Source organism: Serratia sp. HNCC26DJ206 (assembly GCF_057180605.1).
On record NZ_JBXUGP010000001.1, the window covers coordinates 172,641 to 227,453 of the forward strand.

57 protein-coding genes, 1 tRNA gene, 1 pseudogene and 1 riboswitch (1 of these 60 cut by a window edge) are annotated in these 54,813 nt (G+C 55.6%); of the genes and pseudogenes, 34 read left to right on the forward strand and 25 right to left on the reverse strand.

The annotated features are described in order from the left end of the window. The 14 genes from AC2A1E_RS00770 to pduA form a co-directional block, all read right to left on the reverse strand. Window positions 1-1,041, reverse strand: the 5' portion of a protein-coding gene (locus AC2A1E_RS00770) for an aldehyde dehydrogenase family protein (RefSeq protein WP_484382123.1). The gene continues 351 nt to the left of window position 1, outside the view; 1,041 of the gene's 1,392 nt are visible here — the first part of the coding sequence; it begins with the start codon at window positions 1,039-1,041; its stop codon lies off the left edge, out of view. After that, window positions 1,041-2,051, reverse strand: a complete 1,011-nt coding sequence (locus tag AC2A1E_RS00775) for a cob(I)yrinic acid a,c-diamide adenosyltransferase (RefSeq protein ID WP_484382124.1) — start codon at window positions 2,049-2,051, stop codon at window positions 1,041-1,043. Before AC2A1E_RS00775 ends, AC2A1E_RS00770 begins: the two co-directional genes overlap by 1 nt. Before the next feature lie 409 nt (window positions 2,052-2,460). After that, window positions 2,461-2,739 carry a EutN/CcmL family microcompartment protein gene (locus tag AC2A1E_RS00780; RefSeq protein ID WP_337263764.1) on the reverse strand — a complete coding sequence of 93 codons (279 nt, stop codon included), beginning with the start codon at window positions 2,737-2,739 and terminating at the stop codon, window positions 2,461-2,463. 3 nt (window positions 2,740-2,742) lie between these two features. Further along, window positions 2,743-3,225, reverse strand: coding sequence for a microcompartment protein PduM (pduM, locus tag AC2A1E_RS00785; RefSeq protein ID WP_484382125.1), 483 nt, complete (start codon window positions 3,223-3,225; stop codon window positions 2,743-2,745). Continuing rightward, the gene (locus tag AC2A1E_RS00790) at window positions 3,222-3,854 is read right to left on the reverse strand and encodes a phosphate propanoyltransferase (RefSeq protein ID WP_484382126.1); all 633 of its coding nucleotides are present in this window, start codon (window positions 3,852-3,854) and stop codon (window positions 3,222-3,224) included. Before AC2A1E_RS00790 ends, pduM begins: the two co-directional genes overlap by 4 nt. Continuing rightward, entirely contained in the window at window positions 3,854-4,330 is a 477-nt protein-coding gene (locus AC2A1E_RS00795) for a BMC domain-containing protein (protein WP_484382127.1), read from the reverse strand. The genes AC2A1E_RS00790 and AC2A1E_RS00795 overlap by 1 nt, the downstream gene beginning before the upstream one ends. Before the next feature lie 21 nt (window positions 4,331-4,351). Next, window positions 4,352-4,627, reverse strand: a complete 276-nt coding sequence (gene pduJ, locus AC2A1E_RS00800) for a propanediol utilization microcompartment protein PduJ (RefSeq protein ID WP_004090424.1) — start codon at window positions 4,625-4,627, stop codon at window positions 4,352-4,354. A gap of 192 nt (window positions 4,628-4,819) precedes the next feature. Beyond that, a complete protein-coding gene (locus tag AC2A1E_RS00805) occupies window positions 4,820-5,161 on the reverse strand; it encodes a glycerol dehydratase reactivase beta/small subunit family protein (RefSeq protein ID WP_484382128.1) in 342 nt (113 codons plus the stop codon). Next, a complete protein-coding gene (locus AC2A1E_RS00810) occupies window positions 5,158-6,984 on the reverse strand; it encodes a diol dehydratase reactivase subunit alpha (protein ID WP_484382129.1) in 1,827 nt (608 codons plus the stop codon). Before AC2A1E_RS00810 ends, AC2A1E_RS00805 begins: the two co-directional genes overlap by 4 nt. A 141-nt stretch (window positions 6,985-7,125) precedes the next feature. After that, window positions 7,126-7,647, reverse strand: a complete 522-nt coding sequence (gene pduE, locus AC2A1E_RS00815) for a propanediol dehydratase small subunit PduE (RefSeq protein ID WP_484382130.1) — start codon at window positions 7,645-7,647, stop codon at window positions 7,126-7,128. 14 nt (window positions 7,648-7,661) lie between these two features. Next, the gene (locus AC2A1E_RS00820; protein WP_484382234.1) at window positions 7,662-8,333 is read right to left on the reverse strand and encodes a propanediol/glycerol family dehydratase medium subunit; all 672 of its coding nucleotides are present in this window, start codon (window positions 8,331-8,333) and stop codon (window positions 7,662-7,664) included. Between the two features lie 15 nt (window positions 8,334-8,348). After that, on the reverse strand, window positions 8,349-10,013 hold the full coding sequence (pduC, locus tag AC2A1E_RS00825; protein WP_484382131.1) for a propanediol dehydratase large subunit PduC: 1,665 nt from the start codon (window positions 10,011-10,013) through the stop codon (window positions 8,349-8,351). 19 nt (window positions 10,014-10,032) lie between these two features. Continuing rightward, window positions 10,033-10,845 (reverse strand): propanediol utilization microcompartment protein PduB, encoded by an 813-nt coding sequence (gene pduB, locus AC2A1E_RS00830; RefSeq protein ID WP_484382132.1) that lies wholly within the window; start codon window positions 10,843-10,845, stop codon window positions 10,033-10,035. Further along, a complete protein-coding gene (gene pduA / locus AC2A1E_RS00835; RefSeq protein ID WP_459398906.1) occupies window positions 10,842-11,126 on the reverse strand; it encodes a propanediol utilization microcompartment protein PduA in 285 nt (94 codons plus the stop codon). Before pduA ends, pduB begins: the two co-directional genes overlap by 4 nt. A 508-nt stretch (window positions 11,127-11,634) precedes the next feature. Between pduA and AC2A1E_RS00840 the strand changes: the two genes are divergently transcribed. The 23 genes from AC2A1E_RS00840 to cobT all read left to right on the forward strand — a co-directional run bounded on the left by AC2A1E_RS00840 (window position 11,635) and on the right by cobT (window position 31,364). Beyond that, the gene (locus AC2A1E_RS00840) at window positions 11,635-12,444 is read left to right on the forward strand and encodes an MIP/aquaporin family protein (RefSeq protein ID WP_484382133.1); all 810 of its coding nucleotides are present in this window, start codon (window positions 11,635-11,637) and stop codon (window positions 12,442-12,444) included. Window positions 12,445-12,686: 242 nt separating this feature from the next. After that, window positions 12,687-13,592, forward strand: a complete 906-nt coding sequence (gene pocR / locus AC2A1E_RS00845) for a transcriptional regulator PocR (protein ID WP_484382134.1) — start codon at window positions 12,687-12,689, stop codon at window positions 13,590-13,592. 279 nt (window positions 13,593-13,871) lie between these two features. After that, window positions 13,872-14,090: riboswitch (cobalamin riboswitch) on the forward strand. Between the two features lie 172 nt (window positions 14,091-14,262). Then, window positions 14,263-15,645, forward strand: coding sequence for a cobyrinic acid a,c-diamide synthase CobB (locus tag AC2A1E_RS00850; protein WP_484382135.1), 1,383 nt, complete (start codon window positions 14,263-14,265; stop codon window positions 15,643-15,645). Beyond that, entirely contained in the window at window positions 15,642-16,598 is a 957-nt protein-coding gene (gene cbiB / locus AC2A1E_RS00855) for an adenosylcobinamide-phosphate synthase CbiB (protein ID WP_484382136.1), read from the forward strand. The genes AC2A1E_RS00850 and cbiB overlap by 4 nt, the downstream gene beginning before the upstream one ends. Before the next feature lie 12 nt (window positions 16,599-16,610). After that, window positions 16,611-17,243 carry a cobalt-precorrin-8 methylmutase gene (locus AC2A1E_RS00860; RefSeq protein WP_484382137.1) on the forward strand — a complete coding sequence of 211 codons (633 nt, stop codon included), beginning with the start codon at window positions 16,611-16,613 and terminating at the stop codon, window positions 17,241-17,243. Next, a complete protein-coding gene (gene cbiD / locus AC2A1E_RS00865; RefSeq protein WP_484382138.1) occupies window positions 17,240-18,370 on the forward strand; it encodes a cobalt-precorrin-5B (C(1))-methyltransferase CbiD in 1,131 nt (376 codons plus the stop codon). Before AC2A1E_RS00860 ends, cbiD begins: the two co-directional genes overlap by 4 nt. Continuing rightward, a complete protein-coding gene (locus AC2A1E_RS00870) occupies window positions 18,367-18,972 on the forward strand; it encodes a cobalt-precorrin-7 (C(5))-methyltransferase (protein ID WP_484382139.1) in 606 nt (201 codons plus the stop codon). Before cbiD ends, AC2A1E_RS00870 begins: the two co-directional genes overlap by 4 nt. Next, window positions 18,962-19,531 carry a decarboxylating cobalt-precorrin-6B (C(15))-methyltransferase gene (locus AC2A1E_RS00875; RefSeq protein WP_484382140.1) on the forward strand — a complete coding sequence of 190 codons (570 nt, stop codon included), beginning with the start codon at window positions 18,962-18,964 and terminating at the stop codon, window positions 19,529-19,531. Before AC2A1E_RS00870 ends, AC2A1E_RS00875 begins: the two co-directional genes overlap by 11 nt. Beyond that, window positions 19,524-20,300, forward strand: coding sequence for a cobalt-precorrin-4 methyltransferase (locus AC2A1E_RS00880; RefSeq protein WP_484382141.1), 777 nt, complete (start codon window positions 19,524-19,526; stop codon window positions 20,298-20,300). Before AC2A1E_RS00875 ends, AC2A1E_RS00880 begins: the two co-directional genes overlap by 8 nt. Continuing rightward, on the forward strand, window positions 20,281-21,342 hold the full coding sequence (cbiG, locus tag AC2A1E_RS00885; RefSeq protein ID WP_484382142.1) for a cobalt-precorrin 5A hydrolase: 1,062 nt from the start codon (window positions 20,281-20,283) through the stop codon (window positions 21,340-21,342). The genes AC2A1E_RS00880 and cbiG overlap by 20 nt, the downstream gene beginning before the upstream one ends. Continuing rightward, window positions 21,336-22,061: a precorrin-3B C(17)-methyltransferase gene (locus AC2A1E_RS00890; protein WP_484382143.1), complete on the forward strand. Its 726-nt coding sequence runs from the start codon at window positions 21,336-21,338 to the stop codon at window positions 22,059-22,061. Before cbiG ends, AC2A1E_RS00890 begins: the two co-directional genes overlap by 7 nt. Then, window positions 22,058-22,837: a cobalt-precorrin-6A reductase gene (locus AC2A1E_RS00895; protein ID WP_484382144.1), complete on the forward strand. Its 780-nt coding sequence runs from the start codon at window positions 22,058-22,060 to the stop codon at window positions 22,835-22,837. The genes AC2A1E_RS00890 and AC2A1E_RS00895 overlap by 4 nt, the downstream gene beginning before the upstream one ends. Window position 22,838: 1 nt before the next feature. Beyond that, entirely contained in the window at window positions 22,839-23,633 is a 795-nt protein-coding gene (gene cbiK, locus AC2A1E_RS00900; protein ID WP_484382145.1) for a sirohydrochlorin cobaltochelatase, read from the forward strand. Continuing rightward, window positions 23,633-24,346 (forward strand): cobalt-factor II C(20)-methyltransferase, encoded by a 714-nt coding sequence (locus AC2A1E_RS00905; protein WP_484382146.1) that lies wholly within the window; start codon window positions 23,633-23,635, stop codon window positions 24,344-24,346. Before cbiK ends, AC2A1E_RS00905 begins: the two co-directional genes overlap by 1 nt. 3 nt (window positions 24,347-24,349) lie before the next feature. Continuing rightward, window positions 24,350-25,081, forward strand: a complete 732-nt coding sequence (gene cbiM, locus AC2A1E_RS00910) for a cobalt ECF transporter S component CbiM (RefSeq protein WP_484382147.1) — start codon at window positions 24,350-24,352, stop codon at window positions 25,079-25,081. A 1-nt stretch (window position 25,082) separates the two neighbouring features. Continuing rightward, entirely contained in the window at window positions 25,083-25,364 is a 282-nt protein-coding gene (locus AC2A1E_RS00915; protein ID WP_484382148.1) for an energy-coupling factor ABC transporter substrate-binding protein, read from the forward strand. Then, the gene (locus AC2A1E_RS00920; protein ID WP_484382235.1) at window positions 25,351-26,028 is read left to right on the forward strand and encodes an energy-coupling factor ABC transporter transmembrane protein; all 678 of its coding nucleotides are present in this window, start codon (window positions 25,351-25,353) and stop codon (window positions 26,026-26,028) included. The genes AC2A1E_RS00915 and AC2A1E_RS00920 overlap by 14 nt, the downstream gene beginning before the upstream one ends. Before the next feature lie 13 nt (window positions 26,029-26,041). Beyond that, on the forward strand, window positions 26,042-26,854 hold the full coding sequence (locus AC2A1E_RS00925) for an ATP-binding cassette domain-containing protein (RefSeq protein WP_484382149.1): 813 nt from the start codon (window positions 26,042-26,044) through the stop codon (window positions 26,852-26,854). Continuing rightward, window positions 26,854-28,392, forward strand: coding sequence for a cobyric acid synthase (locus AC2A1E_RS00930; protein WP_484382150.1), 1,539 nt, complete (start codon window positions 26,854-26,856; stop codon window positions 28,390-28,392). Before AC2A1E_RS00925 ends, AC2A1E_RS00930 begins: the two co-directional genes overlap by 1 nt. Next, a complete protein-coding gene (gene cobU, locus AC2A1E_RS00935; protein WP_484382151.1) occupies window positions 28,389-28,931 on the forward strand; it encodes a bifunctional adenosylcobinamide kinase/adenosylcobinamide-phosphate guanylyltransferase in 543 nt (180 codons plus the stop codon). Before AC2A1E_RS00930 ends, cobU begins: the two co-directional genes overlap by 4 nt. Continuing rightward, window positions 28,928-29,674, forward strand: a complete 747-nt coding sequence (gene cobS / locus AC2A1E_RS00940) for an adenosylcobinamide-GDP ribazoletransferase (protein WP_484382152.1) — start codon at window positions 28,928-28,930, stop codon at window positions 29,672-29,674. Before cobU ends, cobS begins: the two co-directional genes overlap by 4 nt. A 9-nt stretch (window positions 29,675-29,683) precedes the next feature. Then, a complete protein-coding gene (locus tag AC2A1E_RS00945) occupies window positions 29,684-30,301 on the forward strand; it encodes an adenosylcobalamin/alpha-ribazole phosphatase (protein WP_484382236.1) in 618 nt (205 codons plus the stop codon). Between the two features lie 4 nt (window positions 30,302-30,305). Further along, window positions 30,306-31,364 (forward strand): nicotinate-nucleotide--dimethylbenzimidazole phosphoribosyltransferase, encoded by a 1,059-nt coding sequence (cobT, locus tag AC2A1E_RS00950; RefSeq protein ID WP_484382153.1) that lies wholly within the window; start codon window positions 30,306-30,308, stop codon window positions 31,362-31,364. Window positions 31,365-31,411: 47 nt separating this feature from the next. On the opposite strand, the pseudogene AC2A1E_RS00955 reads toward cobT, so the two are convergent. After that, window positions 31,412-32,032 (reverse strand): annotated as a pseudogene (locus tag AC2A1E_RS00955) (precorrin-2 dehydrogenase/sirohydrochlorin ferrochelatase family protein); the annotation flags it as partial. A gap of 298 nt (window positions 32,033-32,330) precedes the next feature. Between AC2A1E_RS00955 and AC2A1E_RS00960 the strand changes: the two are divergent. After that, the gene (locus tag AC2A1E_RS00960; RefSeq protein ID WP_473191022.1) at window positions 32,331-32,567 is read left to right on the forward strand and encodes a hypothetical protein; all 237 of its coding nucleotides are present in this window, start codon (window positions 32,331-32,333) and stop codon (window positions 32,565-32,567) included. 126 nt (window positions 32,568-32,693) lie between these two features. On the opposite strand, the gene AC2A1E_RS00965 is transcribed toward AC2A1E_RS00960, so the two are convergent. Both AC2A1E_RS00965 and AC2A1E_RS00970 read right to left on the reverse strand, forming a co-directional pair. Further along, window positions 32,694-33,005: a hypothetical protein gene (locus AC2A1E_RS00965; RefSeq protein ID WP_459398881.1), complete on the reverse strand. Its 312-nt coding sequence runs from the start codon at window positions 33,003-33,005 to the stop codon at window positions 32,694-32,696. 255 nt (window positions 33,006-33,260) lie between these two features. Continuing rightward, window positions 33,261-33,878 carry a LysE family translocator gene (locus AC2A1E_RS00970; RefSeq protein WP_484382154.1) on the reverse strand — a complete coding sequence of 206 codons (618 nt, stop codon included), beginning with the start codon at window positions 33,876-33,878 and terminating at the stop codon, window positions 33,261-33,263. A 68-nt stretch (window positions 33,879-33,946) separates the two neighbouring features. Between AC2A1E_RS00970 and AC2A1E_RS00975 the strand changes: the two genes are divergently transcribed. Further along, window positions 33,947-34,870 carry a LysR family transcriptional regulator gene (locus tag AC2A1E_RS00975; RefSeq protein WP_484382155.1) on the forward strand — a complete coding sequence of 308 codons (924 nt, stop codon included), beginning with the start codon at window positions 33,947-33,949 and terminating at the stop codon, window positions 34,868-34,870. A gap of 89 nt (window positions 34,871-34,959) precedes the next feature. Here AC2A1E_RS00975 and cycA read toward each other — a convergent pair whose 3' ends face one another. Continuing rightward, the gene (cycA, locus tag AC2A1E_RS00980; RefSeq protein WP_484382156.1) at window positions 34,960-36,357 is read right to left on the reverse strand and encodes a D-serine/D-alanine/glycine transporter; all 1,398 of its coding nucleotides are present in this window, start codon (window positions 36,355-36,357) and stop codon (window positions 34,960-34,962) included. A 745-nt stretch (window positions 36,358-37,102) separates the two neighbouring features. Here cycA and AC2A1E_RS00985 point away from each other — a divergent pair. Next, the gene (locus AC2A1E_RS00985; protein ID WP_459398877.1) at window positions 37,103-37,531 is read left to right on the forward strand and encodes a universal stress protein; all 429 of its coding nucleotides are present in this window, start codon (window positions 37,103-37,105) and stop codon (window positions 37,529-37,531) included. Window positions 37,532-37,576: 45 nt separating this feature from the next. Here the strand turns inward: AC2A1E_RS00985 and AC2A1E_RS00990 are convergent, their stop codons facing one another. The 5 genes from AC2A1E_RS00990 to AC2A1E_RS01010 form a co-directional block, all read right to left on the reverse strand. Then, window positions 37,577-38,590 carry an Ldh family oxidoreductase gene (locus AC2A1E_RS00990; protein ID WP_484382157.1) on the reverse strand — a complete coding sequence of 338 codons (1,014 nt, stop codon included), beginning with the start codon at window positions 38,588-38,590 and terminating at the stop codon, window positions 37,577-37,579. Between the two features lie 11 nt (window positions 38,591-38,601). Next, window positions 38,602-40,167, reverse strand: coding sequence for an APC family permease (locus AC2A1E_RS00995; protein ID WP_484382158.1), 1,566 nt, complete (start codon window positions 40,165-40,167; stop codon window positions 38,602-38,604). Continuing rightward, window positions 40,145-41,770, reverse strand: coding sequence for an aldehyde dehydrogenase (NADP(+)) (locus AC2A1E_RS01000; protein WP_484382159.1), 1,626 nt, complete (start codon window positions 41,768-41,770; stop codon window positions 40,145-40,147). Before AC2A1E_RS01000 ends, AC2A1E_RS00995 begins: the two co-directional genes overlap by 23 nt. Before the next feature lie 60 nt (window positions 41,771-41,830). Next, a complete protein-coding gene (locus tag AC2A1E_RS01005) occupies window positions 41,831-42,751 on the reverse strand; it encodes a dihydrodipicolinate synthase family protein (protein ID WP_484382160.1) in 921 nt (306 codons plus the stop codon). Window positions 42,752-42,947: 196 nt separating this feature from the next. Continuing rightward, window positions 42,948-43,793: a helix-turn-helix domain-containing protein gene (locus AC2A1E_RS01010; RefSeq protein ID WP_459402811.1), complete on the reverse strand. Its 846-nt coding sequence runs from the start codon at window positions 43,791-43,793 to the stop codon at window positions 42,948-42,950. A gap of 381 nt (window positions 43,794-44,174) precedes the next feature. On the opposite strand from AC2A1E_RS01010, the gene AC2A1E_RS01015 reads away from it, so the two are divergent. The 4 genes from AC2A1E_RS01015 to AC2A1E_RS01030 are packed head-to-tail and all read left to right on the forward strand — an operon-like array spanning window position 44,175 to window position 47,734. Further along, window positions 44,175-45,122, forward strand: a complete 948-nt coding sequence (locus AC2A1E_RS01015; protein ID WP_484382237.1) for a 4-hydroxyproline epimerase — start codon at window positions 44,175-44,177, stop codon at window positions 45,120-45,122. Beyond that, window positions 45,122-46,237: an NAD(P)/FAD-dependent oxidoreductase gene (locus tag AC2A1E_RS01020; RefSeq protein ID WP_484382161.1), complete on the forward strand. Its 1,116-nt coding sequence runs from the start codon at window positions 45,122-45,124 to the stop codon at window positions 46,235-46,237. The genes AC2A1E_RS01015 and AC2A1E_RS01020 overlap by 1 nt, the downstream gene beginning before the upstream one ends. Continuing rightward, a complete protein-coding gene (locus AC2A1E_RS01025) occupies window positions 46,234-46,482 on the forward strand; it encodes a (2Fe-2S)-binding protein (protein ID WP_484382162.1) in 249 nt (82 codons plus the stop codon). Before AC2A1E_RS01020 ends, AC2A1E_RS01025 begins: the two co-directional genes overlap by 4 nt. Beyond that, a complete protein-coding gene (locus tag AC2A1E_RS01030; RefSeq protein ID WP_484382163.1) occupies window positions 46,475-47,734 on the forward strand; it encodes an FAD-dependent oxidoreductase in 1,260 nt (419 codons plus the stop codon). The genes AC2A1E_RS01025 and AC2A1E_RS01030 overlap by 8 nt, the downstream gene beginning before the upstream one ends. Window positions 47,735-48,485: 751 nt before the next feature. Here AC2A1E_RS01030 and AC2A1E_RS01035 read toward each other — a convergent pair. After that, window positions 48,486-48,710 carry a DUF2594 family protein gene (locus AC2A1E_RS01035; RefSeq protein WP_484382164.1) on the reverse strand — a complete coding sequence of 75 codons (225 nt, stop codon included), beginning with the start codon at window positions 48,708-48,710 and terminating at the stop codon, window positions 48,486-48,488. A gap of 790 nt (window positions 48,711-49,500) precedes the next feature. Between AC2A1E_RS01035 and uvrY the strand changes: the two genes are divergently transcribed. The 4 genes from uvrY (at window position 49,501) to AC2A1E_RS01055 (ending at window position 52,809) form a co-directional block, all read left to right on the forward strand. Then, window positions 49,501-50,157 carry a UvrY/SirA/GacA family response regulator transcription factor gene (gene uvrY / locus AC2A1E_RS01040; protein ID WP_337263816.1) on the forward strand — a complete coding sequence of 219 codons (657 nt, stop codon included), beginning with the start codon at window positions 49,501-49,503 and terminating at the stop codon, window positions 50,155-50,157. Then, window positions 50,150-51,982: an excinuclease ABC subunit UvrC gene (gene uvrC / locus AC2A1E_RS01045; protein ID WP_484382165.1), complete on the forward strand. Its 1,833-nt coding sequence runs from the start codon at window positions 50,150-50,152 to the stop codon at window positions 51,980-51,982. The genes uvrY and uvrC overlap by 8 nt, the downstream gene beginning before the upstream one ends. Window positions 51,983-52,040: 58 nt before the next feature. After that, the gene (gene pgsA, locus AC2A1E_RS01050) at window positions 52,041-52,589 is read left to right on the forward strand and encodes a CDP-diacylglycerol--glycerol-3-phosphate 3-phosphatidyltransferase (RefSeq protein ID WP_459398868.1); all 549 of its coding nucleotides are present in this window, start codon (window positions 52,041-52,043) and stop codon (window positions 52,587-52,589) included. 144 nt (window positions 52,590-52,733) lie between these two features. Beyond that, window positions 52,734-52,809 (forward strand) — tRNA-Gly (locus tag AC2A1E_RS01055). Window positions 52,810-53,479: 670 nt separating this feature from the next. On the opposite strand, the gene AC2A1E_RS01060 is transcribed toward AC2A1E_RS01055, so the two are convergent. Further along, complete coding sequence (locus AC2A1E_RS01060; protein WP_484382166.1) at window positions 53,480-54,757, reverse strand: O-acetylhomoserine aminocarboxypropyltransferase/cysteine synthase family protein; 1,278 nt, start codon at window positions 54,755-54,757, stop codon at window positions 53,480-53,482. Window positions 54,758-54,813 lie beyond the last annotated feature (56 nt).

Consider the following 54,813-nt stretch of genomic DNA (forward strand, 5'->3'; position numbering starts at 1 on the left):
TTCTACCAGCAGCAAGCGTGGCGGTTTGGCCGGGCAGGGCAGGCCCGCGGCGGCCAACAGTTCGGCCGGGCTTTTGCCCACCAGATCTTTATTGGCATGGCCGTCTGCCAGGCACACTTGGCGCAGGCGATCGACGTCCTGCGGTTGAGTAATCAGTAATGCATCGAAGGCTTGCATCTGTTGCAACAGGCGATCGGCAACGCTCTCCACCACGATCAGCGCTTTTTCAGCAATGCAGGGCAGGTTGTAGTCGAAAGAGGCACCGGCCACGATGTCCTGCGCGGCTTTCACCAGTTCGGCGGTTTCATCCACCAGGCACGGAGGGTTACCGGCCCCGGCACCAATCACTTTCTTGCCGCTTTTCATCCCCATGTTGACGATGCCCGGCCCGCCGGTGATCGCCAGCAGAGCGATGTCGGCATGGCGCATCATTTCCTGTGTGGCGGCAAAGCTCGGGTCTTGCACGGTGACTACCAAGTTGTGAATGCCGCAACTGTTGAACACGATCTCTTCGATCAACGCAATCAGGTCCAGAGATACCTGCTTGGCCCCCGGATGCGGGCTGAAATAGACCGCGTTACCAGCGGCCAGCATGCTGATGCTGTTGTTAATAATGGTTTCGGTCGGGTTGGTGCTGGGGGCCACGGCGCCGATCACGCCAAAAGGCGAATACTCAAACAGCACCATGCCGCCGTCACCGGTGATGGCGGTGGTGGTCAAGTCTTCCACGCCGGGCGTGTTCTCCAGTGCCGCCTGGTTTTTCAGCAGCTTATCGGCGCGGTTGCCCATGCCGGTTTCTGCCGCGCCACGCTCGGCCAGTGAAGGCAGATGCGGTTTGATCTGTTCGCGCAGGGCGCTGATGATGGCGCTGCGGGTTTTCATCGGGCTTTGCTGATAGCGCAGAAAGGCGCGCTGTGCGGCACCGATTGCCTCATCGACGGTGGTGAAAATGGCATTGGCACGTTGGGCCGGTGCCGTTGCTGGCACCAATTGCTCAGTGAGGATGGTGCGAATGAGAGACTCAAGATCGGTAGGGTTCATTATTCATTCCTCAGGTGTAAAGCTAAAATGGCCGCTTGGGCGATATGCATATCCTGCTCGACGCTGCCGCCGCTGATCCCCAGCCCGCCGATAATCTGGCCGTTACGCCACAGCGGGTAGCCGCCGCCAAAGGTGACGACTTTGCCGCCTAGGCTGGCTTCTAACTGGAACAGATCGGCACCCGGCTGAATGGCGGCGCTCAATTGGTGAGTGGGCGTTTTCATTGCCACGGCGGTCCAGGCCTTTTTCGGCGCCAGTTCGCAGCTCACCAGCAGGGCATCGGGCATGCGGTAGGTCATAATTAGGTTGCCGTGGCGATCGCTAACGGCGATCACCACCGGAAGTTCAAGTTCAAGAGCGGAAGCCACGCACAGCTTTAATAACTGGTGGATATCCACAAACGTCAGTTCTGCCGTGGTTGGCGTGCTGGCCGGGGCGGCGTGAGTGGCGGCCAGATAGCGGGCCACCACCGTTTGAGTGAGTTGCCGCAACCACTGTTGATGGTCTTCAGCGCGGGCCAAGGCGTACAGGCAATCCGACAGCCGGTTCAGGTACTGCAATAACGCTTGGCGCACCGGAACCTGATCCGCCAGCTCAATCAGCCGCCGTTCTGCGCGGCGAGCCAGCGTGCGGGCGAAATGCAACCGGCTGCCCGCCTCACTGCTACCCGGCAGGATAAACCCCTGCACCGGCGGCAAGGCGGACATACAGCGATCCACCGCCTGTTCCAACTGTTGGATGTGCGCATCATTGATGGTTTTGTGCTGGCCGGAAGTGACTGCTTCCCCTTCGCTTGCCAGTTCAGCGCTGAAATAGAACAGTTGATGCTGCACTGCGTCGAGCAACTGCTGGTTTTCTGGATCCTGAACCACTCGCGCGCACAGGCTCAGTGCCGCGTTCAGTTCATCCAGGGTGCCGTAGGTTTCCACCCGCGGATGGCTCTTTTTCACCCGTTGGCCGGTAAACAGTGCGGTGGTGCCTTTATCGCCGGTTTTGGTATAAATGCTCATCACGTTGGCTCTCAGTTAATCCTGTTCTCTTGCACATTGTTGCCCCTCACCCTAACCCTCTCCCCAAGGGAGAGGGGACTGAACGTGCCACAAATGGGCTTACGCAACTGCCCATAACACTGCATCAACTCCCTCTCCCCGAGGGAAAGAGGGCTGAACGTGCCACACATGGGCTTACGCAACTGCCCACGACACCGCATCAACGCCCTCTCCCCGAGGGAGAGGGCTGAACGTGCCACACATGGGCTTACGCAGTTGCCCACGACACCGTATCAACTCCCTCTCCCGAGGGAGAGGGAGTTGAACGTGCCACACATGGGCTTACGCAGCTGCCCACGACACCGCATCAACTCCCTCTCCCTGAGGGAGAGGGCCGGGGTGAGGGGGGAAATACGTGCCATATGGCTGGCTAATAGATACTGACGCTGTCGACGATGGCGACAATCGCCAGATCGATGGCATCATTCGGTTCGGCAAACACCCGGCGGGCGCTGGAACCGCCAGACAGCAACACCAGTTCGCCTTCACCGGCTCCGACGGAATCCACCGCCACTTCGTCCGGCTTATCGCTGGCCGGGGGCAATGAGCCGTCGCCGGTCACGCGCCGCACCAGCAGCAGCTTCTTGCCGATCAGCGTCGGCGATTTCTGCGTTGACACCACGGAACCCACTACTCTGGCTAGCTGCATGATTTACTCCTGCCTTAACAGTTGAATACGGCGCGCTGACAGATAATCCTGCGCCAACGGCGTCACACTGGTTTTGGGGCTGATAATCAGCCAGCAGGGGCCGAGCGTGGCAATATCGCCATAACTCAGCAGCCTGCTGGCACTCAGCCGGATCGGCTGCCCCTGATGATCGCTGAGGCTCAGCGGCAATCGTTGCAGCGCTTTGCGCGGCAAGCTGGGCAGCAACTGCTGATGCAGGCTGATATGCACCCGCAGCCCCCATGACCAGGCCTCGTGCAGCGCGGCCACCGCCGGTTCGGTGCTGTTACCGGCGGCCAACTGCTGCATAAAACCCGGATCGGGCAGCAGCAGATGCAGGGTGGCATGCTGTAAATAAACCGCCGGTTCGAGCCCGTGCCGCAACTGCGGCAAGCTCACGGAATAAACCCGTTGCTCACGCTCTACCAGCCGCGCTACCACCAGATTGACCAGCCGCTCCAGATTCATGACCGAGGCACCAAGGTGGCGAAAGCACCGGGATCGTCCGCCCCGGCGGCGTTGGCTTCGTCGGTATCGATATGCAGCTCCAGCCGCATTTCTGGTGAAACGCGGATCGCCACATCGTCAAACACCAGCCGCCGCCCGCCGCCCTGAACCGCGACCTGAATGCGCTCGCCGTGCTGCACCCGATAAATCAGGGCGTCCAGCGGTGACATATGAATATGGCGCTGGGCCACGATCACGCCGTTTTCCAACTCCAGCTCGGCAAACGGGCTGACCAGCCGGATGCCCGGCGTGTTGTCCAGGTCACCCGACATGCGCAGCGGCGCGGCAACGCCCAACGTGCGGGCATCGCTGCGGGAAATCTCCACCTGGCTGCGGCTGCGCAGTGGCCCGAGAATACGCACCTTGTGCAAGCTGCCTTTCGGCCCGACCAGCGTGATGCTCTGCTCGGCGGCGTATTGACCGGGTTGCAGTAATGCCTTTTTCTCAGCCAGCGGTTGCTGTGGGAACAACCGCTGGTAATCCTGCTGAGACAAATGCACATGTCGGTTGGAAACCCCAAGCGGGATCGGACGCAGGCGCATCTCGTCGAGGATCTTACTGACCACGGGCTCCAACAACGCTTTTTCCATCAGGCTTTACCTCCTTTCGCACTGTGCAAACAACGGTCGCGCGGATCCCCTTTTTTGCGCTGGCAGGCAGGATCCAAACAAAGATTGCAGCTTGCCCGCACGATGGAAAAAACCGGTGTTTCTGCCAGCGCGGGTTCTGGGCTTGCAGGCAGATCCTGGGCTGGTTCTTCTTCAACGGCGGGTAGCACTGCCGCTGCGGGCTGCGGCGGCTGCCAGTGCGCCAGCAGGGTATCTGCCGGGCGGGCCAGCACCGCTTGTGCTACCAGCCCGTTGCGCTGTGCGGCAAAGGCCGCGCCGGTGGCAATCGCCGCCTGAACGGACGCCACATCGCCGGTGAGGCGGATCAGCATCCAGCCCGAACCGTTGGTTTTTTCCATCCCGACCAGCTGGACGGATGCGGCTTTCGCCATGGCATCCGCCGCGCCAATCGCCAGCGCCAAACCGCTAACTTCGAGTAATCCCAGTGACGTTTTCACGCTGTGCTCCTGTTGTTACCTTTAGGCTGAGGTGGGCAGAATGGCTTCCACATCGCTGTGCGGGCGTGGGATCACATGGCAGGATTTCACTTCACCCACCGCGCTGGCGGCGGCTGAACCGGCATCCACCGCTGCCTTGACTGCCCCAACGTCGCCGCGCACCATCACGGTGACCAGCCCGGAACCAATTTTCTCGTAGCCGACCAACTGCACGTTGGCGGATTTCACCATGGCGTCGGCAGCTTCAATGGCCGCGACCAAGCCTTTTGTTTCAACCAGCCCTAATGCGTTATTCATGTTGTTTTCTCCTGTGATATTCACTTTTTATACCCTTCGTCTTTCAAGCCACAGCGTTGTTGGCTGCGTTCACACACCCCAGTCACTTACTTGAGTAAGCTCCTGGGGATGCGCGAACTTGCCGCCTAGCTGCGACTCGAAATCCATTGGGTATACCCTTACATTCTTCAAGCTGTAGCGTTATGACTGCGTTTATTTAAAGGGCAAACCCTTCACCAAACGTGCGGCGTTGTTACCCAAACGCCGCCACTGATCGTCCTCCTGTGGCCCGGCCAGCCGAAACAGCGGCTGATCGGCAGGTAAATTGCGGTAATGCACCACCATCTCGTTGGCGGTGCAGGCCAACCCCACCAGCAACAGAGAGCGGGCGGCGGCCTGCCAGGCGCGTTGCACCACCTCGCCATCGGCGTCCGGCTGCCAACGCCAAGGGATGCCTTCTTCTTCAATGCCGAGCAGCACCTGTTGCCATTGCCGTTCAGTGGCCTCCGGCGCGGCGCTGATCGCAATCGTGGGTGCATCATTGGCGGTAATCATCGTGCAACCTCCCGCTGATAAGAGAGGATCAGGCCGGTGGCGACCGCATTGCGCGGGCCTTCGCAGGCGCGAATGTTGCCGCGCCCGGCCACCAGCTTGTAGTGGGCGAGGGCGTCGGTCACCAGTTGTGGGATTTCAAAGTCCAGCGACGAGCCGCCGACCAGCACCACGAACGGAATATCGCGGATATTGCCGGTTGGGCTGACCTGGCGCAGGGCGCGCAGCGCGTTGGTGACAAATACCCGCTGCTTGGCCGAGCGGCGGATATTGCGCACTTTTTCCAGTGAATACTCGCCGGGCAGCGGCAGCAGATTTTCTGGTTTCACCACCACCAGGCGGGCAAAAACGTCGGCGGGCAGCGGCTGGGGGAAAAACTGCACGCTGCCATCCTCATGGCGCAGGTGGAACAGGCTTTCCACCTTGGCCAGCGGATACTTTTTGATATCTTCAGCCAGATAGCGGTCTTCCAGGCCCAGTTCCGAAGCGATAATCATCGTCACCATGTCTCCGGCACCGGCCAGGTGGGTGGCGATAATTTCGCCTTTCGCGTTGATGATGGAGGCATCCGTTGAACCGGCACCGAGATCGAGGATCGCCAGCGGTGCGCGGGTGCCGGGGGTGGTCATGGCACCGAGGATCGCAGCTTCGGCCTCGGCCCCGCCGACCTGCACGTCGATATGCAGCGTCTGTTCGATCTCACTGGCGATACGCGCCATTTGCAGCCGATCGGACTTCACCATTGAGGCGATGCCCACCGCCTGCTCCAGCGAGAACTCACCGGCCAACCCGCCGGTTACGTTCACTGGCACTGAGGTGTCCACGGCCAGCAGATCCTGAATAAAGATTTCCCTGGTGGGCTTATTCGTCAGTTCTGCCATGGTCTGGCGCACATGTTCCAACATACCGCCAATATTGCTGCCCGCTTCACCGCTAACGTTCTCCATGCGGCGGCAGGCGTTGACGGCGTTCATGATCGCTTCACTGCCTGCGGCAACGTCCACCCGTAAGGTGCGGCCATCGGCTAACAGCTCCAGATGACCTGCGGGTATTGAACGTGCCTTGACGTCGCCTTCCGGGGTTTTGACCACCACCGCTGAACGGGTGCCGATCAGGGCGCGAGCCACCGGGACGATGTTTTTAGTCTCTTCGGCACTGAGTGAGAACACGGTGGCAATGCCATAGGGGTTCGAGAGGGTTTCGATCACCTTGCCCGGCATGGCCACTTCCACCGCCGCCAGCATGCCCATTGGGATGCGGTCGATATGCAGCACTTCGTCAACGATCGGCAACGGGTGTGTAAGGCGGTTGCTCACCAGCACGCCATCGTCACGTTGCATAATCACCGCAGTGATGCGGTAACCGGCTCCGTTGGCGGCGTTAACCACGCTGGCGACATCGGCAAAATCCACCGTTTTCGGCACCACCAGAATGTAGGGCTGGGAGGGATCGCGCGTTACCAGTTCGGCCAGGGTAATGGTGATACCCACCCCGAGCCCCAGTCCGCCGGGGGTTTTCGGGTTGTGGCCGATCATGGTGGATTCGGTGATGATGGTTTCGGTAATGGTCTCCATCGCCACATCGCCAATCACCGGCGTGGCTTCGTTGATGCGGATCAGGCTGATATCACTCAGGGCGATGCCCGCTTTGGCCACCAGCATGTCCAGCGCCTGACGGATGCCAAACATATTGCGCTGGGTGCCCTTGATCCCGGTGGTTTCCGTCAGGGTACTGGTGACGAACTCGAGCCGCCCACCGGCATCACAGCGCGCCAACGCTACTTCCGTTGATGAGTTACCGATATCCACACCTGCTATGTAACGCATGTCCCGCCCTCAGTGTTAACTCTATGCTGGTGGTAACGCCCCCTCTCCCAGTGGGAGAGGGCCGGAATGAGGGGGCGGCTCATGGTGAACTTCCCCTCACCCTAACCCTCTCCCCGAGGGAGAGGGGACTGGTTGCTGGCCTTAATCGTCGCCTTTGAGTTTCTTGCGCTGCACGTACAGCGCCGCTGCTTCGCGGACAAACGCCGCGCAGATTTTGGCGTGGTAGTTTTTCTCCAGATCGTCGGCGATGGCGTTCAGCTCCTCTTTACTGGAACGGAACGGGCGCAGGGCGTTATAGATATCCAGCACCTTGTCATCGGGCACTGCCGTCAGCTCTGCCGCACGCTCAAAGTTCATCGCCAGGCGATCGCGGCCCGCATCGCGGGCGATATCGGCCTGAATGCGCAGGATTTCTGGCGTAATGCGCAAGTCTTGCGGCGTGACGCTGCCGTTGAGCACGTTAGCCAGCGTCAGATCGTCCAACGTTTTGTTGGTGGAGGTTTTCACCCATTCCGGGTGTTTGTTCGCCAGCGGGTAATCAGCCACTTTGGCTTTGCTGCCGTTGCCTGCTGGCGGCGTGGCGGTGGTGACGGTTTGCCCTTGCAAGCTGTTCATTTTGCTCAGGACATCGCGCACCATGGATTCAATAGCTTCGGAATTCATTGTGTTTTCCTTTGTTAAAGCTGCACCCGGAGTTCCTGCGGATTCTTGCCAGTCACCACGTACTTGGTTTCTTTAATGTGCAGAATCGCCGATTTGGCCTGGTATTTTGGCCGTGCCATCTGATCGTTCAGCGTCGGTACCGGCTGTGGTGACTCCCGTTTGGCATAACGGGCGGCGTTTTTACCGATCATCCGGTAAGTTTCCAGCGTCAGCAGCGGTGCCTGCGGGAACAGCTCCAGGTTGGAAAGCGGCGGCAGACCTTGCTGATGGATCACCGTGGTGCCTTTTGACTGAACGCCAATGGCAATGCCGGAACCGCTGAGGCGGTTGCCTTCTACCGCCACAAAAGCGACGTCGGACGATTTAAAGCAGCGGATCACCCGCGCCTTGATGCCTTCTTCTTCGATACCGGCAATCAGTTCGCGCAGGATGTTTTTATGCGGCAGGCCGACGATGTTGACGGTCTGCGAAAGACCAAACGCCGGGCCGACGGCAATGATCACTTCATCCTGGCTGCTGCCGGGCTTGGCTTCACCCACTTCGGTCAGGAAGCTGCTGCCGGGGGCCGTTGCAGGCTGTGCGGCGGCGGGTGCATCCGGTTGGAAGGAGACCGGCTTTTGTTCCACCTGCATTTCCTGCAACACGCCTTCAATAATCTGGCGCAGTAGTTTTTCGTTAATATCCACCATGACGTGAACCCCTTAATCGATCGCGTTAGGATCAAGTGCGTTAGGAATGTTTTTGATCTCTTCCCAGCGTGCGCCTTGCAGCCGGTAACCGGTGGCTGGGCCTGCATAGTCATTGAGGTCATTGACTGCCGAACGCACCTGGTTATTGCCGACGATGATGGCCGACGTGTGCAGGTAATCACCGGCGATCTTGGCTTTCTGGATGTTGAGCATGTCCTGCGCCACATCTTCGAAGCCACCCTGCGCCAGCGCTTTAATCACTTCCAGGCCGGTGCGGTTTTTGCTGATGATCTCTTGGGCAAACTTGATGTCCTCGACGATGTTACGTTCCGGCATATCTTTCGAACCGTGGGCGTAGGTGGCGGCGGTAACCTCTTCATCGGTAATCGGTGGCAGCCCCATACCAGCAAACACCGCTTGCAGTGCGCGCGCCGCCTTGTTACGGATGGCAACCACGTCTTCTTCGCGCACCGGGCGCAGGCCGCCGTCCACTTTCAGGTCGCGTTGCAGCACGTTGTAATCGTCAAAGTCTTCCGCATCTTCGTTGGAACCGGCGAACATGTTGTCGTAGTTCGGCACCGCGGAATAACCGGAGGAGATGAAGTCGGTTCCCGGCAGGAACTGCATCAGCAAGCGCGCAGTGCGGCGCATGTCCGAATGGGTAAAGGTCTGGTCGTTACTGGAGGCGCACTCCAGATCCAGCGCGGAGCAGATCAGGTTTTCGGCCAGAATGGCCCGAATGCCGGAAGGCACGGCGGAAGGCACGCCCACGCAACTGACCGAACCGTTTTGCAGCCCCTGAACCCCGGCGGCTTTGGTGATGTAAATGCAGCGGGCTTCCAGGTAGAGCATGGATTTACCTTCCGCATAGCCCATCTGCACTTCGGAGCCGGAGCCGGAGGTAAAGCGCATTTTCAACCCGCGTGAGGCGTAGGACGAGGCCAGGAAGCCTTTCGACCACGGGGTGTCATCACCGTCGGTAAACACCGGTTCGGTGCCGTACACCGAGATGGTTTCGGCATAGCAGGTGTGGCCCAGCATGCCGAGTTTCAGTTCGGTGGCTTCTTCCAGCGAGCATTGGGTCAGCACACCAGGGCGGCCAATCTGCGAGCCAACCAGCAGCGCGATGGCGTTGAACGGCGCATAGCGGGCGACTGCGACGGTGGTTTCCTGCTCATCGAAGCCACGGAAGGCACCTTCTGCGGCGTCGGCGGCGATCTGCACCGGGTTGTCTTTCACGTTAGTGACGTGGGCCTGCTGTGACGGAGTACGACGCGCGCGCATTTTCTGCATCGACATCATCATTTCCACCACGTTCATGTGCGACACCACTTCGACGATCTTCGCCGGGGTCATGGCGGTGGTCAGCGGTACAATGCTGGCGCGGGAGACGTTGGGATCGCACAGCATATTGGCCAGCTTCACCGAATCCATCGCCATCACTTCTTCCGCACGCGCCAGATTGATGCCGTAGCGGGCAATAAAGTGGTCGATCAGGTCAAACTCGCTCTGCGGTTTGCCGTCCAGTTCGGTGATCACTCCGCCGACGATTTTGATCGACGGTTTGGGATCGTTGGGGCTTTCCATGGCGATAAAGCCTTCCTCGATCCACTCTTTGACAAAACCGTCCTGGTTGACCGGGCGTTTTGCCAATGCTTCAAATCTTTTCGATTTCATGAAACAGCCTCACTTGGCATCAGATATAAGAAGGGCGGTCGTTTTTCGGTTCGGCACCCAGCGTAGCCAGAACGGTTTTGCCAATCTCACGGGCGGAAATCACCGCCTGACGCACCGCGCCGGAGTCACCGGAGATCACCAGAATCACTTCGTTGCTGTAGCTGGTGCCCTGTGCCGGTGAGCTGTAGGCCACCACGTCAACGTTGGCGGATTTCACCGCCGTATCGGCCATCAGCACGCCGACGGCGGCCGGAGCGCCGACGATCACCCCGCAAGAGCGGCCCACCGGTGCGCCAAAGGCTTTTTCCAGCGCGTAGCTGGCACGGGCGGTGTATTGCAGCTCGATATGACCGGCTTCATTGGCGTAAACGTCGCCGAAGGTGCGATCCAGCTCTTTCAGCGCCACTTCCACCGCGCGTTTCACGTCGGAAACGTCGTTGCCGCCGAAGACGATCAGTGAGCCGTGGCCCGCGCCGCCTTTGGTATCGCGCGGCAGTTCGATGCTCACCACTTCGGTATTGGTGGCCTTGACGGCTTCATCCGCCGCCATGATGTGCGGGCCAGCGCCGGTGCGGGCACCGAGAATGCCGATCGAGCGATAGCTCTTTTCCAGCTTCATGGCGCTCAGCAGGGCGCTATCGACGTTAGCGATAACCAGACCCACCGTGTCGCCAATGGCGGTCCCGACGAACTCCGTTAAACTGCAGTTTTTTTCTGCCATAACCGTATCTCGTGTTGTGTGCGTGAGTGGTGAGGAAGCAGCCGGGGTGTGCTCGCTGACTTTGGCTATCACCTGGGCCATGATTTTGTCGACCAGGTCATGGCTGCTCATTGGCTATTTCCCTTCGGTAAGAATTTTTCCACGTCGGTATGTGGGCGTGGGATGACGTGAGTGGCTTTGACTTCACCCACCCGGGCGGCGGCAGAGGCACCGGCATCGGTTGCCGCTTTCACTGCGCCCACGTCGCCGCGGACGATGACGGTCACCAGGCCAGAGCCAATTTTCTCGTAACCCACCAGCACCACGTTGGCAGACTTCACCATGGTGTCGGCGGCTTCGATGGCGGCGGCTAACCCTTTGGTTTCCACCATTCCTAATGCTTCTTGTTGCATAAACACCTCTGTCAGGACTGTGATGCAGCGAATATACAAATAAGCAACGAAAAAGAATGGCTGACTTAAATCTTTTGCGGAGAATGGTTGGTGATTGGATAATAAAAACCGGATATGGGAATGGGCTATCTTGCTGTTTTTATGATGATTTAATAATTATTGAATTTAACAAAAATTAGCTTTTCAAATTTCTGTTTTCATCTGAAATTTTATTATTAGCGTCAGAGAGTGAAAATTGAGAGCTGGATAGCAATAACGGAAGAAGGGTAGAACAAGAAAGTGTTATTTTGGCTTTAAATAAAATCCTATCTATTACCCTGAGAATAAATGATTTTTCAAATTATCAATAACAATAATCTCTTATTGCCAAGCAAGTTTTTCCCTCGCCGTTGAGCTATTGCAACAACACTTTCGTTTGCCCGCTCCCTATAGTAGTTCGCAGTATTGCTGTTGCCCGGGAGCCAGCTGATGTGGGCTGATTCCTCATCCAATCACGCAGGGGAAGGTTATGAATGATTCACTGAAAGCGCAATGTATTGCCGAGTTTCTCGGCACCGGGCTGTTTGTTTTTTTCGGTGCCGGGTGCCTTTGTGCAGCGAAGTTGGCCGGAGCTAATTTTGGCCTGTGGGAAATCTGCATCGTCTGGGGGCTGGGGATTTCTCTGGCGGTGTATCTGACGGCGGGGATTTCCGGTGGGCACCTGAACCCGGCGATCACTATCGCCATGTGGCTGTTTGCCTGTTTCCCGCGCGGCAAAGTGCTGGGGTACTGCGTTTCGCAGATCGCCGGTGCTTTCTGCGGCGCGGCGCTGGTCTACGCCCTCTACCACAATCTGTTTGCCGAAACCGAAGCGGCGAAAAATATGGTACGCGGCAGCCTGGAAAGCCTGCAACTGGCCAGCATTTTCAGCACTTATCCAAACCCTACCATCAGTGTGCTACAGGCATCCCTGGTTGAAATCGTTATTACCGCCATTCTGATGTGCCTGGTAATGGCACTGACCGATGACGGCAACGGCGTGCCGCGCGGGCCACTGGCACCTTTATTGATTGGTATTCTGGTGGCGGTAATCGGCGCTTCGATGGGCCCGTTGACCGGGTTTGCCATGAACCCGGCGCGTGACTTTGGGCCGAAGCTGTTCGCGTTCTTTGCTGGCTGGGGCAAAGTGGCCATGACCGGCGGGCGCGATATTCCTTATTTCATTGTGCCGATCGTCGCTCCGGTGATTGGTGCCTGCCTGGGGGCTGCGGGTTACCGCTATTTAATTGGCAAAAACCTGCCGTGCAATGCCTGCCAATTAGAAGAGGAAAAAATCTGATTTTGAGTCTCCTCACTCCAAAATTGGGGTGAGGAGGATTTTTGTGATCTGTTTGGGTTAATCAATTAAAATAGATTTCGAGTTTTTTATTAGTCTGATAGGCTTAAGCGCTGGCTTTTAATACGATTAGCGAATCTTATCTTTTAATTTTACCCACAGGAGATAAAAGCAAAAAATAACAAACCGATAACAGCAGGGACAGGTTGTCACAATAAATAAAACTTCACTTAGGGAGGGCTATAATGATTTCTGCCAGTTTACTTAACTCAGAACTCATCAATAAAATTGCCCAAGACTTTGCTCAGGCTACGGGATTAGCCGTCGTGGTTGTGAACATTCACGGTGAGGAAATCTCCGATCTGTTCAATTTCACCTCATTTTGCCAGATGATGCGCCAGGATCCCGTCAATCATCTCCGTTGCCGCATGAGCGACCGCTGTGGGGGCCTTGAAGCCTCAAAATCCAATGAACCCTGTATCTATCGTTGCCATGCGGGCTTGACGGATTTCTCTATCCCGCTGGTGATTGCCGGCCATTTGGTGGGGTTTGTGCTGTGCGGGCAGGTCAGGCTGCAACAGGAGGTTGGGCTGATTGATATCCTCAGCGTTGATGACTGCTGGCAAAAGGATCCGGCGCTGCTGGATGAGTTCCATAATGTGCAAGTGATGGAGTATTCACGGGTGATTGCCTCGGCGGATCTGCTGAAGCTGATCGTGGAAAACTGCCTGAAAAAGCATCTGAACTTTGTGGTAATCAAAGATAATAATGAGGCGAAAGAACAGGCTAAGGCGCGCCAGCCCAATCCGCATGAAGCGAAAATGAAAAAGGCGCTGCGCTATATTGATGCTCATCTTTCTGAAGAGTTACGTCTTGAAGACGTGGCGGCCAAGGTGTATCTCAGCCCTTACTATTTCAGCAAGTTATTTAAAAAATATCAGGGCGTTGGCTTCAACGTGTGGATAAATCAGCAGCGCATGGCCAATGCCAGGGAAATGTTACAGCACAGTGACTGGAGTATCGCCAGCATTGCGAAAAACCTGGGTTTCTCGCAAACCAGCTATTTCTGCAAGGTATTCCGCCAGACTTATAATGTGACGCCGCAGGCATTCCGCTCGCTGGCGATTGAACAGCACAATTTGGTGGAGTAACACACGGCGCTATTGAGCGGCGGCGGCAGATAACAATATTTTGTTATTTATAGAATCTTAAAATAAGCCTGAATCTCTTGCTGCAACAGTCATCGCCATTATCAGAGAGCAATATTTTACTATCCTATGACCACATTTTTTTCGCAAAAGAATAAACTGAACATTTTTTTATTAATTAGCTGACGTATATTAATTATTATCAGTAAGACATTCTATAGAGAAAACATTTAATGCTATCGCAATGTTAATAAATTGATAGATTAAATGAGTTAGGTAAAAGAATTATTATCGCCAACTGGATAACTCACAATCTGAATAAATTGTGACTGGGAAGGGGGTGTTATTCCCCCGCAGCCCCCGCTGCTGTGATGCTGACGATTCCACCGTATAGCCAAAGTATTTTGTAAGGCGCTGGTTATGCCACTGATCTTAGGATTGGGAAGGTGGTGGATGAGGATGAAGCTAAGCCAGAAGACCGGCCAGTTGGTTTACCCCCTGCGTACTTGAAGTGGCAAAGGTGCTAGCTGCCTACCTGCAACGCCAAGTTCTTTGGGGCTAGCATTCAACTCCTTCGGAGGGAAGCGGGTTGTCACTAGATACGTGCAGCGTTGGCGCTGCGCGAGCGTATCTTTTCGACACCGAATCCCGACCGAGTGGCCGGGATTTTTTTATGCAGCTAACAGGCAAAAGGGCTTTTCTGATCGCAGGCACCGGCAGCGGCTGTGGCAAAACCACGCTGACGCTCGGCATCCTGCGGGCGCTGCAACAGCGCGGTCTGCGCGTGCAGCCGTTCAAGGTCGGCCCCGACTATCTGGATACCGGCTGGCACCGTGCCGTTTCTGGCGTGGCTTCGCGCAATCTGGATGCTTTTATGCTGCCAGCGGCCACCCTCAACGGCCTGTATAACCAGCATCTGCGCCACGCCGATGTGGCGGTGATCGAAGGCGTGATGGGGCTGTATGACGGCTATGGCATCGACCCCAATTATTGCAGCAGCGCGGCGCTGGCCAAGCAGCTAGATTGCCCGGTGATCCTGCTGGTGGATGGCAAAGCGGTATCCACCTCGGTGGCGGCAACCGTGCTGGGTTTCCGCCAGTTTGATCCGGCACTGAAACTGGCCGGGGTGATCGTCAACCGGGTGAATTCAGACCAGCATTACCAACTGATTCGTCAGGCCATCGAACGCTACTGCGCCGTGCCGGTGTTAGGGCGCTTGCCGGTGCTGGCGGAGGTGGCGTTACCGTCGCGCCATCTGGGGCTGGTTGCTGCACAAGAAAGCGCTGGCAACGATCCCTGCTGGCAGCGGCTGGCGCAGCAGGTTGAAGCCCATATCGATCTCGATCGCTTGCTGGCGCTGACTCTCTCGACCCATCAACCGGCCGGACAGCCCCCGGCATTACCCGCGCCTGAACTGGCGGCAGGCTTAACCCTGGCCTTGGCTGAAGACGACGCCTTTAACTTCTACTACCCGGATAACCTCGATCTGCTGGAGCAGGCGGGGGTGCGCATCCAGCGTTTCAGCCCGTTGCACGATCGCCAGTTGCCGGATTGCCAGATGATCTACCTTGGTGGCGGCTACCCGGAGGTGCATGCGGCACAGCTGGCGGCCAACCCGCAGATGCACGCTGCGTTGCAGGCAGCGCATCGGCGGCACATTCCGATCTATGCCGAATGCGGTGGCCTGATGTATCTCGGCCAGGGGCTGACCGACTGCGCCGGGCAGCGCCACCGGATGAGCGGCATTTTGCCGGGGGAAAGCCGTATGGGGGATCGCCTGACGCGCTTTGGCTATTGCCAGTGGCAAGCCCGTACCGACACCTTGCTGGCTGCCAAAGGGGAAACCCTGCGCGGCCACGAGTTTCACTATTCTGATTTTTCCAGCCCGCTGACGCCGGTATTTGACTGCGCCAAATGGCGCGACGGCGTTGCGGTGCAGCGCTGGCAGGGGGGATATCAACTTGGCCGTACTCAGGCCAGCTATCTGCATATTCACTTCGCACAGCGCCCCGGCCTGTTGGATCGCTGGCTGACGGCGGCCAGGAGCGTGCTATGACGCTGGCGGCCTGGTTGGTGGCTTTTCTGCTCGACCGCCTGCTGGGCGATCCGCCGCACTGGCCGCACCCGGTGCGCTGGATCGGTAACCTGATTCATGTGCTGCAACGCCTGATCCGTCGCGTTTGCCACAGCGAAAGGGCGCTCAGGATCGGCGGCGGGTTGCTGTGGCTGGCGGTGGTGGGGCTGGTGTGGTTGCTCAGTTGGGGATTTTTAACGCTGCTAATGCAGATCCACCCCTGGCTCGGCTGGCTGGCCGAAGTGTGGCTGATCTACACCCTGCTGGCTGCGCGCTGCCTGGAGGATGCGGCGATGGAAGTGCATCACGCGCTGAAATATGCCGGGCTGGAAGAGAGCCGCCGCAGGCTGTCGTGGATTGTCGGGCGCGATACGTCGCAACTGGAAGCCCCGCAAATCACCCGGGCGGTGGTGGAGACGGTGGCAGAAAACAGCGTGGACGGCGTGATTGCACCGCTGTTTTTCCTGCTGCTCGGCGGCGCGCCGCTGGCGATGGCCTACAAAGCGGTCAATACCCTCGATTCAATGGTCGGTTACAAAACGCCGCAATACCGCGCCATCGGCTATGTATCGGCTCGGATGGACGATCTCGCTAATTGGTTACCGGCCCGGCTGAGCTGGCTGCTGCTGAGTGTTGCCGCTTGGCTGGCAGGGCTGAACTATCGCCGCGCGTTGCGTATTGGCTGGCGCGATCGTTATCAGCATTCCAGCCCGAACTGTGCCTGGCCAGAGGCAACGGTGGCGGGAGCATTAGGTATCCGCTTGGGTGGGCCGAATGATTACTTTGGCCAGCGGGTAGAAAAGCCCTGGATCGGTGACGGCCAGCGGGAAGTGGCGTTGATGGATATCCCCCGCAGCATTCAATTGATGAAGAGCGCCGCGTTGCTGGCGCTGCTGCTGTTTGCCCTGCTGCGCCTGCTTTGGGTTGGCGCTTAGAGAAGGATCGCTATGAACTACCTTAAACAACCGCAACACATTGAGCAGCAAAGCTTCAGGATTATCGATCAGATAATTGCGCGCGAGCGCCCGGATTACCGTTTTGCCGATGCCTGGCAGGAAGCGGTGATTAAGCGGGTGATCCATACCACCGCTGATTTCGACTGGCTGGATATTCTGTGGTTTTCCCCGAATGTGCTGCACGCGCTCACTGAAGGGCTGCGTCGTGGCTGCACGCTGTATACCGATACCACCATGGCGCTCTCCGGCATCAACAAAACCCTGTTGCAGCAGATGGGGTGCCAATGCCGCTGCTATATCAGCGATCCACGGGTGGTGGCTGCGGCAAAAGCCCAGGGGATCACCCGCTCGATGGCAGCGGTGGATATTGCGCTGGCGGAAGCCGGGGAAAAACTGTTTGTGTTCGGCAATGCGCCTACCGCGCTGTTTCGCCTATTGGAACAGCAGGCTAACCCGCTGGCGGTGATCGGCGTACCGGTAGGATTTGTTGGTGCCGAAGAATCCAAAGCAGTGTTACAGAGCAGCCATCTGCCGAACATTGTTGCCAGCGGGCGCAAAGGCGGCAGCAACGTGGCCGCCGCGATTATCAACGCTACGCTGTATCACCTGCGGGGGGCGTTATGAGCCTGCAAGACAGCGTGTGGTATCACGGCAAGCGTTACCGCAAAGGTTACACCACCGGCTCTTGCGCCACGGCGGCGGCGAAGGTGGCAGCGCTGATGGTGCTGCGCCAGCAGATTATCCATCAGGTGGCGATCGTTACGCCTTCGGGCGTGACGCTCAATCTGAATGTTGAGCAGCCGCTGATTGAGGGCCAGCAGGCGATGGCGGCGATTCGCAAAGACGGTGGCGATGATGTGGATGCCACGCACGGCATGCTGATTTTTGCCCGCGTCACGTTGCAAAGCGATCACCAGCAGATCCTGCTGCGCGGCGGCGCAGGCGTGGGCACCGTTACCCGCAAAGGTCTTGGTTTGGCCGTCGGCAGCGCGGCGATCAACCGCACGCCACGACAGACCATCGAAGCCGCGGTGCGCGAGGTGATTGGCCCATTGCGCGGCGCGCAGGTAGAGATTTTTGCGCCGGAAGGGGTTGAACGGGCGCAGAAAACCTACAACGGACGGCTGGGGATTTTGGGAGGCATTTCGATTATCGGCACCACCGGCATTGTCACGCCGATGTCGGAAGAGAGCTGGAAGCGTTCGCTGGCCTTGGAGCTGGAAATGAAGCGAGCCGCGGGGTTGGACAAGGTGATCCTGGTGCCGGGTAACCACGGTGAGCGTTTTGTACGCGAACGGCTTGGGCTGGATGGCCAGCAGGTGGTGACTATGAGCAATTTTGTTGGCTACATGCTGCAAGAGGCGATGCGGCTGGAGTTCCGCCATATCGTGCTGGTGGGGCATCCGGGCAAGCTGGTCAAAATAGCCGCCGGGATCTTCCACACCCACAGCCATATCGCCGACGGGCGTATGGAAACCCTGATCGCCCATCTGGCGCTGATGGGGGCACCGCTGGCGCTGCTGCAACAGGTCGAGCGTTGCGACACCACTGAAGCGGCGATGGAACTGATCGCCGAGCAAGGCTGGCAGGCGTTGTATCCGCGCATTGCCCGGCGGATCTGCGAACGGGTGCAGGAGATGCTGCGCTTTAGCGTTAACCCGCCGGGTTGCGACGCGATTCTGTTCTCTTTCGATCAGCAAATCCTGGGCTGCAACCGGCCGCTGCAAGAGATTCTGGAGGTGATGCGATGATCGCTGTGGTTGGCGTTGGTCCCGGTAATGCTGATTTCCTCACGCCACAGGCGCAGGCGGCGATCGCCACTGCTGATTGGCTGGTAGGCGGGGCGCGTCACTTGGCGATGTTTGCGCAAGCTCAACATCAAACCCGCACCCTGGATGCCGATCTGGAGGCGTTGCTGGTATGGCTGCGCGGCAACCTCGGTACGCAACGCATTGTGGTGTTGGCCTCTGGCGATCCGCTGCTGTTCGGCATTGGCAAATGGCTGGCGGCGCATTTTTTACCTGAAGAGTTACAGATCATTCCCGGCATCAGCGCCATTCAATACCTGTGTGCGCGAGTCGCCTTGGACATGAACGATATTTACCTCACCAGCAGCCATGGCCGCACGCCGGATTTTGACTGGCTGTTGCAGCACCACAAGGTGGCGATGGTGACCGATACGCTGATTGGGCCGCGTGCCATTGCCGACGCCATTATCCAGCGCGGCCTGACGCGCAGCCTGATTATCGGTGAGAACCTGTCGCTACCGGCCGAGCGGATTTATCGCCTGCCACCGGCGGCGGTCGCGCCATGTTACGACATGAACGTAGTGGTGATCCTTAATGAGAGATAGCGATTTTTTACGCGGGCAGCAGGTGCCGATGACCAAAGAAGCCGTGCGCTTGCTGGCGCTGGAACGGCTGGAACTGGCAGGGGCCGAGCATTTTATTGACGTGGGTGCCGGAACTGGCAGCGTTGCGCTGGAGGCCGCGCTGCGTTTCCCCGCGTTGCAGGTTACCGCGATTGAACATAACCCGGCGGCGCTTGAGTTGATTGCCGAAAACCGCCAGCGGCTGGGGTGCAGCAACGTCAACATTATCGCCGCCACTGCGCCGCTGGCGTTAGAACCGCTGGCCGATGCGGTGTTTATCGGCGGCAGCGGCGGGCAACTGTTGGCCCTGATCGATTGGGCGCTGGCGCAATTGCACCCCGGTGGCCGTTTGGTGCTGAGCTTTATTTTGCTGAACAACTTCACGGAGGCGCTGGCCTGCCTGCAAGCGCGCAACGTGGAGGGGATTTGCGGCGAGCAGCTGCAATTCTCGGCCCTGACGCCGCTGGGCCGTGGCCACTATTTTAAGCCGAATAACCCTACCTATCTTATTTCTTGCCGCAAGGAGGGCAGCGATGTCTGAACACCTTTGGGATACACAAAAAGTCTGGTTTGTCGGCGCAGGGCCGGGGGACCCTGAGCTGATCACGCTGAAAGGCTACCGGCTGCTGCAACAGGCGCAGGTGGTGATCTATGCCGGTTCACTGATCAATACCGAACTGTTGAGCTATTGCCCGCCGCAGGCCGAACTGCACGACAGCGCGGGCCTGACGCTGGAGCAGATCATTGCGCTGATGGTGAACGGTGTGCGCGCGGGCAAGCTGGTGGTACGGCTGCAAACCGGCGATCTCTCGCTGTATGGTTCGATCCGCGAGCAGGGCGAAGTGCTGGCGCAGCAGGGGATCGGCTTTGTCTCCGTGCCGGGAGTGAGCGCGTTTCTAGGGGCAGCGGCGCAACTGGGGGTGGAATACACCGTGCCCGAAGTGGCGCAGAGCCTGATCATTACCCGTATTGAAGGGCGCACGCCGATGCCGCCGCGCGAACAGCTAGCCGCTTTTGCCGCCCATCAGACCTCAATGGCGATTTTCCTTTCCGTGCAGGAGATGGCGCGGGTGGTGGAGCAGTTGATCGCGGGCGGCTATCCGCCCCAAACGCCGGTGGCGGTGGTGTACAAAGCCACCTGGAAAGAGAGCCAAACGGTGCGCGGTACGCTGGCCGAGATTGCGGAAAAAGTCCGTGCGGCGGCGATCCACAAAACTGCGCTGATCCTGGTGGGGGCTTTCCTGGGGGACGAATACCACTATTCCAAGCTGTATGACGCGGGGTTCAGCCATGAATATCGTCAAGCCTGAAGCCATTGCGCTGTTCTGCCTGACGCCGGGCGGCGTGCGGTTGGCGCAGCGCTTGCAAACCCACTTGCCGCTCACCTGTTTTACCAGTGAAAAATTGCTGGTGCCGGGTTTCCAGCCGTTTAACGGCAGCTTCGGCGCTACGCTGCGCGAGGCGTTCAAAAGCTATTCGGCCTTGGTGGTGGTAGGTGCCACCGGCCTGACCGTGCGGGTGATCGCCCCGCTGGTGAACGACAAAATGAGCGATCCGGCGGTGGTGGTGATCGACGAGCGCGGCCAGCATGTGATCAGCCTGCTGTCGGGCCATGTGGGGGGCGCCAATGCGCTGACGCTGTTTCTGGCGGGGCTGTTGGGGGCCGACCCGGTGATCACCACCGCGACTGATGTTAATGAAATGGCCGCGCTGGATACCCTGGCGACGCAACTGGATGCCGAGATGCAGGATTTCCGTCAGGCGGTCAAGAAGGTGAATCAGCAACTGGTCAGCGGCCAGAAAGTCGGGCTGTGGTGGGATGAGCCCTTGCGGGCGGAACAACCTCGTTGTGATACCCGCGGCTTTGTCCCCGTGGCGGATTTACACCATCTGCCGGAACTGGATGCGCTGGTGTGTGTCAGCCTGCGCGATTGCTTACCGGCGTTGCCGCTGCCGGTGTACAAACTGGTGCCGCGCCGGGTGGTGGTGGGCATCGGTTGCCGCCGTGCCACCGCATTAAAAACCTTGATCGACCTGTTGCAACAACAGTTGGCAGACAACCATTTTGACCCGATGGCGCTACGCGCTATCGGCAGCGTCACCATCAAAAAAGATGAGCCAGCCTTGCAGCAACTGGCGCGTTGCTGGCGGGTACCGTTCGAACTGTTCAGCAGCCATGAGCTGCGCCACCACGAACAGCGCTTCCCGGCCTCCGATTTTGTACGGACCACGGTGGGCGTTGGCAGCGTTTCACAGCCGGTAGCCTGGCTGATGAGCGGTGGAAAACTGGTGGGCAACACGCTGCGTGAGCAGGGGGTCACCATGACATTGGGAGTAGCACATTCATGTTAAGCGTCATTGGCATTGGGCCGGGCAGTGAAACGATGATGACGCAGGACGCGATCGAGGCGATCCGCGCGGCAGAAATTATCGTCGGCTATAAAACCTATACCCACCTGGTAAAGCCGTTGATCGGCGATAAGCAGGTGATCAAAACCGGTATGTGTAAGGAGATTGAACGCTGCCAGGTGGCGATCGATCTGGCCTTGGCGGGCCACAATGTGGCGCTGATCAGCAGCGGTGATGCAGGGATTTACGGCATGGCCGGGTTGGTGCTGGAGCTTGTCGGCCAGCAGCAGCTGGATCTGGAAGTCAAACTGGTGGCGGGGATCACCGCCAGCATCGCCGCCGCCTCACTGCTCGGTGCGCCGCTGATGCACGATTTTTGCCATATCAGCCTGAGTGATTTGCTCACCCCGTGGCCGGTGATCGAAAAACGCATTATCGCCGCCGCGCAGGCCGACTTTGTGATCTGCTTCTACAACCCGCGCAGCCGTGGCCGGGAAGGGCATCTTGCCCGCGCTTTTACGCTGATGCAGCCCTATAAAGCGCCAGCAACGCCGGTCGGCGTGGTGAAAGCCGCTGGCCGCAAAAAGCAGGAAAAGTGGTTGACCACGCTCGGTGAGATGGACTTTGCACCGGTCGATATGACCAGCCTGGTGATTGTCGGCAACCAAACCACCTATTGCCGCAACGGGCTGATGATTACTCCGCGAGGTTATGCGCTGTGATCCATATCTTCGGCGGAACCCACGATGCTCGGCTGATTTGCCAATGCCTGGATCGGGCCGGTGAAGGCTACAGCCTGTCGGTGGCCAGCGAGGCAGGCAAACAGCTAGCGGGCAACCTTCAGGGTGAGGTGGTGGTCGGGCGCATGGATAGTGATGCGATGGCGGATTATCTGCAACGGCGTGGCATCCGCTGGGTGATTGATGCTTCTCACCCTTATGCCGATGCATTGAGCACCAATGTGATGCACGCCTGCCGCCGCCTGGGGCTGCGGCTGACGCGCTATCAGCGCCCAAGTGAGATTGACCAACTTTCGCATCCACAGTTGCACAAGGTGAATACGCTGGCCGAAGCCTGCGCGTTGGCTCAGGGCATGGGCCAACGGGTGTTACTGACCACCGGCAGTAAGCAACTGGCGGAATATCAGCGTGGCCTGCCGGGGAAAACCCTGCTGGTCAGGGTGTTACCGACCGCCGAAGTGTTAGCGCAGAGCGAAGCGCTGGGGCTGGGGGTGGATAACATCATCGCCCTGCGCGGCCCGTTCAGTGCGCGCTTCAATCAGGCGCTGTACGAGTTTTGCCAGCCGGACTTGGTGATCACCAAAGAGTCCGGCAGCGAAGGGGGTTATCTGCAAAAGGTTGAACCCTGCTTGGCATTGGGCATTCCCTGCATCGTGGTGCGCCGCCCGCCGCCGTTAGAGAGCGGGGGGGAGCAGGTGGACTCATTGGCGGCCTTTGCACAGCTGTTGGCCTGCTGGCAGAAACATCAAGGAAAATGACATGAAAAAAGCGCTGTTAGTGATCAGTTTTGGTACCAGCTATGCGAGTACACGCGAAAAGAATATCGAAGCCTGCGAGCAGCAGTTGGCGGCAGGCTGCGGCGATCGCCATCTGTTCCGTGCATTCACCTCGGAAATGATTATCCGCAAGCTGCGCCAGCGTGACGGCTTGCTGATCGATAACCCGCAGCAGGCGCTACAGCGTTTGGCGGAGGCGGGCTATCAGGATGTGGCGATCCAGTCGCTGCACATCATTAACGGCGACGAATATGAAAAAGTGGCCAGCGAAGTGCGCGCCAATCGTCACCGTTTCTGGCGCTTGACGCTGGGCAAGCCGTTGCTCAGCAGCTTTGCCGACTATCAGCAACTGCTGCTGGCGTTGCAGGGGCAAATGCCGCCGCTGGCCGCCGATGAGCGGGTGGTGTTTATGGGCCATGGCACTGGCCATCACGCCTTTGCCGCCTACGGTTGCCTGGATCATCTGATGGCCGCACAACGCTTCCCGGCGTTGGTAGGGGCGGTAGAGAGTTACCCGGAAGTGGACGGGCTGATCGCCCGCTTGCAGCAACAGCGGATACGCAAAGTGCACTTGATGCCGCTGATGCTGGTGGCCGGCGATCACGCGATTAATGATATGGCCTCTGCCGACCCCGATTCCTGGGGCTCGCAAATGGCGGCGGCTGGGATTGAAACGCAATGCTGGTTGCAAGGGTTGGGCGAAAACCCGCTGATTCGCCAGATGTTTGCCGAACATCTGCACGCGGCTTTGTGCCACAACCAGCAGGAGGTGGCCTGATGAGCGGCAAACTGTATGCGTTAGGCGTCGGCCCAGGGGCCAGCGATTTAATCACCGTGCGTGCCGCCCGGCTGCTTGGCCAGCTTGATGTGCTGTATGCCCCGGCGGGCCGTAAAGGGGGCGATAGCCTGGCACTGTCGATCGTGCGGGAGTATTTGTTGCCGCACACCGAGATCCGCACCTGCCATTTCCCGATGAGCGCCGATGATGCACAAAAACAGGCGGTTTGGGACGACGTAGCGCAGCAGCTTAAGGCGGAAGTCGCGCACGGCAAACAGGTGGGTTTTATCACGTTGGGTGATGCCATGCTGTTCAGCACCTGGGTGTTTCTGCTGGCGCGCCTTGGTCGCCCGGACTGGCTGGAGATTGTGCCGGGCGTCACCTCGTTTGCGGCGATCGCCGCGCGCGCTGCCTTGCCGCTGGCGATGGAAACGCAGTCGCTGGCGGTGATGTCCTGCACCGCAGCGGAAGCCGAGCTGGAACAGGCGTTGTTAACCCACGACTGTGTGGTGCTGATGAAAGTGTATGGCCGCTTTGCCAGCATCCAGGCATTGCTGGCACGGCTGAAGCTGTTCGATCACGCGCTGCTGATGGCAGAAGCCACGCAGCCGGGCGAGCAGTGCTGGCGACGGTTAGATCAACTGCCAGCCGACCGGGCGTTGCCCTATTTTTCGACCATTCTGGTGAATAAACGTTGGTTTACCGAGGAGTAACCGATGGAGACGCAAACCAAACAACTCTCATTAATGGGATTAGGATTCGCGTTGTTGATGATGTTGCTGCCGCAAGACGCCTTTGCCATGCACATTATGGAAGGTTTTTTGCCACCGCTGTGGGCGATGGCCTGGTGGCTGCTGTTTCTGCCCTGCCTGTATGTCGGGCTGCGGCGGTTGAAACAGATCGTCGGTGACGACAGCAACCAGAAGGTGCTGCTGGCGCTGTGCGCGGCGTTTATTTTCGTGCTCTCAGCTCTCAAGATCCCGTCGCTCACCGGCAGTTGTTCCCACCCCACCGGCGTGGGGCTAGCGGTGATCCTGTTCGGCCCGGCGGTGGTGGCGGTGTTGGGGGCGATCGTGCTGCTGTTCCAGGCGCTGCTGCTGGCCCATGGCGGCTTGACCACGCTCGGGGCCAACGGCATGTCGATGGCGGTGATCGGGCCGCTGGTGGGTTATCTGGTGTGGCAACTGGCCTGTAAATCGGGCGTGCGCCGCGATGTGGCGGTGTTTCTGTGTGCAGCGCTGGCCGATCTGACGACCTATTTTGTCACCTCGGTGCAACTGGGCGTGGCCTTCCCGGATCCGCAGTTTGGCATCATCGGCTCCAGCGTGAAATTTATGGGGGTGTTCTGCCTGACGCAGATCCCAATCGCCATTGCCGAAGGGTTGCTGACCGTGATGATTTATGACCAGTTGACGAAACGCCGGTTGATCCCGGCCGAGGGGCATTGAGATGAAAAAAACGCTGATCCTGCTGGCAATGGTGGCTGCCTTGGTCATCATGCCGTTCTTTATCAACCACGGTGGTGAATATGGCGGCTCCGATGGTGCAGCCGAAACCTTGATCCAGCAAACCTCACCGCACTATCAACCCTGGTTCACTCCGCTGTACAAACCGGCCAGCAGTGAGATTGAAAGCCTGTTGTTTACCCTGCAAGGGTCGTTGGGAACGGCAGTGATTTTTTACATTTTGGGCTACTACCAGGGTAAGCGTCGTGAGCATGCTGGGGATTGATCGACTGAGCGAACAAAGCCGCTGGCGGCAGCGGGACCCGCGGGCCAAGCTGGCGCTGTATGGCCTGTTTCTGCTGTTGGCGATGGTGTTACCACCGTGCTATCAGGCGCTGTTGCTGGTGATTATCGCACTACTGACCTGCTATCTGCTGCGCATCGGCCCTGCGCGTTATCTGCGCTGGCTGGCGATCCCGCTGACTTTTCTGTTGGTGGGGATGTTGACCATTATGCTCTCGGTGGCCCGGCAGCCGGATAGCCTGTGGTGGGGCGTGCAGGTGGGGAACGTCTGGTTGGGTATCGATCGCGCTGGGTTGGTAACGGCCAATCACACCCTGTGGCGTAGCCTGGCCGCATTGGCTGCCACCTTCTGGTTTGTGCTGAACACGCCATTTCCGCAACTGATCCAGTTGCTCAAGCGCTGCCATGCACCGCGCCTGCTGACGGAGCAAATTCTGCTGACCTGGCGGTTTATCTTTATTTTTATCGAAGAGGCGGCAGCGATCCACCGCGCTCAATCGCTGCGCTTTGGCTATGTGTCGCTGGGCAGCAGTTATCGTTCGCTGGCGATGCTGGTGAGTATGTTATTTACCCGCGTGATGATCCGCTATCAACAGATGATTATCGCGCTGGACGTCAAACTGTATCAGGGGGATTTCCCGCTGTGAGAGCAGGCCGCCGATGTTAAGCACCCGACAATTAAGCTTCAGCTACCAGGATGAACCGGTGTTGCAGGATTTGACGCTGGATTTTGGCCTGTACGCGGTCACCGGGCTGTTAGGGGCGAATGGCTGCGGTAAATCAACGCTGTTGATGAACCTGACCGGCATCTTGCGCCCGCAGCAGGGCGCGGTGCTGTGGCAAGGGGAAGCGCTCGATTACGGCAAAGCCAGCCTGCGGGCGCTGCGCCAGCGGGTGACTACCGTGTTTCAAGACCCGGAACAGCAACTGTTTTATACCGATATCGACAGCGATATCGCCTTCAGCCTGCATAATCTGGGGATGGATCGGCAGCAGATTGCTGAGCGGGTGGATCGGGCGCTGACGCTGGTGGATGCGCAGGGCTTTCGGCATAAATCGATACAGAATTTGAGTTACGGGCAGAAAAAACGGGTGGCGATTGCCGGGGCGTTGGTGATGGAAGCAGAATACCTGCTGTTGGATGAGCCCACCGCCGGGCTGGACCCAGCGGGGCGGCAGCAGATGATCGCTATCATTGAGCGGATCGTCGCCGAAGGCAAACGGGTAATTATCTCCAGCCATGACATTGATTTGATTTATCATATTTGTGATTACCTGTATGTCCTTTCTCATGGGCGGCTGGTCAGCGCAGGGGACACTGCGCAGGTTTTCTTGCAGCAGGAACAATTAACTGCCGCCGGGTTGGTGCAACCCTGGCTGGTAAAATTGCACAGTGAGCTGGGGTTGCCGCTGTGTAAAACGGAACAACAGCTGTTTGCGCTGCTGCGCCAGCGTGAGGTGGAGAAAGGGTGATGAAACTATCCGTAATGGTGCAGGGAACGGCGTCGGACGTCGGTAAAAGCGTATTAGTGGCCGGTTTGTGCCGCATATTTGCGCAGGATGGTTACCGCTGCGCGCCGTTCAAATCGCAGAATATGGCGCTCAATTCCGGCATCACCGCCAACGGTGAAGAGATGGGACGGGCGCAGATTTTTCAGGCCGAGGCGGCAGGCATTGCGCCTGACGTGCGGATGAACCCGGTGCTACTGAAGCCCACCAGCGATCGCAAAGCGCAGGTGGTGCTGATGGGCAAAGTGACCTGCGATATGGACGCGGTCAGCTATCACCACTACAAGCCGCAATTGCAGCAACAGATCCGCGAGGTTTATTACAGCCTGCTTAACGACTATGACGTGGTGGTGCTGGAAGGGGCGGGCAGCCCGGCGGAGATCAATTTGCGCGACCGGGATATCGTCAATATGGGCATGGCGGCGATCGCTAAGACGCCGGTGCTGCTGGTGGCGGATATCGATCGCGGTGGCGTTTTTGCTGCCATTTACGGCACGTTGGCGCTGCTACGGCCGGAAGAGAAAGCGCGGGTAAAAGGGGTGATCATCAATAAATTCCGTGGCGACATCGCTCTACTCCAGTCGGGATTAGAGCAGATCGAAGCTCTGACCGGCGTGCCAGTGCTGGGGGTGATGCCTTGGCTGAATATCGATCTGGAAGATGAGGACGGTGTGGCGTTGCAAAACGGTAAATACCGCCCGGCAGGGGAGAATTTGCTGGATATTGTGGTGATACAGCTACCGCATATCGCCAATTTTACCGACTTTAACGCTCTGGCGGCTCAGCCGGGCGTAGCGCTGCGTTATATCACGCATCCTGCGGCGCTGGCCGGTGCCGATCTGATTATTTTGCCGGGCAGCAAAAACACGCTGGGGGATTTGCAGTGGTTACAGCACAGCGGCTTGGCGGCGGCGTTGCTGGCACAGCATCAGGCCGGGACGCCGATCGTCGGCATCTGCGGCGGTTATCAGATGCTGGGTAAACAGATTATCGATGGCGTCGAGTCCGGCGTGGCGCAGATGGCAGGCTTGGGGTTGTTGGATGTCACCACCCAGTTCGCACGGGAAAAGGTGACGACCCAGGTGGCCGCACGCTGTCAGCCTGCGCTGCCCGGTATTTTATCCGCTTGCGCCGAGCAGGTGCTGGCCGGTTACGAAATCCATATGGGGGCCACGCAGTTGGGGGCGGAAGCCGAGCCTTTTGCCCGTTTAACCCAGCACAATGGTGAACCGGACTGCGCCTTTGATGGCGCGGTGAACCACGCGGGCAACGTGATGGGCAGCTATATTCATGGTCTGTTTGACAGTGGTTCTTTCAGCCGCGCCTTGTTGAATGGGTTACGCAGCAGGAAAGGACTGCCGATTGATCAGGGTGCAGCATTGGACTATACCCAGTATAAACAGCAGCAGTTTGACATTTTGGCCGATGCGATGCGGGAACATATTGATATAGCTGCTATTTACCGCATCATGAGCAGCCATCAAGAGGAGAGTGTTTTGTGATTCTGATTACCGGTGGCGCACGTAGCGGCAAGAGCTCACTGGCCGAACGGTTGGCGAGTGCGAGCGAACAGGTGTTGTATATCGCTACCTCGGTGGTGACCGATGAAGAAATGGCCGAGCGGGTCGAATTGCACCGCCAAAGCCGCCCGGCCCATTGGCGCACTTGGGAGGGCAGTCAGCATCTGGCACAGGTGATCGACGAGCAAGTTATGCCGGGAGAGGCGGTGATCCTTGAATGTATCACCACGCTGCTTGCTAACCAGATGTTTGCTTTAACGGCAGACACGCCGGTGGAACAGATCGATTTTGCGGCGGTGGAGCATGAACTTCAGCAGCAGATTGGCGAGTTGCTGGCGGCCTGCGCCCGCAGCCCGGCGGCGATTTATCTGGTTACCAACGAGCTGGGCATGGGCATCGTGCCGGAAAACCGTTTAGCGCGGCATTTCCGCGATATCGCTGGCCGGGTCAATCAGCGACTGGCTGCCGCTGCCGAAACGGTGTTTTTGGTGATCTCCGGTATCGAGGTAAAAATCAAATGAGGCTGCGTCTGTTTTTGGCCACCTTGCAGTTTATGACGCGTATTCCGGTGCCTGCCCGTTGGACACAGGGGCTGGAGCTGGATCACTACGAGCGCGGCATCGTCGGCTTTCCGTTGATTGGCCTGATCGTCGGTGCTCTTGGCGGTGGGGTATTTACCTTGCTGGCCCCCTGGTGCGGATTCCCGCTGGCGGCATTGGCTTATGTGCTGACTTTGGCGTTGGTGACCGGGGCATTTCATCTTGATGGGTTGGCCGATACCTGTGACGGTGTGTTTTCTGCCCGCAGCCGGGAAAACATGCTGGAGATTATGCGCGACAGCCGCCTGGGGACCAACGGCGGGCTGGCGCTGGTGTTTATTGTGCTGGCGAAGGTGCTGGTGGTTAGCGAACTGGCGCTGCGCGGGCTGCCGATGCTGGCCACGCTGATGGCAGCAAGCGTGGTTGGGCGATCGCTACTGGTGTTGCTGATGTATCGCCAGCGCTATGCCCGCGAAGGCGATGGCTTGGGGAATCTCTATATCGGCCAGATTAACGGCGTGCAAGCGGCAACTACACTGGCCTGTGCGGCGGTGTTGGTGATGCTGTTGGGGCAGGGAAAAGCCATGTTCGCGCTGGGGTACACGTTGATCGCCGTGTTGCTGCTGCGAACCTATCTGCGCCGCCGCTTGGGCGGGCAGACCGGTGATACCTTGGGGGCGGCAGTGGAAGTGGCCGAACTGGTGTTTTTGATGGCGCTGCTGTGAGTGATGACGATGCGGTTATTTCTGGTGCGACACGGGCAAACGTTGGCCAATCAGCAGGGGGTTTTCTGCGGCATGACCGATGTGCCACTGACCGAGCAGGGCGTTATGCAGGCACAACGGGTGGCGGAGTGGCTGGCCGAGGTGCCTTTTACCCAGGCAACCAGCAGCGAACTGCTGCGGGCGCGGCATACCGCCGAGATTGTGTTGGGGCAACGTGAGTTAGTGGCGCAGGTTGACGGCGGTTTTAACGAAATGAACTTTGGTGCCTGGGAAATGCGCCACCACCGGGATTTGCAGCAGCAGGATGCCGAGGCATGGAACCGTTGGGTGGCGGATTGGCAACAAGGCTGCCCGACGGCGGGCGAGTCTTTCCCGCAGTTTTCTCAGCGCATTCAGCAGCAGGTGCAGCAACTATTAGCCGACAACGGCGGCGGTAACCGCCTGCTGGTGGCGCATCAGGGTAGCCTTAGCCTGCTGCTGGCCGGGCTGTTGGCGATGCCTGCTGCCGGTATGTGGCACTTCCATTTTGAACAAGGGGCTTACAGCGTGTTGGAGATCCGTGCAGGGTTTGTCGCGCTGCGGGCTTTTAACAGCCAGGCTCGTTGGCAGCCTGCAACAAGAGAATAAATTGATGCAAACACTTTCATCGTTAATCGACACCATTGCGCCGCTGGATACTGTTGCCATGCGGCAGGCGGCAACCCGGCTGGACGGGTTGCTGAAGCCCCCCGGCAGCCTGGGCCGTTTGGAGCAGTTGGCTATTCAATTGGCGGGTATGCGCGGTTTTAGCGGGATGACTGCGGAACGTAAGCAAATTATCGTCATGGCCGCCGATCACGGAGTATATGCCGAAGGGGTGGCGGTATCGCCCCGTGAAGTGACCGTGATTCAGGCGCTGAATATGGTGAAAGGCATTACCGGCGTCTGCGTGCTGGCTGCCAATGCCGGGGCTGAAGTGAAGGTGGTGGATGTCGGGATCGACAGCGATCCGCTACCGGGCCTGATCAATATGAAAGTGGGGCGCGGCAGCGGCAATATCGCCCGAGAAGCGGCAATGACGCGCCAGCAGGCGGAGGATTTGCTGCTGACCAGCGCCCGCTTGACGCTGGAACAGGCAGCGCTTGGGGTTACGTTGTTTGGCGTCGGGGAGTTAGGGATGGCCAATACCACGCCTGCTGCCGCAATCATCAGCGTGTTGACCGGCAGCGATCCGCAAGAGGTGGTGGGCATTGGCGCCAATTTCCCCAGCGATCGGTTGCATCACAAGGTGGCAGTGGTCCGTCAGGCCATTGCCCACAACCAGCCGGATGCCAACGATGCGCTGGACGTGCTGGCCAAGCTGGGCGGGTACGATCTGGTGGGCATGGCCGGGGTGATGCTGGGCGCGGCGGCGGCGGGTGTGCCAGTGGTGCTGGACGGCTTTCTCTCCTACGCTTCGGCGCTGGTGGCCTGTGGCATTGCGCCTGAAGTGCGCCACTATTTGTTACCATCGCACTTTTCTGCGGAAAAAGGTGCGGCCATCGCCCTGAAGCATCTTCAATTATCCCCCTATCTGCACCTGGAAATGCGGTTGGGAGAGGGCAGCGGTGCGGCGATCGCCATGCATATCGTGGATGCCGCCTGCGCGATGTATAACAATATGGGGCTGCTGGCAGACAGCAATATCGTTATCCCCGGCAGCAGCCGCTAGCGGCGGGTTTTATCGGCCTCGGATTGTTGTTGCTCGGCTGAGCGCGCCAGTTCACGCTGGAGCTCAGCCTGAGCGAGCTGTTCTTGCCCCGATTCAATCAGTCGGGCGAATCTTCCATTGAAAAGCCGTTGCCAGAAATGGCGTTGTACTTCCAACTCCGGTAGCCGTGTCTTTACCTGAGAACGGTACAATCCGGCAATCCGCGTCATCATGCCAAGGCTGGCAGGCAGAAGCTGTTCCAGTTTCTCACGTAGAATACGTGTCAGCGCGGGCGATTGGCCGCCAGAAGAGAAAGCCACCACCAGCGGTGAACGATCGATAATCGCCGGGAAAATGCAGGAACCATCGGCAGGCGCATCGACGACGTTGACCAGCAGTTGACGCCGTTCAGCCGCCTGGGCCACGCTGGCGTTGAGCCGTGGATCGTTGGTGGCGGCGATCGCCAGAAACACACCGTTTAGCTGCTGTTCGTCAAAAGATTGTGCAATCCAACAGATTAGCGCTGCCTGATGCTGCTGATAAAGTTCCGGCGTCAGCGTTTGTGCCACGACGCGCACTTGCGCCCCGGCACGCAGCAATTGGGTAATTTTGCGCGTGGCCACTTTTCCACCCCCTACCACCAGAACCGGACGTTGCTTGAGATCGATAAACAGCGGTAAGTAATCCATAGCGCTTTTTCAGGTGGGGGAATGAGGAGGCGATTATAACGTCAATGCCACATTGATTTTAAGGTTATTGCGATTTTTGCCGGTATCTCATCACCTGATATCTCCATCCTGTTTTGCACCTTCGCCTCAGCGGGTTTTAGCCAGCTCGCGACCCTTGTTTTATAATTAATCACAACCCAGTAATCAAAAAGTGGTGTTTCTCGCCTCAGATGGGATCGCTGAGGTAGTATAGCTGTTTGATTGATCGGATCATTGGGCAGGAAACTATGCGACGGGTGAGAGAGTTACTGATGGCACTATGAAAACAGTTAAACCGCGCCGCCCGCATGGACGGTGGATCTATTACGTTTTGTATGAAGATATTCTGTGGCCATGCCCGGTGAAATGGGAATGGGAGAGCAGTTATGAGGCTTGGTTGCCTTTTTACTACTCGCCAACGCTGGAATTTATTGCTGGCGACCCCGCTAAAGCCGTCAAGGTGAGCAAAACCAGGGCACTGGATTTACCACCGAAACGTTTCTCTTACGTTTCTTAACGCTGACCTGATTATCAATCATCACCTATGCTCAGTAAAATTTAGGCCGTTTGGTGGTGAAAATAGAGGCTTTAAGCGAGCCTTGGTACAGGTCGGTGCCACCAAGGCGGGTATTGATAGGCCAGTCTAGTCCAGTAAATCACTGACGGTACGGCGAACATAATGTGTCATTTGTGCCAAATCTTCTGCGGCAACCGGACCGCCACCGGCACGCACGACCTGCTGTTCGATCTGGGCGATTTCCTGCTCAACTTTGTTGGCGATCTGTACTTTGACGATTTTGTCCACTGATGAGAGTAAGACTTTTAGTACCACTTTCAACGCTATGTTTTCGCAGAATGAATCGTAATAATGAACTGCTGGCGGTTCCACCGTTGGCTGAGGTACGCGGGGAGCCAGAGCTTTGAAACTGTCTACATTTTCAATAATAAGATCCATGTCTCTTATTAGTTCATCAAAATCTTTAGACACTGACTTATTTCCCTTTGCAATACGCAAAAATAAACGCCTGGCCTTGGCTTAAGAACAGGCAGAACACATCTTGAATCGACCATGACGTTCAGGTTGTGAATGGCAGGCTGAGTGGCATTTTAACCTTGCAGTAGTTCAGCAACAAGATGGGGCCGATGGATGTTCGGCCCTGGGGGATAACTACCGGTGATGATTGCTGGGTTTTTCAGCTTTGCAGCGTGTTCACTTTGACATGAAGTGGGTGGCGGCCAGTAAGGTACCAAAAGCGATCAGGATCCCGCCAAAGAACCGGTCGATCCCTTGGCGCATGCGCAGGAAGCGGGCATTGACGCCGGGTGATGAAAAGAACAATGCCACGATACTGAACCAGACAACGTGAGCCAATGAAATAAACAGCCCGTAGCCGATCTGCACTGCGAGTGGGGTTTGGGGATCAACCACCTGTACAAACAGGCTGACAATAAACAGAGTGGTTTTCGGATTGAGTAGGTTAGTCAGAAAGCCGGTTTTTAGCGCACCTAAATCATTGGAGGCAACAGAAGTTTGCGATACGAACGGCAGATTTGCCTGGCGCAGCAGGTTAATGCCCAGATAGATCAACCAGATTGCGCTGACAGCCTTGAATAAAGAAAATACCCATAAAGACTGGAGTATCACCATTCCGATACCGATAAGGGTATAAGAGATATGAATCAGCACGCCAGCGCCGATGCCACAGGCATTCAGTAACCCGGCACGGCGTGAAAGCAACAGACTATTGCGCGAAACCATTGCAAAGTCAGGCCCAGGGCTTATTACAGCGAATAAAGTAATAGAGACAACAGCTAAGAGTTCGGTCATGATTTTTACGCTCAAAAGTTGGTTTTTTGTATTTGATTTATAAGGAAAAAAATGTACGGGGACAAACGATGAAAACTGACCATATTGGTGAGAAATGCTCACGCAAAGTCGGTCGGCAACTGTCACTAGGCGGGTTACGTTGTTTTGAGGCTGCGGCACGTAGGGAAAGTTTTACGCTGGCGGCACAGAATCTGAGCCTGACGCATGGTGCGGTGAGCCGAGCGGTGCGCGCACTTGAAGATGAACTTGGTGTAGCACTGTTTGAACGCCGCCATCGACGAGTATTTCTGACCTCCGCGGGCCGCAAGTTGTTTCAGGCTACGCAGCAGGCATTCGGTATTCTGGAGGATACTACCCAAGAGTTATACCAGCAGGCGCAGGATGCACCGATAGTCCTTTCCTGTGAGCCCACATTGCTGATGCGCTGGCTGATTCCCCGCTTACCTGCATTTCAGGAAGCTTTACCGGAAATCAATCTGCAGTTGGTCGCTGGTGGAGGACCTTTTGCTTTTCGCGATGGCACGACGGTGGCGATACGGCGTAACGATTTTGACTGGGGCAGTAATGTGCACAGTGAGCCTTTGTTTGTCGAAAAGGTTGGCCCGGTATGCAAGCCTGAGATGCTCGATCAGTTTGTGGTAGACAACGGTGTGGAAAAACATTTACGTGACAACGCTCTGTTATTGCATGCCTCCACTCGCCCACATGCCTGGCGCGATTGGGCTACCTCGCAGGGGATCTCGCTCACTAATCAGCCACAGCAGTATTTCGACCACTTCTATTTCAGCCTGCAAGCCGCAGTTGCGGGCGTCGGCATAGCTATTGGCCCCTGGCAACATGTGCGGGATGATATCAAGGCTGGCTTGTTAATTGCTCCGTTTGGTTTTGAACAGGACGGCAGCGGCTATTGCCTGTTGACGCAACATAAAGTGGTGCCCGGTAGCCCGGTAGCCAGAGTGATTGCCTGGTTGCAATCCAGCTCAGACTCTTGAGGTTTGATTCAACCGCTGTTGCCAGCGGTTGATTGCATTACGTTGAGCGGCAGCCAGGCTTGCACCACCGCTAATCGGCAGAGGGGGAATCAGGCCTTTTTGCGGCGGATAAACTGATAGCCGATCCCCAAAATGACGAACCACAGCGGCGTAACAATCAGCGCCTGGCGGGTATCGTCACGCAGTGACAACAGCACCAGCACAAACACGAAGAACGCCATACATACCCAGCACATCAGCTTACCGGCAGGCATTTTGTAGATCGATTTCTGGTGCAGCGCCGGGCGCTGTTTACGGTAAACCAGGTATGAGCACAAAATGATGGTCCAAACGAACATAAATAGGATCGCTGAAACGGTGGTGACCAGGGTAAATACCGTCATCACGTTCGGGATCAGGTAAATCAGCACCACACCACCCAGCAAACAGATGCAGGAGAAGGTCAGGCCGTTGGCCGGTACCGCACGCTTGGAAAGATTGGCAAACGACTTTGGTGCGTCTCCTTCTTGCGCCAGGCCGAACAGCATACGGCTGGTGGAGAACACCCCGCTGTTGGCAGAAGAGGCCGCAGAGGTCAACACGACAAAGTTAATCACGCTGGCCGCAGCAGGCAGGCCAATCAAGACGAACAGCTCAACGAACGGGCTCTTGTCGGCAACCACGGAACTCCACGGTGTCACCGACATAATCACGATCAACGCAAACACGTAGAACATGATGATGCGGATCGGAATAGAGTTAATTGCGCGTGGCAGTACTTTTTCCGGATCTTTGGTTTCTGCGGCGGTGGTGCCCACCAGTTCGATCCCCACAAAGGCGAATACCGCGATCTGGAAGCCTGCAAAGAAACCGCTGATGCCTTTCGGGAACATGCCGCCGTCATTCCACAAATGCGAGAACGAAGCGACGCTGCCGTTAGGCGATTCGAAGTGCATAGCCACCATGACCAAACCCGCAATAATCAGGCCGACAATGGCGACGATTTTGATCATCGCAAACCAGAACTCCATCTCACCGAACATTTTTACCGTCGCCAGGTTTAGGCTAAGCAACAGCAAAACGCACAGCAGCGAAGCGATCCATTGCGACAGATCGGGGAACCAGAACTGGGCATAGGCGGTAATGGCGACTACGTCGGCAATGCCGGTCACCACCCAGCAGAACCAGTAGGTCCAACCAGTGAAAAAACCCGCCCATGGGCCGAGCAGATCGGCGGCGAAATCGCTGAAAGATTTATATTGCAGGTTGGAGAGCAGCAGTTCGCCCATCGCGCGCATCACGAAAAACAGCATAAAGCCGATAATCATGTACACAAAAATGATGGAAGGCCCAGCCAGACTGATGGTTTTGCCGGAACCCATAAACAAACCGGTACCAATTGCGCCACCGATAGCGATCAGTTGAATATGTCGGTTGGTAAGGTTTCGTCTTAGATGATCTTCTGACCCTGGCGTGGCATCCGTTGCTATTTTAGAATGATCTACCATCTGATGATGTCCTGTTTTACCTGTCATGAATGAAGTTGCGAGCTCTGAAGTGGCTCTTTTTTATGTGTTTATCCGGGTGTCCCGGCTTTAGTAAGGTAACTCAATACCGCCATCTTTATGCAACATGTTTACAACATTTATGTGCGGGATAAAAGTCGATTATTCTTTACACTTTGAAGGCAAAGCGGGCGTCCAAGGGGCGGAAGATTACTCTTTGCCATAGCAAATGAACAGCGTTGCAAAGTCTTATCTTATTGATTCGACAGTATGTTGCAAAATTGGCATGAGAAAAAGTAATGCGATTGAACGCTTAAATTCATGTGTTTGGGTGAATGGAATGTTGCACTATGAAGATTGATTTCAGAAAGGGCAGTTGAGTTTTAATCAGTTTATAGCGGCGGCTGGCGTGCCGCCGAGGCAGATAGGTTAGGCTGCTGTGCACATTTCTCTGGTTTTGCGGTGCCAGTCACAAAAGTAAAAATCATTGGTTTAATCAGCGGTGAGCAGTGATTTTGCATCTAGGCTACTTGGGGCGAGGTGAAATAACGACATCTTGGCTGAGGCGTTGCCAAGAAAACATCTGACTACTCCAAAAGGCTTTTACAGCATAACAGGCCAATGATAGCGGATGGTGATGATTCTATCTTCTCCTGCCATGCCTCACAAAAGTGGCATAAACCGATTCACCATCCTGTTGTGCGGCAGTAAACTGATTCCATAACGGTAAATAAAGAAGGGATTGAATATGTACAAGACCATTTTAGTGCCGATAGATATTTCAGAAGATGTGTTGACCGAACATGCCCTCAAACATGTTGAGTATCTGGCAAAAATGTCTGGGGCCAAGGTGCATTTCTTCCATGCATTGCCCGATGCCTCGGCGTTTGTTACCGCCTACTCCTTCGGCATCAAAGAGTTTGAGAATCAGGCGGAAGTGAAAGCGATTGAAGGGCTGAAGAAAATCATGGCGGAAATCGATCTGCCGCTGGAGAACTTGGCGTATACCATCAGCTTCGGTTCGCCGCGCGACGAAGTATTACTGCTTGCCGAAGAGATAGAGGCCGATCTGATCGTGATCGGTTCCCGCCGCCCAAGCGTGAAAACCTATCTTCTGGGTTCGAATGCCGCAGCCATTGTGCGCCATGCCAAAACATCGGTGATGGTGATTAGATAACTCTCCGATAACTTATCGGCCCGCCGTCAGTGCGGGCCTGTTGTATCACCGGCATAGCGCCACAATCTCATCGTATAACGCCTGTGGTAGTGTGACTCCATGCTGTTGGCTGTGCTGCCGAGCCTGAAAACGCCTTTCTCCTGGGATACGCGCTCCTTGTGACTGCATGTTGGTAAACAGGGCTTCCGCGCGGGCGAAGTGCGCCTGTTGATCGGCACCCAGAAAACGTGCGGGATCCATAGCGATAATCAATTCGCCGCCGTAAGGGGAAGAGCCGGTTTGGGCATCATAAGCCAGCGACTCCTTGCTGGTCATATCGCCAATCAGTGGCCCGGCAATCAACTCCACCATGGCTGCCAGCGCCGAACCTTTATGGCCGCCGAAGGTCAGCATGGCACCTTGCAATACGCTGGCCGCGTCGGTTGACGGCTGGCCTTGCTGATCGATCCCCCAGCCTTCCGGCAAGGTTTTGCCCGCCCGGCGATGCAGTTCAATCTCACCGCGAGCGATAGCGCTGGTGGCCATATCAAAGATAAAGTGCGGCTGCTGCGGGCGCGGCCAGCCAAAGGCAATCGGGTTGGTGCCAAACAGCGGCTGAGTTCCGCCCGCTGGCGCTACCCAGGCGTGGCTTGGCGTGCAGGCCAGCGCCACCAATCCTTGCTCAACCAGCGGTTCGATATCGGCCCACAGCGCAGAGAAGTGTACGCAATGGTTAATGGCCAGTGCGGCGATACCGCAGTGGCGTACCTTATCAATAAATGCGGGCAACGCGGTCTGGTAAGCCACCAGTGAGAAGGCTGCACCCGCATCCACGTGCATAATCGCGGGAGCGGTATCGATGAGCAGTGGCTCGGCATCGGCGGAAACCTTGCCTGCATGCAGCGAGCGGACACAACCTAATACACGATACAAGCCATGGGAGGCACAACCATCGCGCTCCCCGGCAGTGACGTTCTGCGCCACCGCGTGAGCGTGCGCCTCGCTGAAACCATTACTGCGTAGTGCGCGGTGTGCCAACTGATAAGCATCATCCAGCGATAGATTTACGGTTTGAGTCATTTTCTCTTCCTTTACTCTTCTTCGTCCCCGGCAAAATTCGCCTTAGGCAGACAGGTATAGGCACCCCAGTAGTAAATGACCAGCGCGATGGCGGCGACCAACAGGGTATCCCAAGGGTGACTGATGGCACCAATACCGCCAAAACTGCCCAGATAAGAGGCGACGATAATCAGTGCGTAGAAAGCGATCAGCCATAGGGAGGAGTAGATTTGTTGCTTCAGGCTGACGGCGTGTGTCGGTACTTTATTTTTGAACAGGATATAGATGAAGAACATCAGGATCTGTAGGCCGAGCAGCCAGGAAACGGTATTCCAGCCAGACCAGTAGACGATAAGTGCCGAGATGATAAACGACAGCGGCCCGAGGACACAGAAGCCACGAACCCGGAATGGCCGGGGCAGGTCCGCGGCGTTACGGCGCAGTCCGGCGGCAGTAACCGGTGCGATAGCATAGCTTAACACCAGCGCAGCGGATACTACGCCGATCAGCCGTTCCCACGATGGAAAAGGCAGCGTCCAGAAAATGGATAAGGCAAAGGTCAGCCATAAAGCGTGACGCGGGATACCGGATTGGCTATCGACTTTGGTAAATATTTTGAAGAAGGTGCCGGTGCGTGCCCAGCCATAAATGACACGCGGTGTGGCATTCATATAAATGTTGCCGGTGCCGCTGGGGGAAATGATGGCATCGCTGACCACCATAAAGGCCAGCCAACTCATCCCCAAGGTGACGGCAATATCACGGTAAGGCAGAGAAAACTGCTTGCTGATACCGGCCCAACCCTCGGCCAACATCTCGCTCGGGATACTGCCGAGGAACGCCAGTTGCAGCAGCACATAAATAATAGTGGAAAGCACTACCGACAGAATCAGGGCGATCGGGATGGTGCGCTGCGGTTTTTGCACCTCGCTGGCTACCGAGATGATCGGCGTCAAGCCAAGATAAGCGAAGATGATTCCGCCCGCTGAGATCGCTGCTTCAACCCCGGCGGCGCCGAAAGGGGCAAAACCCTGGCTGTGCAGGTTCTCGGGTTTGAAAAAGGTAAACAGCACCACGATCACCAATAGCGGGACCAGAAACTTGATTATGCTGATCAGGTTATTGGATTTGGCGAAGGTTTTAACGCTGTAATAGTTGAGAGAAAAGAAAAAACACAGCAATAACAGTTGTACCAGCCAGCCGACCAGCGTTGGATCGCTGGAGTCTGGCTGAGTGAGGAACGGAAACCAGGCCGCGGCATACTGGCGTGCTGCAACGATTTCGATCGAGATCAGGCTGGAGAAAGCGATCAGCGTGATAAAGCCTAATAAATAGCCCATCAGTTCGCCGTGGGAAAATACCGGATAGCGGATAATGCCACCAGCGCGGGGTAATGCCGCGCCCAGTTCGCAGTAAACAATGCCGAGTAACAGTACCGCCAGCCCGCCAATCAGCCATGAATAGAGCCCGGCAGGCCCGGCGATAGAAGAAACATGGCTGGCCGCGAACAGCCAGCCGGAGCCAAAAATTGCGCCCAGGCCGATAAAGGTCAGATCGGTGAGCGTAAGCTGCTTTTTAAATTTGCCTTGGGTCGCCATAAGAGGTTCCTTCCAATGAGGAGCGGGTATAAGTGCCATTCACCAATCGCAACAGGTTGAGTGGGTTGCTGTTCTGTAAGGCGGCTGGCAGCAGAGCCGCAGGAGTGTTTTGCAGGCAAACCGGGCGTAGAAAACGTTCAATGGCCAGCGTACCGACCGAGGTGCCGCGTGCATCGCTGGTGGCAGGGTAAGGACCGCCGTGCACCATGGCATCGCAGACTTCCACACCGGTCGGATAACCGTTGAACAGCACTCGCCCGGCCTTGCGCGTCAGTAAAGGCAGCAGTTCGGCGGCAGCAGCCATATCGCCGGGTTCGACGAGTAACGTGGCGGTCAGTTGGCCTTGCAAATGTTCCAGCGCCGCCAGCAATTGTTGTTGATCGTCTAGCGCGACCACGATCGCCACCGGGCCAAACACTTCCTCCTGTAACAGTACGTCGTCGTTAAGCAGTAATTGACTGCTGGCCTGATAAAGTTGAGCCGCAGCCAGATGCGTTTGTTGTTCCTGGTTGCCCGCTAAGTGCTCCAATCCTGGGTGCTGATCCAGCGCTTGCAGCCCGTGGCGATAGTGCGCCAGCGTGCCCGCATTCAGCATGTGTTGCGGCGGTGCGGCATTTACCCGAGTTTTTAAATCATCAATGAGCTGGCTGAATGCAGGGCTGCGAATACCGATAATCAGCCCCGGCTTGGTGCAGAATTGTCCACAGCCCAGCGTGAATGAGGCGACCAGTTCCTGGGCTATGCTTTGCCAGCGTTGAGCCAACGCCTGCGGCATGACTAGCACCGGATTGATACTCGACATCTCGGCAAATACCGGAATCGGCTGCGGGCGGCGCATGGCTAAATCAAACAAAGCACGGCCACCTTGCAGTGATCCGGTAAAGCCTACCGCCTGAATTGCCGGATGCTGCACCAGTTCGGCCCCGATCCGTGCGCCGAAAACCATATTGAATACGCCAGCGGGCATCTGCTGTTGCTGCACTGCCCGTTCGATCGCTTGTGCGGTGAGCTCTGCGGTGATCATATGGCCGCTGTGTGCCTTGAAAACCACCGGACAACCTGCGGCCAATGCAGCGGCGGTATCGCCGCCGGCGGTGGAGAACGCCAGCGGAAAATTGCTGGCGCCGAAAACGGCAACCGGGCCAAGCGCAGTGCGATATTGGCGCAGGTCTGGGCGCGGCAGCGGTGTACGCTCGGGCAGGGCACAGTCGATGCGTACGCCGTGGACATCACCGCGGCGTAGCAGTTCGGCAAACAGGCGCAGTTGGCCGCTGGTGCGGGCACGTTCACCTTGCAGACGAGCTAACGGCAGGGCGGTTTCCTGCATGGCAAAGGCGAAGAAGGGTTCGGCCAGCGCGTCGATTTCGCTGGCAATGGCACAGAGAAAAGCGGCCCGTTGTTCTGTGCTGGTTTGCGAATAGGCCGTGAAGGCGTTTGCGGCGGCCTCTGCGGCAGCAGCGGTTTCCGCGCTGCTGGCTTGATAAAAACGATAACCGGTGGGCTGATCATTATCGGCCCGTAGGCTGATCAGCTCCGCCGTGCCGCTGGCAATACGCTGCCCGCCGATAAATTGTTGGCCGCTGAGGGTGATGGTATTCGGCATAAGTTCCCCTGCAAGGTTAAGAGAAATACGCCCGGTCAGGCACCGGGCGACGATCAGGGTTTACAGCCCGACCTCGGGCAGCGCGGGGCGGTTTGCCAACGCGGTTTCAACAATGGCGGTGACTTCGCGCAGCGTTTCCCCTTGCAACGCCAAGCGTGGTGGACGGGTGATGGCACTGCCACGGCCAGCCAGTTCTTCGCAAAGCTTGATGCATTGCACCAGATCCGGGCGGGCATCCAGATGCAGTAACGGCATAAACCAACGGTACAGCGCCAGCGCCTCCTCGAAACGTTTCTGCTTCGCCAATCTGAACAGGGTTTCCCCTTCACGCGGGAATGCGTTAGACATGCCGGAGATCCAACCTTCTGCACCGACCGCGACACTTTCCAGTACCACATCGTCCAGGCCAGCAAACAGCACAAAGCGATCGCCCACCGCATTGCGCAGATCGATAAAGCGCCGGGTATCGCCGGAAGAGTCTTTGAAGCAGACGATGTTGTCGCAGTCCACCAGCGTGGTGAGGATGTCGGGAGTGACATCGTTTTTGTAAATCGGCGGATTGTTGTAAACCATGATTGGCAGATCGGTAGCACCTGCCACGCTGCGGAAGTGGGCGGCGGTTTCATGCGGTTTGGCAGAATAGACCAGTGCTGGCATCACCATAATGCCGTCGACGCCGACCTTTTGAGCTTCACGCGCCATGTTCTGGGCAAAAGCGGTAGTGAATTCGGCAATACCGGCGATCACTGGCACCTTGCCCTGGGCGGCATCTTTCGCTACTTCGATGACCGCCAGTTTTTCCTGCATGGTCAGTGAGGTGTTTTCTCCTACGGTGCCGCAAACCACTAAGCCGGAAACACCGTCTTTAACCAGGTTTTTGATGACCGCATGGGTGGCATCGAGATCCAGGGAGAAATCGCTGCGGAACTGAGTGGTGACCGCTGGGAATACGCCACTCCAGCTAATAGTTTTAGAGTTCATCGCTTTTATCCTGTTATCTGGTTTTGTTAATCAATAGTGAATCATTGGTGAAATTCGATAACAGATTGACCGCTATTGCTCGAAGCTGCTTGACGTCTTTCGCCGATTGCCATGACGAAATTGGCACAGTGGCAGAGAATGACAGATAGCAATAAGCCTGACGTGTTAACGCCATAGGTTTTTTTATTTCAATGGGTTAGATAAGCAGCGTGGTGCGGAAATCGCGTGGTGTTGAACCGGTCATCGCTTTGAACTGGCGGCTGAAAGCGCTGTGATCGGTATAACCACACTGCAAGGCGATGTCGGTAATCGGCAGATCGCTTGCCAGCAGTTCAGTGGCTTTTTCAAGACGGACTTTATGGATCATCTGGCGTGGAGTCAGATGGAAAATGCGTTTGCAGTAACGCTCGATCTGCGCCACTGACAGCCCCGTCAGCATGGTCAGCTCTTCTGAGGCGATTGACCGGGCAAAGTGTTCGCGAATATAAATATCGATCGCCGCTAACCGCTGGTAAGCCGGGTGGTTGGCTTTGGCTTCCTGCAAGTCGTGCGAGATTCCTGCCATACCGATAATTTTGCCTTGTGTATCATGCAAGGCCAGCTTTTGCGTCAGGCACCAACCCGTCTCGCGCCCGCTGTAGAGGTGCATCTCCAATTGATCCTGAATGTGTACTCCATTGTGCAGAACCCGTAAGTCCTGCTCGGTGTAACCAGAGCCTAACTGAGCGGGAAAAACGTCTGCTGAGGTTTTTCCCAACAGCGGTGTGACGGTTTTGAAACCGCAGCGTTTAGCCAGCGTCAGGTTAGCCAGCAGATAACGCGCTTGGGCGTCTTTGATGAAAAACACCACGTTGGGAATGGCATTCAGCAGGGGGGCGATCAACGCCAAGGCGTTGAGTAAGCTGTTCAGATTATCCGGACGTTGCTGCGCCAGACCCGCACACAACCGGGAGAGTTGTTCGATAGCAAACACGTCATCCTCATTTTCTTCTACACGTTGGGAAGAAAGCGGGTTCACGAGGTATTCAGGAGCTAATCGCATAATCATACCTATTCCAGTGAACTGACAAATTGTTATTTTTTAACACATTCGGATCAATATTAACTTTTATGTAACTTGGCAAGCGCAATAATTAGCCAGAGATGAAATATGCGAAACGCCGCATACTTTTGCTGGCCTTGATGCTGCGAGCATGCATTGTGGCGTTAACGTGCTTCCGTTCGGTAAAATGGATTATTTAATTTATTGATAAATAATATAATTAATTATTACCCGTGGTTTTTTAATGTGCCCGATCCAGTGGGTTAAAGGAGGATTGTGCTGATTTCGGCATTTCTTGCGCTGAAAGACATCAAGCTGCCATCAGGGGGATCGGGCAGGCTTGGAGATGTTGATAACATTTCTTTAACTCCGGAGAGCCTGATGAACCTACCTTCGCACCTGACCACGCTGCGGGCGATTGATACCCATACCGGTGGCGAGCCGACCCGCTTGATCATCGATGGTTTTCCCGATCTGGGTACGGGAACGATGGCCGAACGTAAAGCACGGTTTGCGCAGCATTATGATGACTGGCGCAGTGCGATCATTCTGGAACCGCGTGGTAATGACGTGCTGGTTGGGGCGCTGCTGTGCCAACCCTGTTCACCACAGGCAACCGCTGGCGTGATTTTTTTCAATAACGCTGGTTATCTGGGAATGTGCGGCCATGGCACCATCGGCTTGATCGCCTCTTTGGCCTATCTGGGCCAGATTGGAGCCGGTAAGCATTTGATTGAAACTCCGGTAGGCATGGTAAATGCCACGTTGCACACCGACGGTAGCGTTACGGTGGAGAACGTTCCTGCTTATCGCTTTCGCCAGCGGGTGGCGGTTGAGGTAGCGGGTTATGGCAGCGTTATTGGCGACATCGCCTGGGGAGGCAACTGGTTTTTCCTGATCGCCGATCATTCGCTGGAAATTGTTCCGCATAATATCGATAGGCTGACGGCGTTCTGCTGGGCTGTGCGTCAGGCACTCGAGCTGGCAGGTATCCGCGGAGAACAAGGTGATGTTATTGATCACATTGAGCTTTTTTCCTCTGATGAACACGCCGACAGCCGCAACTTCGTGCTTTGCCCTGGCAAAGCCTACGATCGCTCTCCTTGTGGTACCGGCACCAGCGCCAAACTGGCCTGCTTGGCAGCAGATGGCAAGTTAGCGCCAGATACCCTTTGGCGGCAGGCCAGCGTGATTGGCAGTGAGTTCAGCGCGTTCTATCAACCCAAAGGCAACGAGATTATCCCTTTTATTCGCGGGCAGGCGTTTGTTTGCGCTGACAGCCAGTTGTTACTGGATGAACGCGATCCCTTTGCTTGGGGGATCCGTTAATGGCGGTGGCTGATGTTATCGTCGTCGGCGCTGGAATTATCGGGGCGGCCTGCGCTTGGCAGTTGGCAAAGCAAGGATGCCGTGTGCTGGTAGTGGACAATCGGCAGCCCGGTGCGACTGCCGCAGGCATGGGGCATCTGGTGTGTATGGATGACAATCCGGCAGAGCTGGCGCTAAGTGCCTATTCGCTGCGCTTGTGGCGGGAAATAGTGGCGCGCATGCCGCAAGACTGCGCCTGGCGGGGTTGTGGCACGCTGTGGTTAGCGGAACATCAGGATGAAATGGCGATTGCTCAGTTGAAGCAACAGCGCATGGCCGCCAGTGGGGTGACCAGTGAAATACTGACTGCTGCACAGGTGATAGCATGGGAACCGATGCTGCGCAGTGGTTTGGCCGGTGGGCTACGGGTGGCGAGCGACGGGATCGTCTATGCGCCAAACGTTGCCCGTTGGCTGATTGCCGATGCCGCAAAACGGGTGACTACCCTTCATGACCAAGTAGTGGCGCTGGACAGGCAAACGGTACAGTTGATGAACGGTAAGAAACTGACCGCCCCGGTCGTGGTATTGGCCTGTGGTTTACAGGCCGATCAACTGCTGCCACAGCCTTTGTTGCGTGCCAAAAAAGGGCACTTGGCGATTACCGATCGCTATCCACCGCAGGTTAAACATCAACTGGTGGAGTTGGGTTACGGTGCCAGCGCCCATGCGGGTAGTGGAACCTCGGTGGCATTCAATGTGCAGCCCCGGCCAACCGGTCAGTTGCTGATAGGTTCTTCACGTCAATTTGACTCTCTCGATCCGGCTATTGATATGCCTTTGCTGGCCGCTATGCTGGCGCGGGCCAATAGTTTCCTGCCAGCATTGGCCCAGATGAATATCATCCGTTGCTGGAGCGGTTTTCGCGCAGCCACTGCCGATGGTTTGCCGTTATTGGGGGCGCATCCGCACCATTCCTGGCTCTGGTTGGCATTGGGTCATGAAGGGCTTGGCGTCACCACAGCGTTGGGTAGCGCGGCGTTGCTCAGCGCGCAGATCCACCATCAGCGCACGGAAATCGACGATCGCCCTTATCGAGCAGCACGTGTGTTCGCTGTGGAGGAGTCACCGGCATGAGCCAGATTATTTTGACCATTGATGGGCTACGCGTTCTGGTTCCCGAAGGCTTCACCGTGGCGGCTGCGTTCAGCCTGAGTGGGCAGGATATCTGCCGTTATTCGGTGACTCAGCAGCCGCGCGCTGCATTCTGTGGAATGGGAGTTTGCCAGGAGTGCCGGGTCACGATCAACGGCCAGCGTCGCTTGGCGTGCCAGACCTTGTGCCAATCAGGCATGTGTATCGAAAGAGGCCAAAATGTGTGATTTACAGTGTGAGGTGCTGATTATCGGCGCTGGGCCAGCCGGGTTGGCCGCCGCACGTGCCGCCGCCGAAAGTGGAAAAAAGATCGTGGTGCTTGATGATAATCCTCGCCCTGGCGGGCAGATCTGGCGCGATGGGCCAGAGGGGCAGCTACCCGCTGTTGCCACCGATTATCGGCAGGCATTAGATGGTCTGCACAATGTGACGTTGCTTAACGCCACACGTGTGGTCGCACAATATGGAGGGCAGCAGATTCTGTATGAAAGTGCGGAAGGGCATGGAGTGATTACTTATCAGCGGCTGATTCTTTGCTGTGGTGCGCGTGAACTGTTGCTACCGTTCCCCGGTTGGACGTTACCCGGAGTCAGCGGTGCAGGCGGTTTGCAAGCACAGATTAAAAATGGTTTACCAGTAAAAGGGTTGCGCGTGGCCATTGCTGGCAGTGGGCCTTTGTTGCTGGCCGTGGCCAGCAGCGTGGTTAAAGCGGGGGGCGAAGTGGTGTTGCTGGCAGAGCAGGCAAGCTTCCGGCGTGTGATGGCTTTCACCGGTGAACTGTGGCGCTGGCCGACGAAATTGCGTCAAGCGTTTTCTCTGGTTAACCACCATTATCGGACTAATAGCCAAGTATTGGCAGCAGAGGGGAAGGAGCGTATTGAGTCTGTACGGGTTCGGCAGGGAAAACAGATACATACCCTAGCCTGCGATCGCTTGGCGTGCGGTTTTGGCTTGGTGGCGAACATCGAATTGGCCATGCTGCTGGGGTGCCGCATTGTTAATGACGCTATAGCGGTCGATCGCTGGCAGCAAACTAGCGTAAAGCAGGTATTTGCTGCCGGTGAATGTACCGGGATTGGCGGCAGTGAATTGGCATTGGTGGAAGGTGCGATCGCGGGCTACGCCGCGACAGAGAATAAAGAAAAGGCGCAGCAGCAGATGGAGCAACGCGCTCGGTGGCAGAGATTTGCCATGAAGGTGGCGCAGACTTTCGCCCTGAATCAGGGACTAAAATCGTTGGCAACGCCGGATACGCTGCTGTGTCGCTGTGAGGATGTCAAACAGGGCCAACTGAGTGAATATACTGACTGGGCTAACGCTAAGCTGGGTAGTCGCTGCGGTATGGGGGCTTGCCAAGGGAAAATTTGCGCCACTGCGGTACGCCATCTGTATGGGTGGCCGCTGCCGAAACCACGGATCCCGCTAACGCCGGTGAGGGTTGAGACGCTGACCTTGCTGAATCAATCAAAGGTAGATTAATAAAACTGCTACAATCAGAGGTAGTGATAGAAGAGTGCGGGCAGATGAATGATGATAAAGGTTCTTATTACGTTAGGTCTGTGTCTGCTGTTAATGCCCCTGTTGGTGAGGCTGATTGGGCAAGCATTGCAAAAAGCCCAGCATAAAAAGCCTGAGAGAGCTAAACACCGCCCAAAAACTGGCATGCCACATGGTGATGATGAGTAGGCCAAACATGCCGCTAGGCTCAGCACGAACAGCAATGCTAACCATTTTGTCTAAGAAATAATCTTGTCTGTATGCGTTTATTTTCTTAGCTTACTGTTCATTTCATAAACAAAGTGTATTTTTTCAAAAGAGGAATTCATTTAATGAATTTATTTCCAAGGATAAAGTAATTTATTTGTGGTGTTCGCAGTATCACGCTGCTGCCGACAACAGGACTCTATGATATCTAGAAAGTGGGTGTATCGTTTCAGTTTGAAATTATTAACGGCACGGTAAAATAAAAGGATAATAATAATCCCATTAAAATTTTTTTGATTAATTAAGACTACTCCTATTGTCCTTACTAATATCCCCACCGCGTTATAGGCTTTTAGTACTTAGACAGAATCACTCTTAGAACGACAACCAGAGCACCAATCCGCGCTTTCACATCAATGTCCATCATATCCTCTGAGGCAAGTGCAAGCACGTTACCTGAAGCGGTTGATGGAAGTGGTGAGAACTCAGGTCAGGCCCGCATAAAGGCGGCCTGATAATGCTGGGATTACTGGCGATACGCGAGTTTAATTTGCAGAATGCTGTTTTTGAAAATCTCAGCCTGGGTAGGATCATCAATCTGAGCGGCAAAACGTTCCAGGTTGATGATGACTTTACCCGCATCTGCCTGGCCAATCGCTTTCAGGATCAGTGTCAGAGTGGCTTTAAGGCAGGCAACTTCTGTGGCCAGTGCTTCTGGATTTGCAGATGTAGTGAAATCAACGTTGCTCATTTTTTCTCCTGAGTTTAAGGCCGAAGCCTGACGTTAAATGCAGGTTAATGCACATTTTCCGGTTGCCGATTCACTATGACGGGCCGCAGTGCATTTGTGTGGGCGCGGAGTATAACATAGCACGGGATACCTGCGTCTAGTCACAGAGCGGCTCAACGCCATTTGGCGATGAGAAAGCATGGTCATTTTGTGAGGCGCGTGTGGTACTTACTGGTTATACTTACTCTAAACTAGCGAATAGATATGTCTTTGTCACAGCTACCAGCCTAAAGTATATCGCTAGTGTATTTTTCAAGGATGAACAAGTAATTGGCTTGTATACAATTAAAGGTATGATCGGTTATTTTAATTGAGAATGGCTCGGTTTCGACGTTGATGGTGGCTTTGTATTCTGAATAATGGTTTTGTCACAGAGATTTATGCGTGACTGAAAATGGCGGTTGTTTGTTATTTTTTTGTAATTCATATGGTTATGCGTGATGATTGCCAGCATCGATATTATTATGGGGAGTGATAACTTACAATAAATTTGCCGCCAAAGTGTGTAAAATGGCGTATCATAGGGAGATGTGCTCCTGATTGCTGCTAATTGACATGATGGATTTTTATCCGTGTTGAAGCAGATTAATGGTGTTGTAGTGAACTAATGTTTGAAAATTTGGCCTGTTCCGCAGAGTTAATCGTGAGTAAGTATTAATCTGTATTCATTCTTTGCTGAAAACCAAGTAATATCTGTTTAGATGTCAGAGGCTGATTGATTGCGTTACTCCCCTATTTTGGAGAATTTTCCTTGATTAGCGTTCTTCTTGTTGATGACCACGAACTGGTGCGCGCAGGGATACGACGCATTCTAGAAGATATCAAAGGCATAAAAGTTGTTGGTGAAGCGCAATGCGGTGAAGATGCCGTTAAATGGTGCCGAAGCAACTCCGCTGATATCGTATTGATGGATATGAATATGCCGGGTATAGGGGGGCTGGAAGCCACCCGCAAGATTGTTCGTTATGCGCCCGATATCAAAGTCATCATGCTGACTATTCATACTGAGAATCCGTTACCTGCCAAGGTGATGCAGGCTGGTGCTGCTGGTTACTTGAGCAAGGGGGCTGCGCCACAGGAGGTGGTAAACGCTATTCGTTCGGTACATGCCGGCCAGCGTTATATTGCTTCCGACATTGCGCAACAAATGGCATTAAGCCAGTTGGAACCGCAGGCGGAAAATCCGTTTAGCACGCTTTCTGAACGTGAGCTGCAAATTATGTTGATGATCACCAAAGGGAAAAAAGTGAATGAGATCTCTGAGCAATTGAATCTCAGCCCTAAAACGGTGAACAGCTATCGCTACCGCATGTTCAGTAAACTGAACATCAGTGGTGATGTTGAATTGACCCATCTGGCGATACGACACGGGTTGTTCAATGCGGAGACGTTGTTAAGCAGTGATTGACCGTTTCGATGCGCAGGCATTCCTTAAAACCGTAACCAGCCAACCAGGCGTTTATCGTATGTATGACGCGGCGGGTACGGTGATCTATGTTGGTAAAGCCAAAGATCTGAAAAAACGTCTCGCCAGTTATTTCCGGGCTCAAGTCGGTAGCCGTAAAACGGAGACGCTAGTCAAAAATATCGTGCAGATAGACGTTACCGTTACACATACGGAAACAGAAGCGCTATTGCTGGAACATAATTACATTAAATTATACCAGCCACGATATAATGTTCTTCTACGTGATGACAAATCTTATCCGCTGATATTCCTCAGTGCCGATGCGCATCCGCGACTGACGGTGCACCGTGGTGCCAAACATGCCAAAGGTGAATACTTTGGCCCATTCCCTAATTCTTATGCCGTGCGTGAAACGTTGGCACTGCTGCAAAAGTTGTTCCCGATTCGCCAGTGTGAAAACAGTGTCTATCGTAATCGCTCTCGCCCATGCTTGCAGTATCAGATTGGTCGCTGCCTGGGGCCATGCGTTACTGGTTTGGTAAGCGAAGAAGAATATCGGCAACAGGTGGATTACGTGCGCCTGTTCCTGTCCGGTAAAGATCAGCAGGTGTTGCATCAGTTAATCGAGCGAATGGAAAGTGCCAGCCAGGAACTCAACTTTGAAGAAGCGGCGCGTGTCCGCGATCAGATCCAGGCAGTTCGTCGGGTTACCGAAAAGCAGTTTGTTTCGGGTAATAGCGACGATATGGATGTGATTGGCGTAGCATTTGAGGCAGGAATGGCCTGTTTACATGTGCTGTTTATACGTCAAGGCAAAGTGCTTGGCAGCCGTAGCTACTTCCCGAAAGTGCCGGGCGGGACGGAGATGAGTGAAGTGGTGCAGACTTTTGTGGGGCAGTTCTATTTGCAGGGCAGCCAGGCGCGAACCTTACCGGCTGAAATCCTGCTGGACTTCAGTCTACCGGAAAAAGATCTGTTGGCTGAATCATTGAGTGAACTGGCGGGGCGCAGAATTCAGATTCAGAGCAAGCCGCGTGGCGATCGTGCCCGTTATCTTAAGCTGGCACGCACTAACGCCTCAGTGGCATTGACCACCAAACTTTCCCAGCAGTCGACGATCCATCAACGGTTGGCTGAACTGGCAAAAATGCTCAATCTTTCTGAGATTAACCGGATGGAGTGTTTTGATATCAGCCACACCATGGGGGAGCAGACGGTGGCATCCTGCGTGGTGTTCGACGGCAATGGGCCGCTGCGTTCAGAGTATCGCCGATACAATATCACGGGTATCACACCGGGTGATGACTATGCGGCGATGACTCAAGTGCTGAAACGCCGCTATGGTAAGGCACTGGAAGAGAAAAAAATCCCTGATGTGATCTTCATTGATGGTGGCAAGGGGCAACTGGGTATGGCGATTGAGGTATTCAATTCGCTGAATGTTACCTGGGACAAAAACAAGCCGCTGCTGATTGGTATCGCCAAGGGTAGCGATCGTAAAGCCGGGCTGGAGACGTTATTCTTTGTGCCGGAAGGTGAGGGGATTTCGCTGCCGCCAGATTCACCGGCATTGCATGTGATCCAACATATCCGCGATGATTCACATAACCATGCGATCACTGGCCATCGTCAAAAGCGGGCAAAAGTCAAAAATACCAGTGCCTTGGAGTTGATTGAAGGCGTTGGGCCAAAACGGCGTCAGGTGCTGTTGAAGTATATGGGTGGACTTCAACCATTATTGAATGCCAGCGTTGAGGAAATTGCAAAAGTGCCGGGTATTTCACAAGCATTGGCAGAAAAGATCTACAATGCATTGAAACACTGAGGGCAATGTAGCAACATACTCTTAATTTCCACTCCAGCCAGATAGTTACCGTAGCATTATGCAACTGAATATACCGACTTGGATTACCCTGTTCCGCGTAGTTCTGATCCCATTCTTCGTTGTGGCATTTTATCTGCCGTTCACTTGGGCTCCGGTGGTATGCGCCGTCATCTTTGTGTTTGCTGCTGTAACCGATTGGTTTGACGGCTTTTTGGCACGCCGCTGGAAGCAGACAACCCGCTTTGGTGCTTTCCTCGACCCGGTTGCGGATAAAGTGATGGTCGCGATAGCGCTGGTGTTGGTGGCGGAGTATTACCACACGTGGTGGATCACCTTGCCCGCAGCAACCATGATTGCCCGTGAGATTATTATCTCATCACTGCGTGAATGGATGGCGGAAATTGGCAAACGTAGCAGTGTCGCGGTTTCGTGGATTGGTAAAGTAAAAACGACGGCGCAGATGATGTCCTTGGTCGGCTTACTGTGGCGCCCTGACCGCACGGTTGAGTACGTAGCGTTCGCGTTGCTGTACATTGCTGCGGTACTGACTTTCTGGTCAATGTTCCAATATTTGAATGCCGCCCGCAGGGATTTGCGAGAACCATGATCAATACGCTGTAAAAAACGGCAAACGAACGTAATGAGTTAACTATTTTATTGACTCATTACGTCAGGTAAGTAGAATGCATCGCATCAGACGGCGGTGATAATCCGCTGAAAGATTGAAATAAATCAGCAAGTTCTAATCAATGCGGGAATAGCTCAGTTGGTAGAGCACGACCTTGCCAAGGTCGGGGTCGCGAGTTCGAGTCTCGTTTCCCGCTCCAAGTTTTCTTCCATAGTGAACCAATAGGCACCATAAGTTACTGATTGTGCTGAAAAGTCACTATGAGATGTGTCAAGCAGTTCCAACAAAAACCACCTTAAGCTAGGACTTTTTAGTACATATTTTAGTACAGAAAAAGCGGAGCGCTGGTAGTGCGGTTTTATGCTGGGATTGTCTGTGCAAGAAACGTATACCTCCTACGATGTCATTGACAGATACCGATGTTCGCAAGACAAAACCCAAAGAAAAAGCCCACCCCCTGAGTGACAACGCATGCGTTAATAAAAAAATGGGCGCTAAGTCTTTTGTTCACCTATACAAACTTGGCTGTCAGGCGCTGATAAATGTTGCTGAAGACCTGAGCCGTTGTCAGTTCAAAGCCCCCGTGCAGGGTCGAAACTGATAGATTGACAATCACCAGCGTGTCCGGCGGCGTTACCGTCTGGAAGGTAAAACTGGAGCAGATGGCTGCAAACAGCACTGATGTTAAAGACTCTCTAATATGATGGAATTATTGATATTTTCTTGAGTCAAAAGTTTATTTTTCTTATGAGAAGAACAGAAAAATCATATCGTTATGCCCTAAATAATTCCCCCGTCGCTTTTCAAGATGCAGATATTGGCGGCCTACCTGCATCTTGAAGTCGCTTGGGCGTAGCGAGTGCCAGAGATTACTGTTGAGAAGCTTCAAGCGCCTGTGAAACATCCTCGATGATGTCTTCAATATTCTCTATGCCGACAGAGAGCCTGATCAAATCCTCGCTCACACCGGCACGGGCCAACTCATCGGGATTAAGCTGCCGGTGGGTGGTGGTAGCCGGGTGACATGCCAGCGACTTGGTGTCACCGATATTCACCAGCCGTAAGATCATCTTTAAGGCGTCAATAAAGCGTCCACCGGCCTCTTTCCCGCCCTTTATCCCGAAACTGACAATCCCTGAAGCCTTGCCAGAGGTTATTTTTTCACAGTTAGCTCTGTAGGGACTCTCAGGAAGTGCGGCGTAGTTAACCCAATTCACCAACGGGTGATTTTGCAGAAAAACGGCCAGCGCTAGTGCATTACTGCAATGTTTCTCCATACGCAGGCTCAATGTTTCAAGCCCCTGAAGCAGTAGAAAAGCGCTATGTGGCGAGAGTGCGGCACCGGTATTACGCAGCGGTACGGTCCGGCAGCGGCCTATGTAAGCCGCAGGACCAAAGGCCTCGGTATAGACGACGCCATGATAAGAAGGGTCTGGTTCGTTCAATAGACGAAAGCGAGATTTATTCGCAATCCAGTCGAATTTCCCAGAGTCGATAATAATCCCGCCAAGCGTTGTACCGTGCCCACCGATATATTTGGTCAGAGAATGAATCACAATGTCGGCACCATGTTCAAAAGGCCGACACAATACCGGCGATGCCACCGTGTTATCCACAATCACCGGTATACCGTGCCGGTGAGCAATCTGTGCCAGGCGTGCAATATCAACGACATTGCCTGCTGGATTGCCTATCGATTCACAAAATAACGCTTTCGTTCGATCGTTGATGAGAAATTCAATACCGTCAAAGTCATCAAAGCTAGCCATGCGGACTTCGACACCCTGGCGAGGTAACGTATGTGAAAAGAAATTATAGGTTCCACCATAGAGCTGGCTGGTACTGACAATATTATCGCCGACTTCGGTCAACGCCTGTATGGAATAGGTGATGGCAGCCATCCCTGAGGCGACAGCAAGAGCACCGACGCCGCCTTCAATGGCGGCAAGCCTTTCCTCAAGTACCGCATTCGTGGGGTTCATAATGCGGCTGTAGATGTTGCCTGCAACTTTCAGATCGAAAAGATCGGCCCCGTGCTGGGTATCATCAAAGGTATAAGACGTAGTTTGATAGATAGGGACAGCGGCCGATTTCGTCGTCGCTTCAGATGCATAACCGTGATGTAAAGCCAGCGATTCCAGTTTCATAAGTAGTCTCTATGTTATATGGCTAAAGAATGTTCATAAGTAGAATACGCTGTGAT

Coding starts and splice junctions, on each gene's coding strand:
- AC2A1E_RS00985 (WP_459398877.1), top strand. CDS start 37,103: ATGTACAAGACCATTTTAGTGCCGATAGATATTTCAGAAGATGTGTTG.
- AC2A1E_RS01025 (WP_484382162.1), top strand. CDS start 46,234: ATGAGCCAGATTATTTTGACCATTGATGGGCTACGCGTTCTGGTTCCC.
- AC2A1E_RS00775 (WP_484382124.1), bottom strand. CDS start 2,051: ATGAGCATTTATACCAAAACCGGCGATAAAGGCACCACCGCACTGTTT.
- AC2A1E_RS00925 (WP_484382149.1), top strand. CDS start 26,042: ATGTTAAGCACCCGACAATTAAGCTTCAGCTACCAGGATGAACCGGTG.
- AC2A1E_RS01010 (WP_459402811.1), bottom strand. CDS start 43,793: ATGCGATTAGCTCCTGAATACCTCGTGAACCCGCTTTCTTCCCAACGT.
- AC2A1E_RS00920 (WP_484382235.1), top strand. CDS start 25,351: ATGCTGGGGATTGATCGACTGAGCGAACAAAGCCGCTGGCGGCAGCGG.
- AC2A1E_RS01030 (WP_484382163.1), top strand. CDS start 46,475: ATGTGTGATTTACAGTGTGAGGTGCTGATTATCGGCGCTGGGCCAGCC.
- pduA (WP_459398906.1), bottom strand. CDS start 11,126: ATGCAACAAGAAGCATTAGGAATGGTGGAAACCAAAGGGTTAGCCGCC.
- pduC (WP_484382131.1), bottom strand. CDS start 10,013: ATGAAATCGAAAAGATTTGAAGCATTGGCAAAACGCCCGGTCAACCAG.
- AC2A1E_RS00995 (WP_484382158.1), bottom strand. CDS start 40,167: ATGGCGACCCAAGGCAAATTTAAAAAGCAGCTTACGCTCACCGATCTG.
- AC2A1E_RS00890 (WP_484382143.1), top strand. CDS start 21,336: ATGTTAAGCGTCATTGGCATTGGGCCGGGCAGTGAAACGATGATGACG.
- cobT (WP_484382153.1), top strand. CDS start 30,306: ATGCAAACACTTTCATCGTTAATCGACACCATTGCGCCGCTGGATACT.
- AC2A1E_RS00970 (WP_484382154.1), bottom strand. CDS start 33,878: ATGACCGAACTCTTAGCTGTTGTCTCTATTACTTTATTCGCTGTAATA.
- AC2A1E_RS00810 (WP_484382129.1), bottom strand. CDS start 6,984: ATGCGTTACATAGCAGGTGTGGATATCGGTAACTCATCAACGGAAGTA.
- AC2A1E_RS00945 (WP_484382236.1), top strand. CDS start 29,684: ATGCGGTTATTTCTGGTGCGACACGGGCAAACGTTGGCCAATCAGCAG.
- AC2A1E_RS00915 (WP_484382148.1), top strand. CDS start 25,083: ATGAAAAAAACGCTGATCCTGCTGGCAATGGTGGCTGCCTTGGTCATC.
- AC2A1E_RS00850 (WP_484382135.1), top strand. CDS start 14,263: ATGCAGCTAACAGGCAAAAGGGCTTTTCTGATCGCAGGCACCGGCAGC.
- AC2A1E_RS01005 (WP_484382160.1), bottom strand. CDS start 42,751: ATGAACTCTAAAACTATTAGCTGGAGTGGCGTATTCCCAGCGGTCACC.
- AC2A1E_RS00840 (WP_484382133.1), top strand. CDS start 11,635: ATGAATGATTCACTGAAAGCGCAATGTATTGCCGAGTTTCTCGGCACC.
- AC2A1E_RS01020 (WP_484382161.1), top strand. CDS start 45,122: ATGGCGGTGGCTGATGTTATCGTCGTCGGCGCTGGAATTATCGGGGCG.
- pduM (WP_484382125.1), bottom strand. CDS start 3,225: ATGAATCTGGAGCGGCTGGTCAATCTGGTGGTAGCGCGGCTGGTAGAG.
- cbiG (WP_484382142.1), top strand. CDS start 20,281: ATGAATATCGTCAAGCCTGAAGCCATTGCGCTGTTCTGCCTGACGCCG.
- AC2A1E_RS00905 (WP_484382146.1), top strand. CDS start 23,633: ATGAGCGGCAAACTGTATGCGTTAGGCGTCGGCCCAGGGGCCAGCGAT.
- AC2A1E_RS01035 (WP_484382164.1), bottom strand. CDS start 48,710: ATGAGCAACGTTGATTTCACTACATCTGCAAATCCAGAAGCACTGGCC.
- AC2A1E_RS00790 (WP_484382126.1), bottom strand. CDS start 3,854: ATGGAAAAAGCGTTGTTGGAGCCCGTGGTCAGTAAGATCCTCGACGAG.
- AC2A1E_RS00960 (WP_473191022.1), top strand. CDS start 32,331: ATGAAAACAGTTAAACCGCGCCGCCCGCATGGACGGTGGATCTATTAC.
- AC2A1E_RS00780 (WP_337263764.1), bottom strand. CDS start 2,739: ATGCAGCTAGCCAGAGTAGTGGGTTCCGTGGTGTCAACGCAGAAATCG.
- cobS (WP_484382152.1), top strand. CDS start 28,928: ATGAGGCTGCGTCTGTTTTTGGCCACCTTGCAGTTTATGACGCGTATT.
- cbiK (WP_484382145.1), top strand. CDS start 22,839: ATGAAAAAAGCGCTGTTAGTGATCAGTTTTGGTACCAGCTATGCGAGT.
- AC2A1E_RS01000 (WP_484382159.1), bottom strand. CDS start 41,770: ATGCCGAATACCATCACCCTCAGCGGCCAACAATTTATCGGCGGGCAG.
- AC2A1E_RS00875 (WP_484382140.1), top strand. CDS start 18,962: ATGAGAGATAGCGATTTTTTACGCGGGCAGCAGGTGCCGATGACCAAA.
- pgsA (WP_459398868.1), top strand. CDS start 52,041: ATGCAACTGAATATACCGACTTGGATTACCCTGTTCCGCGTAGTTCTG.
- AC2A1E_RS00975 (WP_484382155.1), top strand. CDS start 33,947: ATGAAAACTGACCATATTGGTGAGAAATGCTCACGCAAAGTCGGTCGG.
- AC2A1E_RS01060 (WP_484382166.1), bottom strand. CDS start 54,757: ATGAAACTGGAATCGCTGGCTTTACATCACGGTTATGCATCTGAAGCG.
- pduJ (WP_004090424.1), bottom strand. CDS start 4,627: ATGAATAACGCATTAGGGCTGGTTGAAACAAAAGGCTTGGTCGCGGCC.
- cbiM (WP_484382147.1), top strand. CDS start 24,350: ATGGAGACGCAAACCAAACAACTCTCATTAATGGGATTAGGATTCGCG.
- AC2A1E_RS00880 (WP_484382141.1), top strand. CDS start 19,524: ATGTCTGAACACCTTTGGGATACACAAAAAGTCTGGTTTGTCGGCGCA.
- AC2A1E_RS00965 (WP_459398881.1), bottom strand. CDS start 33,005: ATGGATCTTATTATTGAAAATGTAGACAGTTTCAAAGCTCTGGCTCCC.
- AC2A1E_RS00870 (WP_484382139.1), top strand. CDS start 18,367: ATGATCGCTGTGGTTGGCGTTGGTCCCGGTAATGCTGATTTCCTCACG.
- AC2A1E_RS00805 (WP_484382128.1), bottom strand. CDS start 5,161: ATGATTACCGCCAATGATGCACCCACGATTGCGATCAGCGCCGCGCCG.
- AC2A1E_RS00930 (WP_484382150.1), top strand. CDS start 26,854: ATGAAACTATCCGTAATGGTGCAGGGAACGGCGTCGGACGTCGGTAAA.
- cycA (WP_484382156.1), bottom strand. CDS start 36,357: ATGGTAGATCATTCTAAAATAGCAACGGATGCCACGCCAGGGTCAGAA.
- AC2A1E_RS01015 (WP_484382237.1), top strand. CDS start 44,175: ATGAACCTACCTTCGCACCTGACCACGCTGCGGGCGATTGATACCCAT.
- cbiD (WP_484382138.1), top strand. CDS start 17,240: ATGAGCCTGCAAGACAGCGTGTGGTATCACGGCAAGCGTTACCGCAAA.
- AC2A1E_RS00860 (WP_484382137.1), top strand. CDS start 16,611: ATGAACTACCTTAAACAACCGCAACACATTGAGCAGCAAAGCTTCAGG.
- cbiB (WP_484382136.1), top strand. CDS start 15,642: ATGACGCTGGCGGCCTGGTTGGTGGCTTTTCTGCTCGACCGCCTGCTG.
- AC2A1E_RS00990 (WP_484382157.1), bottom strand. CDS start 38,590: ATGACTCAAACCGTAAATCTATCGCTGGATGATGCTTATCAGTTGGCA.
- pduE (WP_484382130.1), bottom strand. CDS start 7,647: ATGAATTCCGAAGCTATTGAATCCATGGTGCGCGATGTCCTGAGCAAA.
- pocR (WP_484382134.1), top strand. CDS start 12,687: ATGATTTCTGCCAGTTTACTTAACTCAGAACTCATCAATAAAATTGCC.
- pduB (WP_484382132.1), bottom strand. CDS start 10,845: ATGAGCAGCCATGACCTGGTCGACAAAATCATGGCCCAGGTGATAGCC.